Genomic DNA, 56,020 nt, shown 5'->3' on the forward strand with positions numbered 1-56,020 from the left:
GAGACGTTGGAGCTGGAACTGGCCTCGCTGCGGGGCCGGGACCTCTCGCCTTCAACCCAGTTGGCGCGGCGCAATGCTGAACGGCTGGCGGAGGAGGTTCGGCGACGCCGGGAGAGCACGCCGGAGCCGGAGGACGACACCGACATTGATCTCTTGATCGATCGCTTGCATGACTTGGCCCTCGAGAATGGGCCTTAGTTCCAGATTTTGCGGATGGCCACGCCGATCAACGTCGTCCACGGGCCTGAACCTGCTCAATTGGAGCACTTGGGCGTCGCCCAGTGGCCGATTTGGAGCTGCGAGATCAGCTCCTTTCCTTGGACCTATGACGAGCAGGAAACCTGCCTGCTGCTGGAGGGGGATGTCACGGTGACGCCCGAGGGCGGTGAACCCGTGCGCTTTGGCGCCGGCGATCTGGTCACCTTTGCCGCTGGGCTCTCTTGCCACTGGGATGTGCATCAGCCTGTGCGCAAGCACTACCGCTTCGGTTGAGCCGCGCCAGGCTGAGGTCCGTTGGATGGATTGGTGATGGCTGCCGTTCCGCTCACCCCGGCTGAAATCGATCAGCTCGAGCAGAAGTTGCCCGGCTGGAGCCTGGTGGACGGCAAGCTGCACCGGGAGTTGGTTTTTTCTGACTTCAATGCGGCCTTTGGCTTCATGACCCGGGTGGCCTTGATCGCCGAAGCGATGGGGCATCACCCGGAATGGCGCAACGTCTGGAACCGGGTGGCGATCGATCTGACAACCCACGACACCGGCGGGCTCTCCAACCTCGATCAGCAGTTGGCGCAGCGGATCAACGCCTTGCTTTGACCGTAGATTCGACGCACTGAGGGGCGCCTCGCATGTGCGGATTGGCAGGCGAACTCACGGGTGGGTCCACCGAGACCATGCCCCGCGCCCAGGCCGCGCGGATTGCTGAACTCCTGCTGCACCGCGGCCCCGATGACTCGGGCATCTGGCAGAGCCGGACCTGCACCCTGATTCATCGCCGCCTCTCGATTCAGGACCTGTCGCCGGCGGGCCATCAGCCGATGCAGTCCGCCTGCGGGCGCTACCGCCTGGTCTTCAACGGCGAGATCTACAACTACAAAGCGCTCCGCGAGCAGTTGGAGGCCCGCGGTGAGCGGTTTGTCTCCACGGGCGACACCGAGGTGCTCCTGCGGCTCTTGATCCGCGAGGGCGCGGCAGCTCTGCCGCAGTTGCGGGGCATGTTCGCCTTTTGTTTGTTTGACCAAGAGAGCCAGAGCGCCCTTTTGGGCCGCGATCCCTTCGGCATCAAACCGCTCTATCTCTACCGATCGGGGGCGGACCGTCTGCTGTTCTCCTCGGAGGTCCGGGCGCTCCTGCGCAGCCGCGCGGTTCCCCGCGAGCTCAATGGGGCGGCGCTGCAGCACTACCTGATGTTTGGCTGCGTCCCCCAGCTGGAGACCTTGGTGCAGGGGCTGAACGTGCTTCCTCCCGGACACGTCGCCCGCTGGCAGAACGGTGAACTCGCCATCGAGCGCTACTGGCAGCCCCGCTTTGCTGCCGAGCCGGAGGCTGGCCCCTATGACGCGCTGGTGGAGCGGGCCCGTGCGGCCGTTGGGGAGAGCGTCAAAGCCCACATGGTTTCCGATGTGCCGGTGGGGCTGTTCCTCTCGGGGGGGATGGATTCATCGGCGATCCTCGCGGCGACGGATCAGCGGTTGACGACCCTCTCGATTGGCTTTGAGGAGGAGGCCTTCGATGAGAGCGAACTGGCTGAACAGGTCGCGCGTCGTTTTGGCTCGGAGCATCGCCGCTTACTGCTGCGCCGCGATCAGGCCTGGTCACGGCTGCCGGCGTTTTTTGATGCCCTCGATCAACCCAGCAGCGATGGCTTCAACACCTATTGCGTGTCCGCGGAAGCGGCGGAGGCGGGCCTGAAGGTGGTGATGAGTGGCTTGGGGGGAGATGAGCTCTTTGGCGGTTACCCGCTCTTTCAGACAGTGCCCAAGTTGCTGGCCCTGCGCCGACGCCTGGGCCCGGCCGCCTGGGCCGGCTCCCAGCTGATCAAGCCCCTCAAGCACGCCAAGCTCCAGCGCTTCGCCGATTACCTGGCCAGCCCCCCTGGTGTCGCGGCCGCCCACCGCTGCATGCGCACGATTTTTTCGGCGCGGGAAGCGTCGCGGCTGATGAAGCTTTGGCAGTTGCCGCCACCGGCGGCCCCATCCCTGGCGGAGCTCCCTGAAGGCGTTGTCGGCGCGGAGCTCGCCGATCAGATCGCCTGGCTTGAAACCTCCAGCTACATGGGGGGGATGTTGCTGCGGGACAGCGATGCCCTCTCGATGGCCAGTTCCCTTGAGCTGCGGGTCCCACTGGTTGACGTCGCTTTGTTTGAGGCGTTGGCGCCGGTTGCGGCCTCAACGCGGTTGGCGCCGGGCAAGCAGCTGCTGCGGGATGCCTTCCCCGAGGTGACGGCTGTGTTGAAGGATGCGCCCAAGCGTGGTTTTGTGATTCCCTTCGACCAGTGGCTACGGACGCCATCTCAGGCGACAGGCTTGCCGCAGCTGGATCTCACGGCCGCCTCGCGCGCCGTTGATTTGAGGCCTTGGGCGCGGCGGTGGGGATTGCTGGTGCTTGCCGATTGGTTGGAGCGCAACATGGAGTTAACTCTCTAGGGCAGTTACCGCGGGTGTGGTGGAGAGCTTGATGTAGTGACGCATCGAACAATAGCGATTTAACTCAATGTCTTCTCCATTGTTTGGCTATTTTGGGATTAATTCTTTGGTGAATGTCTGTGTGACTAATGTCAATTATAGAAAGCTGGCGGTGCGTATTTGTTGTTCACTAGATTTGCATGATCTAATTGAGATTTTGTCCGTCTTCCGATGTCGAACTCCTTGCCGCGCGCATCGTAATTGCTTTTCTTCTAATAATCTCTCGTGATTCCTTCCTGAATCCTTCGTATTGATAGGGTCTGTAATTGATGGGATGCTGCTCAGTCTTGAAAAAATGAGTTTTTGATTGATGCTCCTCTTTTATCGGGTACAAGTACTTGGCATTTATAAGTGATATTTCGTTAGAAGAGTGTGTCTCGCTGCCTGATTCGATCCATTCCCCAGGAGTATTCTTTGCAAGGGGTGCTCCTGTCTCTTTTCTGACAGCTTCAACGAATTGGTTGGGGAAGACTTGCTGGAATGGATCTGATATATTTCCTGTATATAGGAATAATGTTGCAGATGCCAGCATTAGGTATATGGTTGATTTGCGATTGCTCCATTCTGCTAGTGATCGTAATGAGTATGCTGCTGAAATGCATGCAAGAGGTAGTAATTGCCTGCAGGTTCTTCCGTACACTACGAACTTATGAGCGCCTACAGAGGCTAGTACTAAGGATAAATAAATAAATACTAGTAATATCAGAGTTTCCCTCTCTCCTGTGGAGTCTTTTTTGAGTATCGCCCTGATGCAGCTCCAGGCAATAAGAACGGTAAATACGTAAAAAATAGCACCTTCTGATGAGTGTAGGTATTCGAATGGAAGCATCCAGCCTTCGCTGAAATTGCCCTGCGTGACGGTGTTAGAGAAAGATGATAATCCTCTGAAGAAATCCTTTCCCGACAGGATATGAGGAAGAAGTACAAATCCAAGAGGAATTGCGCATCCTGCCAGGAAAAATATTGAATCTGCCGCGCTTTTCTTGTATGAGCGAAGTATGAAAAAGGCCGCTATACAGCATGCTGTCAATGCCCAATAGCCTGTATAGGTCCAAAAACTTAATCCGCACAATGCACCAGCCATCCCATACTTTAATTGAGTGGGCCTCTTTGATGCCAGAATTGCTATCGAAGATATCCCAAGGAATAGGGATATATCATATGGAACGATGTGCCTCGAGTATATCGTTAGGGATGTGCTAATTGATGCCACGAAGGCGGCTATTAGTGCTATTTCGGTAGAGTCGCTTAGGGATTCTGATGCCTTAAATGTTGCATATATAATGCCCGCTGAGAACAAGGCTATATACAGAGATGGCAGGATATCTGTTGTGCCTATGAGCCTTTCTAGAGCAGCTGGCACTAGCATCCATTGGAAGAAAAGTGGATGATCTGCGTTGCTTAGCGACTGAAATACGTAGTCCCAGTTTCGATCTTGGAGAAATGCTGCCGCCTCCCTTGACAGGTTGTAGCGAGACTCGTCTGGGAAGAAGAATTGTCCACCTCTCAATGCTAAAGTTATTCTTGTGCAAAGTGAAAAAATTAGAATGGAACCAATGACCGCTCCGCTATTCCTATTTTTTTCCGAGTGGTTCCTTCTCGTATGTTGATTCATGCGGCTGCTGGTGCGTTCGGCTGATTCTATGTCCTTAGTGCCTTGTCTGGTTCATTCTTGTTTGGATTGAGTTCGCATTGTCTGATTATTACTATTTTGGTTGGCCGGATATTTTCTGGGATTGTTTGTTGTAAGTTCCCATCGCTTTGGAATGTAGGGTTGCTGTAAAGCGCATTTGCCCTTTTTCCACGTCCACGGCGACGTCGTGGCCGGAGCTGAACTGCCCGCCCAGAATTCCTTTGGCAATGGGGGTTTCCAATTCCCGCTTGATCGCCCGTTTGAGCGGGCGGGCGCCATAGACCGGGTCGTAGCCGACTCCGGCGAGCCAATCGAGGGCGTCGGCATTGACCTGGAGGCCAATCTTCTTGTCCTCAAGCCGTTGGGCAAGCCGTTGGACCTGAAGTTCGACGATCTGCCGCAGTTCCTCCTGTTTGAGGCTGTGGAAGATGATCGACTCATCCAGACGGTTGAGGAACTCCGGGCGGAAGTGTCCGCGCAGAGCTTCATTGACTCGCGCTTCCATCTCGCTGTGACGGCTCGGGTCGCCGGCGAGATCAAGGATGGATTGGCTGCCGATGTTGCTGGTCAGGATCAAGACGGTGTTGGTGAAGTCCACCGTTCGGCCCTGTCCGTCGGTGACGCGGCCGTCATCGAGGATCTGCAGCATCACGTTGAAGACATCGGGGTGCGCCTTCTCCACCTCGTCGAAGAGGATCACGGCATAGGGCCGGCGCCGGACGGCTTCGGTGAGCTGTCCGCCTTCCTCGTAGCCGACATAGCCCGGAGGCGCACCGATCAAGCGGCTGACGGTGTGCTTCTCCATGTACTCGGACATGTCGATGCGCACCATGGCGTCCTCGCTGTCAAAGAGCTGGGAGGCCAGTGCCTTGGAGAGCTCGGTTTTGCCGACTCCGGTGGGGCCGAGGAAGAGGAAGCTGGCAATCGGTCGGTTGGGATCGCTCAAGCCGGCGCGGGAGCGTTGGATGGCATCGGCAACTGCGGTCACGGCCTGCTCCTGGCCAATCACCCGGGTGTGCAGCTCTGCTTCGAGTTGCAGCAGCTTCTGCATCTCGCTTTGCACCAACTTGGCGACCGGAATCCCCGTCCACTTGGCGATCACCTCGGCGATGTCGTCTTCGGTGACCTCCTCGCGCAGCAGTGACTTCTCATCGCCCTCGCCGCTGAGCTCCTCTTCCTTGGCGGCCAGCTTTTGGTGCAGTCCCGTCAGGGTGCCGTATTCGAGCTCGGCGGCCTTGTTGAGGTCGTAGCTGCGTTTGGCCTGCTCGATCTGCAGTTGCACCTGCTCGATCTCTTCTTTGATCGCGCTCAGCTCATCGATGGAACCCTTCTCCTGCTGCCACTGGGCGTTGAGGGCACTCTGCTGCTCGCTGAGGTCGGCGAGTTCCTTTTCCAACCGCTCGAGCCGGTCCTTGCTGGCGGCATCCGATTCACGGCCAAGGGACAGCTTCTCCATCTCCAACTGGAGGATCCGGCGATCGAGCTCGTCGATCTGCTCGGGCTTGGAGGTGATCTCCATCTTCAGCCGCGCCGCGGATTCATCCACGAGGTCGATGGCCTTATCGGGCAGGAAGCGATCGGCGATGTAGCGGCTGCTGAGCACCGCGGACGCCACCAGGGCGTTGTCGGCGATGCGCACGCCATGGTGCACTTCGTAGCGCTCCTTCAAGCCGCGCAGGATCGAGATCGTGTCCTCGACGGTGGGTTGATCGACAAAGACCTGCTGGAAGCGGCGCTCCAGGGCTGGATCCTTCTCAATGTGCTGGCGGTGTTCGTCCAGGGTGGTAGCGCCAATGCAGCGCAGTTCTCCGCGGGCCAGCATCGGTTTGAGCAGGTTGCTGGCATCCATGGCACCGCCGCTCGCACCCGCACCCACCACGGTGTGGATCTCATCGATGAACAGCACGATCTGGCCCTCGGAGGCGGTCACCTCCTTGAGCACGGCCTTCAGCCGTTCTTCGAATTCACCGCGGTACTTGGCGCCGGCGATCAGAGCCCCCATATCCAGGGCAATGAGCTGACGGTTCTGCAGGGCCTGCGGGACGTCGCCGTTGACGATCCGTTGGGCCAGGCCTTCGACGATGGCGGTTTTACCCACGCCGGGTTCGCCGATCAGCACCGGGTTGTTTTTGGTGCGGCGGCTCAGGATCTGAATCGTGCGGCGGATTTCCTCGTCGCGGCCGATGACCGGATCGAGCTTGCCGTCCTTGGCCGCCTGGGTGAGATCGCGGCCGTACTTCTCCAGGGATTCGTAGGTGCCTTCGGGGTTCTGATCGGTCACTGTTTGGGATCCGCGAATCTCCTGAACGGCGTCTTTGAGCTTGGCGGCATCGGTGCCGTCTTGCGAGAGCAGCTGTTGGCCGCAGCGATCATCCGTCGCCAGGGCCAGCAGGAGATGCTCGATGGCGATGTAGCTGTCGCCGTAGGACCCTTTGAGCGTGTTGGCTTGATCGAGGACGGCGTTGAGCCCCTTGCCGAGGTAGACGTTCTCGGGGGGAGAACTCAAGGACGGTTGCCCTTCGATGGTGGCGTCGATCCTTTGGCTGAGGGTGCCGACATCCACTCCGGCCTTCTCCAGCACCCGCGAGGCCAGGCCCTGTTGCGACAGCAAGGCCGCGAAGAGATGCTCGCTTTCCATCTGCTGCTGCCGGCGCTGCTGCGCCAACTGCTGCGCAGCCACGATGGCGGCCCAGGCTTTTTCAGTGAAGAGTTCGGCGGTCGGATGCATGGTGGTCCTCCCTCAGTTGGGTGGTGACCAAACCGTATGGCGATTGTTGGGGGAAGGAGGAGCGGAGAACCGAAGGTCTTGCTTCGGTCCTCCACCCCCCTGTCGTGTGAGCCGTCTGTTCGGGACGGTTTCCCGCTCAGCGCGGTGAGCCGTTGTAGATCACTTGGGTGACGTGGCGGCCATCGACGGACACCTGCAGCTCCGTTTCGGTGGTCGGGGCTGTGCCCTGCTCAATCCAGCCGGGTCGGCCGCCAAGGAACTTGAAGCGGAATCCCTGGCTGTTGTTTTGCGTGAGGCAGCTGCCCCCACCGTCACCGGTGTTGAACATGCAGGCGGCGGGGCGATAGACGCTGAGGCCGCCGTTGTTATTGACGGCCCAGTTGCGCGCGACGTTGAGCGCCCGCACGTTGGCGGCACTGACCTGGGCGAGGGCAGGCATGCTGCTCAAGAGCGCGCTGGCAGCCATCAAGGCAGAGGTCTTCACCAGGGACTTGACCATGACCGAGGCGGTGGAGTGAGGAAGTCCTCTTCAGTGTGGCCAGGGTTTCCCTATTGGGCTGCGGGGAGGGGAAGGACGCCGCTGGTCTGGCCGCACAACCGCGCCGGGCAGCCATCAGCGCTGTAGATCGCATCCGCTGGGGACAGGCAGCCCATGCGATTTTTCTGCGTCACCTCGCTTGGCGCAATGCGCAGGGGTTGCAGCGCCGGGAGGGTTGGGTTGACCACAAGCCGGCAGCGTTTGGCGCCAATCACCCGCAGGGCGTTTGGACCAATCGCCGCGGGTGTCCCCCCGCCTTGGATCAGATCGAGAGGCGCCAGGGCTTCATTGGTTTGGGCCTGACCCGTCGATCCCCAGAGCAGCAGGCTGAGCAACAGCAGCGACCAGGTACTCCGAGTGGCCATCATGGCTGGATCCATTGGCCCCAGTCTGCTCAAGACCACCGGAGATGACCGTCGATTCAGCTGCTCAAGACCCATCCCGGTCTGCATTGGTCCAGCGGTTGGCCCAAGAGTCCTTTGCCTTTGATGGCACCGCCCGCGACCCCGAGCGCAATTGCTGGCTGGTGGTTCACCGCCACCAACACGGTTGTCTGCCAAGTGAGTACGACATCCGCGAAGTGGACGAGGCGCTTTATTTGGAGGTGCTTGAAGCGCGACGGTCGGGTTGATCGCCGTCTGGCTGGGAACCGTTGAGCGGCGGGATCGCGGCCAGCTTGGAGTGTTTCAGAAAGTCGGCGACGGACCGCGCTGGATCGTTTGCTGTCTGAGCTGAAACGGGGCGCTCATCCATGGTTTTGATTGCTGCGCATCGCTCAGGGTCGCGCTCAGGCCGGACTGACGCAACGGAAGAAAAACAGGCACAAAAAAACCGCCCCCGAAGGGACGGTTGCGGAGGTCAGCCTATGAGGACTGAATCAGGCCCAGCCGTTCTGGCTCTGGGACTCGACGTAGGCAGCGACGTCGGCGATGTCACCGGCGCTCAGCTTGCCGCCGAAGGCGGGCATGGCGTTCTTGCCGTTGGTGACTTGGTACTGGATGGCCTCTTCATGGCCAGCGCTGTAGTTGGCCAGGTAGGACTCGAGGGCTTCTTTCTTGAGGGTGCGCTCGGCGTTCACCACGTTGCCGCCGCCCATGTGGCAAGCAGCGCAGTTCGCGGAGAAGATCTGGGCGCCGTGGTCGGCATCAGCGGCGAAGCTGGGGGAAGCACCCAGCACCAGCGCCAGGCAAAGGGCAATCAGGGAGAGGAGACGGCGCATCTGAGCTCGTGCAACCTGGCCAAATTAAGAGGCCAAGGCCGTCCTCGTCGTGATTGCTGCAGAGGTTCGCAACATTTGAAACCTCCTGTTGTGATCAGCCCCGGTGTTTCAGTCCGGCGTCCTCAAAGACCGCCTCCAGGGTTGGAGCATGGCTCACCAGGCCAAACCGTTCCGGTGGGCTGATTGGGTCATGGACGAAGTGGCGCTGGCGGATCGAGAACCGATCCCAGGCGTTCACTTCAATGCGCAGCAGCTTGATCAGGCCTTCGATCAGCCAGCCCCGCAGGTCCAGGCCAATCGGCGGATACCAACCCCGGCGCCAGCGGCAGAGACGCTTCACGGTCTCGTTCACCGTGACAGACGGTTGTCCGAGGACCAAGCGCCGCACGGCCCCTTGGCCGGCCTCAGGGTTCGCTTGATGGGGATTGGTCGCTAGATGCGCGCAGACCCGCGCTATGTCAGCGGCATGGATGAAGTGGAAACTGGCCTCCGCACGCAGCCATTTGGCCAGCCAGAGCCAGCGCGCCCCCTCCTTGAGGCCAGCCGTGAGGTAGCTGGTGGGGAAGACGCCCGAGCCATCGACGCGGCCACCGAAGACCAGGGTGGGGAAGACCGCCACGATCCGCTGGGCCAGCGGGTGCTGTTCCAGCTGCTCCAGGCATTGGGCCTTGGTCTGGATGTACTCGGTGCCGTAGGGCATCGCCTCCGGCAGCAACTGCAGGTCCTTGTTGAGGATGCTGGCGGTGGAGAAGTACACCACCTGCTCGAGCACCTCGGGATTGGTGGCCGCCAGCATCTGCTTGACCGCCACCACATTCACCTGTTGGGCCCGCTCGGGATCCCCCCAGGCCGTGGCGGTGTGGATGATCCGCGTCGCCGACGCGATCTGAGCGCGGTGGGGCTCCGCATCCCGCAGATCCCCCACCAGCAGAGTGATACGCGGATCCGCCGCGGGAACGGCCGTCAGCTTGCTGGGATCCCGCAGCCAGAGCAGCAGCTCGGCATCAGTTTCCCGGTAGAGCAGATCAGCGATGTGTTGGCCAACGCAACCGCTGGCCCCCGTGATCAGGATCCGTGCGGGGGTGGAACTCAAACCGCGGCTCCGAGGCGATCCATGACGGATTTGCCGGCCTCGAAGAAGAACTGACCGTTCTCTTCAGGGGTGCCCGGGAGGATGCCGTGGCCGAGGTTGAGGATGTGCTTGCGGCCGCGGGCCTTGCGTACGCAGTCGTCGATGCGATCGCGGATCGCGTCTTGGCTGCCGAAGAGCAGGCCGGGGTCCACGTTGCCCTGAACGCCGATGTGCTCAGGCATGCGGGCCAGGCCTTCGGCCATGTCCACGGTCCAGTCGAGCGAAACGATGTCCACGCCGGTCTTGGCCATCCGCTCGATCACGCCAGCGCTGCCGGAGATGTAGAGGATGAAGGGGGTGTCGGGGTGGGTCTGCTTGACCAGATCCACGACCTTCTTTTGATAGGGCGCCGCGAAGGTGTCGTAGTCCGCGGGGCTCAGTTGACCGGCCCAGGAGTCGAACATCTGCACCACTTGGGCACCGGAGTCGATCTGGTAGCGCAGGTAGTTGGCGATGGACTCGGCGAAATGATCCAGCAGCTTGTGCAGGATCTGGGGTTCGCGGAAGGCCATGGCCTTGATCACCGCATAGTTCTTGCTGCTCTTGCCTTCAACGACATAGGCGGCCAGGGTCCAGGGAGCGCCGACGAAACCCAGGACGGCGGCCTCATTGCCCACGCTCTGGCGCAGGCGACCCAGCACCTCACCGACGAAGGGCATGGTCTCGGCGGGGTTCAGGGGAGTCAGTGCCTCCACTTGGGCCATCGAGCGGATCGGGTCCTGGATTTGGGGGCCCTTGCTCTCGATGATGTCGAAGTCAATGCCCATGCCGGGCAGGGGCGTAAGGATGTCTGAGAACAGGATCACGCCGTCGGGCTTGAAGGCGTTGAACGGTTGCATCGAGATCTCGTAGGAGAGATCGGGGTTCTCAGAGCGCTCGCGGAAGCTGGGGTATTTGTCGCGCAGGTCGCGGTAGATCTTCATGTACCGGCCGGCCTGGCGCATCATCCAGACCGGTGGACGCTCCACCTGCTCACCACGGGCGGCTCGCAGTAGCAGGGGGGCGTTGGAAGACATGAGGAGTTGCGATGGGGCCTTGGAAGCTACCCGAGCAGCCTCCCCAATGCGGCCTACCAGGGACCGTGTCCCTCCGCTTCTTCACGAACTTCAGTGTCCGCATCTGCTTGGCGTTCCTGGCTGCGCTTCTCATCCCGCTTGAAGACGAGCACAGAGAGGGGAGGAAGACAAAGATCCAGGGAGTTCTCGTAACTGTGGATCCCCCACTCGTCGGTGAATTTGCCCCCCAGGTTGCCCAGGTTGCTGCCGCCGTAGCGGGCGGCATCGGTGTTGAGGACCTCGGTGTAGAAGCCGCTCAGGGGAACGCCAACGCGGTAGTGGGAATGGCTCTGCGGGGTGAAGTTCGCGACCACAACGAGCCACTGGCCGGTGGTGCTCTCGCGGCGCATGAAGCTGATCACTGAATGGCGGTTGTCATTGCAGTCGATCCACTGGAAGCCGTACTCCTCAAAGTCGTCGCGCCAGAGAGCGGGATGTGACTTGTAGAAGACGTTGAGGTCATCCACCAGGAGCTGCAGTCCTTGATGGGGCTCGTACTGGAGCAGATCCCACTGCAGGTCGCCCCAGACATTCCATTCAGCCCGCTGGCCGAATTCCATCCCCATAAAGATGGTCTTCTTGCCTGGGTGGGTCCACATGTAGGCCAGCAGGGCCCGGGTGTTGGCGAATTTCTGCCAGTCATCCCCGGGCATCTTGTGGAGCAGGTTGCTCTTGCCGTGCACCACCTCGTCATGGCTCAGGGCGAGCATGAACTTCTCGGTGTAGGCGTACCAGATCGAGAAGGTGACGTTGTTCTGGTGGAACTGGCGGAACCAGGGATCCAGCTCGAAGTAATCGAGCATGTCGTGCATCCAGCCCATGTTCCATTTGAGGTTGAATCCCAACCCGCCCATGTCCGTGGGCTTGGTCACCATCGGCCAGGTGGTGGATTCCTCGGCGATGGAGAGGGCGCCAGGAAAGTGCTGGAAGAGCACATGGTTCGCCTGCTGCAGGAACTGCACGGCTTCCGTGTTCTCGCGTCCACCATGCTCGTTCGGGATCCACTCGCCGTCGGGGCGCAGGTAGTCCCGGTAGAGCATTGAGGCCACGGCGTCCACCCGAATGCCGTCGATGTGGAACTGTTCGAACCAATAGATCAGGTTCGCTACGAGGAAGTTCCGGACTTCGTTGCGGCTGTAGTTGAAGATCAGCGTCCCCCATTCCTTGTGCTCGCCGATCCGCGGATCCGCGTGTTCATAGAGGTGGGCGCCATCGAAGAAGGCCAGGCCGTGGGCATCCTTCGGGAAGTGTCCGGGGACCCAGTCGAGGATCACGCCAATGCCCTCGGCGTGGCAGCGATCGACGAAGGCGCGGAACTCATCGGGCCGGCCGAAGCGGCTGGTGGGGGCATACCAGCCCGTCACTTGATAGCCCCAGGACCCATCAAAGGGATGCTCTGAGATGGGCATCAGCTCGATGTGGGTGAAGCCCCTCGCTTTGACGTAGGGGATCACCCGATCGGCCAGCTCGGGATAGGTCAGCAGACGGGCCCCGGGTTTGAGGTCGGCTGCGGGGACGGGCTCCCGTGCGCTTCCGTCGGCTTCGATGTAGGGCTGATCGGCGCCGGCATGCATCCAGCTGCCGAGGTGCATCTCGTAGACCGAGATCGGCTGATCGAGGGGATTGCGGCTGTCGCGCTCCTGCATCCAGCGGCCATCGCCCCAGCCGTAGCCCTCCAGGGCTTCGACGACGGAGCCGTTGTCGGGCCTGACCTCATGGCGGAAGCCGTAGGGGTCAGCCTTTTGGTAACAGTGCCCCTGCTGGGAGCGGATCTCGTACTTGTAGATCTCGCCCGGTTTCAGGCCAGGGATGAACACCTCCCAACAGCCGCCCAAGCGGGATTGCATGGGGTGGTGGCGTCCATCCCAGCTGTTGAAATTGCCCAGCACGGAGACGCTGCGGGCGTTGGGCGCCCAGAGGCAGAACATGACGCCGGTGACACCGTCGCGCGTCACCACGTGGGCACCCATCTTTTGCCAGATGTGGTGGTGGTTGCCTTCGGCGAAGAGATGGCGATCGAGCTCGCCCATCCACTCGTCGCGGAAGGCCCAGGGGTCGTGGCTGACGTGTTCAATGCCCCCGCGTTGCACCCGGACCTGGTAGCCACTGCCGGGGTTGCTCGAGAGTTCGGTTTCGAAGACCCAGGGGTGGTGGGGCGTCTCCATGGCCTGGGGCGCACCGGCGCCGATCAGCTCAACCCGATCGGCTTCCGGCATCCAGACGCGAACGACCCACTTGCCGTTGTCGAGTGGGTGGGCACCCAGGACAGCCTGGGGATGGTCATGGCGACATTCCGCGAGGCGCTGACCGTCTTTAACCATCCACTCGAGCTGAGCCAGCACAGGACCTCAAGGCAAAGCGTGGCTGGGAGCTTAAGCGGGTTTTTGCTTAAGAAGCTGCAGCCGGTGCAGCAGGTTCTTCAGGGAAGTCGACCCCGGTGATTTGGTTCTCGTTGTTGAGGATCACGTAGAGGTTGTCGCTCAGCCTGTTGAAGTGCACGTTGACGAGCACTAGGCGCATGTCCGGCGTGGATTCGGCCTCCACGACCCGGTTGATGTTCACGAAGTTGCCCGTGATCCGCTGGAGTCCCAGCCACTTGCGCTGCAGGGCGTCGGGGGTGATCTCCTCTTGGAAGTCCGGGCTCAGGAAGCTTTGGGCGCTGATGAAGTTCCCGGTGCTCACCGCTTCGATGAACTGCTTGGCCACCAGGCTGGTGGTGTCATCGGCCCGATCGACGTAATAGCGCGAGAGCTTGCCCTCGCCATTGAGCACCATGAAGACCACACGCTTGCCCGCGCTGGTGTTCAGCTCGGCTTCCACGGTGCTCTTGCCCATGCCGCTGCGAACACTCAGCAGGGTGTAGCCGAGAACCTTCGGCTGGGTGCGCATCGTCGCCGCGATCATCGAGGGGCTGGTGATCGCTTGGCGCTCGGTTGAAAACTGCGCGTAGCGCGCATTGGCATCGCCATCTTTGACGGCCTTCAGGATGCGCAGGGCGGCGCTGCGGGCCTGCGCCACGCTCAGGGCGCTGCCTTGGGCGATGGGGCTGAGGCTGGCCTTGGGGAACGCCTTTGCTGGAACTGTGCTCGCCAACAGGCCAGACGTCGCCATGGCCAGGGTGAAGGACCCAAGACCGGCGGAGAGCAGGCGCAGGTGGCGCGGCATTGCAGAGGCTCGAGGTGGGCCTCAGTTTGCCCCAACCATCGGAAGAATGCTGAGGGCTGCATCGCCCAGCTTCAGCGTGACCGTGATGATGCGGTGATCGGCCCCCACACTCGAGCGGGGCTGCGATCCATCGCCCGGGTTGACGGCGATTTGCGGCCAAGCGGCCAGGGCGATCGAGAGCCTCAGGGTGCAGCCCGCCTCGAGCGTCACCAGCAGCGGTTGGAGTGCCACCGAACGGCGTTGGCTGAGCTGGGCCTCCGGGCCAAGGAAGCGGGCGAAGCCGGTGGAGAGCTGCTCGACCCGTTTATCCCGGTGGCAGACCGAGAGGGCCACACAGAGATCAAATCCGGGTTGATCGGCGGCGGCCTCCAGCTCCAACTGCGGTCGGCCATAGACCTCGATGGGCTGATCCGTGGTCAGCGTGTTGAAGCAGGCCACATCGGTTCGGGCATCGAGATCGCGGCGATCCACCGGGCCGGCCTCCAGCCCAAGGTGGCCGCCGCGGCCGGCCATGGCACGCCAGGGGTCATGCACGATCACCACCTCAGACCCGCCGCCGCCGCTCTGGTCGAGCAGTTGCCCTTCGACGGGAACCCTGGCGGCCAGTCCGCCGCTGGCCAGCTGCCAGCGCTGCCCCGAACAGGCCTGGGGTGCGCGGGCTTGCCACTGCCCGCTGCTCCCTTCCATCAAGACCGCCTCCTCCGGAGCGGTGGGTTCTTGACCACAGAGGTGACGCCGGAAGAAGTCCAACTGCACTTGATCAAGGCCCCCTCCCCAGTTCAGGTGGGTCCAGGCACCGATGCGCAGCAGTGGGGCCCCGCCCGCCGCAGCGGAACGTCGCCAGAGATCGAGAACACCGTTGAGGTGTGGGTCATGCCAGCCGCCAATGATCAGCATCGGCCGCGTCCAGAGCTCTGAGGGTGGCTGATGAATCCGCCAATGGTTGCTGTTGTTGGGATCAGCCTGGAGCCACTGCAGTCCCATGCCGGTGGGGTCGAAGCGCTCCAGCAAGACCAGGCCATCGCGCAGGAAGTTGCCGTTCTCGAGGCTCAGGCGAATCGCTTGCCAGCCCTGCCGATCCCCCTGACGCTTGCAGCGTTGGGCGGCGAGCTGCAGGGCCCAACCCAACCCCAGCGCCCACCAGTGGCATCCACCATCGCTGGCCCAATGCAACCGTTCGTCCAGTCCACACATCGCTGGGGCGAGGGCGTCGGGCAAGTGCTCCGCATTGGAATAGAGGAGTTGGCTCAGGCCCTGATACGAGAAGCCGTAGGTGCCCACCTTTCCAGTGCACCAGGGTTGCTCGCGGATCCAGCGCAGGGTGTCCGTGGCGTCGCTGGCCTCCTGGGCAAAGCCGCCGAAATCACCACCCGAATCACCCCGTCCGCGGACGTCTTGAACCAGGACTGCAAATCCAGCCTCGACGTACCAACGCGGATGGGCATAGGTGACCGTCGAGGCAATGGCGCGGCCGTAGGGCTGGCGCATCAGCAGGCAAGGCCAGGGGCCTTCTCCTGCGGGTGTCCAAAGCGTGGCGGTCAGGACCGTGCCGTCAGAGCAGCGCAGCTGCTCCTGACTCAACGGACTTTCGGGCAATAGAGGCCCACCACATAGGTGGAGAGAATTTCAGCGTCGGTGCTGTTCAGGCCCTGTTGCTTGGCGATCTGGGCCGTGGCTTCCGGGGAGTTGTAGGAGAGGCCGCGGGCGTTGAGCGCTTGGAGTTCAGCGCAGAGGGCTTTGGCCTTCTGGGGATTCTGTTTGACCGATTCCAGCAGGGCAGAGTCCGCCAGAGCCGGAGCGACCGGAATCAGGCTGAGGATGGTGGCGGCCAGGGACAGGCCGCAATGGCGGAGGCGTGTCACTGATGGAACTCCTGATTCCTTTATTTCAGGTCGCCTGCGCTACAGCGAACAAGCCCAGGGGTCAGTTCCTGGAGCGACCGGCGTCCTGGGCCCGTTGGATCCACGCGCGAACCAGTGCCGGGGTGATCCGGGCGGGAGCCATTCCGGTGAGGGAGCGCTCAAGGCGCCCGAGCTGCGTCAGCAGTTGTTGCGGGGAGGCTGCGGCTAAACCCTGCCGAGAGGCGATGCCCGCGTAGAGCAGCAGTGCCGCTTGGTAGGGCTCCAGGCCCAACTCCACAACGAGTTGGGCCTGGCCCCGCAGTTTCCGCAGCTGGCGCTCCAGCGCCCCGCCTCGCCTTGAGAGCTGATCGAGCTCCCGGTCGCTCAGGCCGGCAATCGCTCCCCAGCTGTCGATGCCGGCGGCGATCAGCACGGCCTGCTCCCGGGAGAAATGGGAGGGAAGGGGATAGGGAGAGGGACCCGGATCGCCGCTCACCGTTTGGCGTTCACGCTGACGCTCACCTCGCCACTGGCCCAATTGCGGACGGCGGTGGCCAGCACGACGGGACGATCGCTGCCATCGCCCTGGGGATCCACGCGGCGCAGGCGCACTTCCACGGTGGGGTCCTTCCGGCCGCTGCCCCGCAGGTTGCGGGCCACCTGCTCAACGCTGGGGCCAAAGGTCTCGGCCGCCAGGTCAGCCGGGGCGGCGGCGACGACGAGGTCGGAGCCGTTGTCGAACACCACCGGAACGCTGACGGCACCATCGACGAGCAGCCTGGGGGCATAGCTCACCGCGAAGGCCAGGCAGGAGAGCGAGAGCAGCACGGTGAAGCTGGTAACGCCCACGAGGCGAAAGCGAAAGCCCCAGCGCGCCACAAAGGCCACCACGGTGATCAGCAGCAGTCCACCAGCGGCAATCCCCAGCCATTCGCCAGCCGTGAGCAAGAGGGGATCGGCGCGCATAGGGAATGTTCTGGATCGGGAAACACTCTTATATTGCGGCCTTCTCAGCCCCCGAGACCCACGGGCCCAGCGCGCCGCCGACGGAACTCCAGAACGCGCGGCCCCGCGGCCTCTTCCCTGCCTGCCCTGCTGGCGGCTGCGGGTGTTGCGCTGACTTGGGTTGGCCTCGATCGGGTCGCCGCTTGGCAGTACGGCCTGCGCAAACCCTGGCTCGAATTGCTGGCGAGTCGCTCCATGGGGCACCCCCTGGAACTGGGTCCCTATCGCGGCTTGCGTCCCTTCGGCCTGGCCGCTGGGGCCAGTCGGTTTAGGCCGGGGATCGACAACCCATCGACCATCGAGGCGGAGTCGGTCGCGGTGGCCTTCGATCCCCTTCGGAGCCTGCTGAGTCGCCGTTGGGTCCTCCAGTTTCAGATCCACCGCGCCCGCGTTGACCTGCGGCGTAACAGCCAGGGCTCCCTCTGGCAGATGGGCCGTGTGCCCCCCGGTGGTGAGCCGCCACCGATCACCCTGCGCTACGGGCTGAGCGGTGGCCCGGCCGAGGTCCGGCTGCATGGGGTTAATGGATCCAAGGCCTCACTGGCCCTGGCTGGATCCCTCGCGGTCGATTTGCGCGGCCGTCGACTGGAGTCTTCGCTGCAACTGCGGCCGGCTGGTGGTGGTCGCCTTGGTGTGGACATCGCCAATGCCTGGCAACGCCAACGCCTTCGCGTTCAGCTGCAGCCCCAGGCGTTCAAGTTCGCCTCGCTCTTGCCCTGGCTCCCCGGCGGCCTTAAGGCCGATGTCAGCGGAGCGCTGAATGGACGCCTGAGCCTGGAACGCTCCCCAACCCGTGACCGCTGTCAGGGTCAGATCCAGCTGGCTCAACTGCGGTGGCGACCTTCTCCAAAGACGGATCCGTTGCAGTCCGATCGCTTGGATCTGCGCTGTAGTCCCCAGGGACTGCGTTTGGCCGCCTCACCCCTGGAGTGGGGGGGCTGGCGCGGGAGTGTGCAGGGGGCGTTGCCGTTGGTTGGTCCCCGCGCCAATCAGCTCGCGCTGCAACTCCAGGCCCGTGAGCCCAAGGCCGGCCATCGCCTGCGGGCGGACCTCGCTGGACCCCTGGATCAGCTCCAGCTGGACCTGGGTGGCCAATGGCAGGGGGCCGAGCCCACGCAAATCCAGGCCAAGGCGCTGTTGCGCAACCAACGGGGCTTCACCGCTGCTTTGGAACGGTTGGTGCTGAGTCAGGGCGGCGGGGAGCTGGTGGCTCGCGGTGCCCTCTGGCCAAGGCTGCAGCTCCGCAGCGAACGCATCGTCTTGGGTGCCCGTCAGCGTCAGGTCTGGGGGCCGCCCCTGGGCTCCACGGACACGCTGCAACTGCAGCTGCAGCAGCTTGGCGAGTGGAGTCAGCCCCAGCTTGCTCTGGAGCTCCAGCAGCCTGAGAACCCGCTGCTCGGCTCGATTCGCTCCCGCTTGACGTGGCGTCCCTCGGCCTTGCGTCTGGAGTCCTTTGACTCCCCCTATCTGACGGCTCAGGGGTCGTTGCCTCTGCAGGGCAAGCCCATGCGCCTGGCCATTGACCTGAGGCGTTATCCCCTGGCGCGGCTGTCTCCGCTGGTTGGATCCACGCTGCGCGGAGTGCTGAGTGCCGCTGGAACCGTTGAGGGGTCCTGGCAACAGCTCCGGCCGGATCTGCGCCTGCAGGCTGATGCCCCCGGGGTGGGACTGATTGGCCTGGAGGAGCGGTGGGTTGGCCAACTCCAAGCTTTGGCCCAAGGCGGGGCCCGTCTACGCCTTGAGACCACCACGGTGCCTGGCGTGCTCGAGGCTCAGTTGGATTCCCGTTGGCAACCGTCGCGGGCCAGCCTGAGGCGGGCTGGGGGTGAGTTGGTCCTGAGTGGAGCCAATCAGCGCTACCGCTGGCGCGCCAAGCGGTTCCCCCTCTCGGGCTTTGATCTGGCCCTGTGGCGGTCGGCGGCTCCCCAACCGCTCTCGGGCTATTTGAGCGGCGATGGCGCCTTGGCCCTGAATCCCTTTGCTCTCAATGGGCAACTACGGGTTGAGCAGCCCCAGCTCTTCGGGCTCTTTGGCCGCTCGCTGCAGGCCAAAGCGGACTTCAGCCAGCGTCGCTTCCGTCTGGATGGCCAGTGGCAGGCACTGGGCTTTGGATCGGTGGGGATCCAGCTCAAGGGTCAGCAGGCCGGTCCGCTTTGGCTGCGCTTAGAAGCGCGCCAACTCCAATCGCAAACCCTGCAGGAACTGCTGGCGGCTGTGCCTCAATGGGGTGGCTTGGCCCTGGCCCCATCCGGCAGGGCCTTCGATTTGGGCACGCTGGTGTTCAACACCCAGGGCTTCTCCCTCGGCGACCAGCTGCGGGCCTTGGCCCAAGCCCAGCGTCAACGCCAACGGGCGAGCTCCCGTGGCCGGCAGGTGCAACTTGAGGATCTACGCGGTGTCCTTGACGCGGATTTCACCCTGCGGGGGCCATCCGCCGATCAACTGTTTCTCGACTTGTCGGCCAAAGGCCATCTCTGGCTGCAGGGCACCGACCGCGATCTGGCGCTGACGGATCAGCCCACGGTGGTTCGGCTCCACGGCCCCCTGAATCAGGGGGGAGAGTTTGAGCTGTCCCACTTGCCCCTGGCGCTGTTGGCCCTGGTGGCCCCCATCCCTGAGGGCCTGCGCGGTTCCCTCTCCAGCCGCGGCTCCTATCGCCTCGGCGGCCGGGATCAAGCCCCGTCGTTCGCCCTGAATTTGGCCCTGCAGGACGGATCCCTCAATGGGGAGCGGCTGTCCCTGGAACGGGGTGAGCTGACGCTGCAGGACAACCGGTTAGCGATCGACTGGGTCCTCCGCGGAGGGGGGGCATCGGAGGTCGTCGATCTGCGCGGTCAGGTGCCGCTGCAGGTGGCAGCGGAGGATCTCGAACTGCGCATCGGTAGCCGTGGTGATGGCCTGCGCTTCCTGACGGCGCTGTCGGGTTCCGCGATTCAGTGGAAGAAGGGAAGCGCCGATTTGGAGCTGTTGGTGCGTGGCTCCTTGCTCAAGCCGGTCGCGAACGGCTTCTTGCGCTTCAGCAATGGGGTGATGCAGCTCGCTGATCAGACGGTTCGCGACCTCGATGCGGTGGTGCTCTTCGACTTCAGCTCCCTGGAGATGCAAACCCTGAGCGCCCGGGTGGGGGACAAGGGTGCCCTCAGTGGCAGCGGTGATCTGAACCTGTTCGCCCCCGGCGAGAAACGACTGAACTTCACCCTCAAACGCGCTCCGTTCAAGCTGGCGCGGATGGCCGCTGTTGCGGATGGAACCGTGGAGGTGGGTGGCTCCCTGTTCCGCCCGGTCCTAGGGGGTGAGCTGGCTCTGAGCCATGGGGCGATCAACGTCCAGCCGGGTGAACTCGCGACTGAAGAGGCGCCGAGCAAGCCCACATCGGTACCGGCCCTGCTGGAGTCCAAGTGGGACTTCCGCAAGCCCCTGTTGGTGATGGGGCGTCAGCTGGAGAGCTCCAGCAGCCAAGACCTTCGCGCCGCCCTGCCCAACTTGGGCGCGGTTCGTTTTGAGCGTTTCCGGGTGCGCTTCGGTCGGGACTTCCGGGTGGAAGTCCCCAACGTTTTGAACTTCGGAGCCGGTGGTCAATTGACCTTGAACGGTCCCCTGGATCCCGACATTCAGATCAGTGGTGTGGTGCGGCTCCTGCGCGGTCGGCTTGGCCTCTTCACCACCACCTTCAGCCTGGACCCCGATGCTCCCAACGTGGCGGTGTTCACCCCGAGCCTGGGGCTGATTCCTTATCTCGACATCGTGCTGCGCACGCGGGTGTCCGACACCTTCTCGGCCTTCGGTGATGGCAACCGCTCCAGCATCTACGACTGGAACACCTCCGGCTCCTTCAACAACTCCTCGTTGACCCCGAACAGCTTTGATCAGTTGCAATTGGTCCGGGTGCGGCTTGAGGTCACGGGCCCGGCGGACCAGCTGATGGACAACATTCGCCTGAGCAGCACCCCGCCGTTGCCGGAGGACCGTTTGTTGGCCTTGATCGGCGGCAACTCACTGGTCGGTCTGGCGGGGGGGAACGCTGGAGCCGCCGTCGCCACGGTGGTGGGCCAGTCCCTGCTCTCTCCTCTGGTGGGAAGCCTGACGGAACTGCTGGGTCAGCGATTGACCTTCGCGATTTATCCGGCCTATGTCTTGCCAACGAACTACGACGCGGAGTCCAACCGTTCCGGTCAGGTTCCCTCGCAACTGGTCCCGGTGACCGACATCGGCTTGGATGTATCAGAGCGCTTCAACGCCTCGGTCCTGGCTGCTCCAAACCGCAGCGACATTCCGCCCCAATTGACCCTGGGCTACCAGGCCAAGCCCTGGTTGGGACTGCAGACCTCGATCGATGCCGAGTCCCGCTGGCAGACCCAGATGCAGGTCTTCTTCCGCTTCTAGTCCTCCCCATGAGTCAGCTGATCGGAGTGGATGTGGGGGGCACGGCCCTCAAGCTCGGCCGCTTCTCAAGCGATGGAGAGCTGCTGGCAGAACTGACATGCCCGACGCCTCAGCCGGCCATGCCCGGTGGCGTCGTCACCGCCATCGTCGATGCGGTGGCAGACCTGGACCCGGAGGGATTGGCCCGTCGGGTGGGCATCGGTTTGCCTGGCCCGATGGATGCCGAGGCACGCGTCGCCCGCGTCTGCATCAACCTTCCGGGGTGGCAGCAGGTGCCCCTCGCGGAGTGGCTCGAACCCCAGCTTCAGCGCCGCGTCACCCTCGCGAATGATGGCAACTGTGCCCTGATGGGGGAGGCCTGGAGAGGGGGGGCTGTCGGCTACGACGACGTCCTGCTGCTCACCTTGGGTACAGGCGTGGGCGGTGGAGTCTTGCTGAACGGCCAACTCTTCAGCGGCCATGGCGGCGCCGTGGCGGAGCCGGGGTTGATCAGCGTGGATCCCGAGGGCCCCCCCTGCAATAGCGGCAACCGCGGTTCGTTGGAGCAGCACTGCAGTATTGCGGGCTTGCGCCGCTTGATGGACCGCGATCCCCAGACCCTTGATCAGCTGGCCCGCGCTGGTCATCCGGAGGCCCTGGCGGCCTGGCGGGACTACGGCCGCTGGCTTGGGGTGGGACTGAGTTCCTTGATCTATGTCCTGACTCCCCAGCTGGTTTTGATTGGTGGGGGACTGAGTGCGGCTAGCGATCACTTTCTGCCCGGTGCCCTGGCGGAGGTGGAGCAGCGGGTTCAGGCCGAAAGTCGCCGTGGCTTGATCATTCGCCGCGCCCAGCTCGGAAACGGAGCCGGCCGACTGGGGGCCGCGCGCTTGGCGTTGGAGCGCCTCCGCGATTGAGTCCGGCTGGGATGATGCTGATTCGAGCCAAGCAAGTGTGTGAACGTTCCTGATCCATCGCCTGAACTGCTGCAGCGCGCTGGTGCGGTTCGCACCGCTGCGATGGCCTTGGGACGGTGCAGTGATCAGGAGCGGCGGCAGGCGGTCTTGGCGATGGCGGACGCCCTTGAGGCTGAGGCCAGCCAGATCGTGGCTGCCAATGCCGCTGATCTGGAGGCCGCGGCGGCCGATGGTTTAGCCCCGGCTCTGGTTGCCCGGTTGAAGCTGGATGCCAAGAAGTTGGCTGGGGCGATCGAGGGGGTGCGCCAGGTGGCCCAGCTACCTGACCCGGTCGGTGTTCGCCAGATGCATCGGGAGTTGGACTCCGGATTGGTCTTGGAGCGGTTGAGTGTCCCCCTGGGTGTTCTCGGGGTGATTTTTGAGGCACGTCCCGATGCGGTGATGCAAATCGCTTCCTTGGCGATCCGCTCCGGCAATGGCGCCATTCTCAAGGGAGGCCGTGAGGCCAACCGCAGCTGCACCGCCATCCTCTCCGCCCTGCGGTCTGGCTTGGCCGCCTCGGCGGTGTCTCCCCAAGCCCTGGAGTTGCTCACGTCCCGGCAAGAAAGCCTGGCGTTGCTCAAGCTGGATGGCCTGGTGGATTTGATCATCCCCCGCGGTTCCAATGCGCTGGTGCGCTTCATCCAGGACAACACCCGCATCCCGGTCCTGGGCCATGCCGACGGGGTTTGCCACTTGTACGTCGATCAGGAGGTTGACGTTCCCCAGGCCATCCGGGTCGCCCTCGACGCGAAAACCCAATATCCCGCCGCCTGCAACGCGATTGAGACCCTGCTGCTGCATCGTTCGAGTGCCGCGCCCTTCCTGGAGCAGGCCCTGCCCGTCTTCGCCCAGGCCGGTGTCGAGCTGCGCGGTGATGCCGCGAGTCAGGCTTTGGGGGTCTCCAAGGCTGCCGCTGCGGAGGACTGGCGGACGGAGTACTCCGATCTGATCCTCTCGGTCCGGGTTGTCGACGACCTGCAGCAGGCCCTCGATCACATTGCCCAGAACGGTTCGCGCCACACCGAGTGCATTTGCACCACCAATGGCGGAACGGCGGAGACCTTCCTGCGCAGTGTTGATAGCGCCGGGGTCTATCACAACTGCTCGACGCGTTTTGCCGATGGTTTCCGCTACGGCTTTGGCGCTGAGGTCGGCATCAGCACCCAAACCCTGCCGCCCCGTGGGCCCGTCGGCCTGGAGGGTCTGGTGACCTACCGCTACCTGCTGCGCGGTGATGGTCACATTGCGGCGGATTACGCCTCCGGAACCCGCAGCTTCAGCCACCGCGATTGCCCTTTGTGAGTTCCTCCGATCGCATCCTGGTGCGGGACCTCCGCCTCTGGGCCCACGTCGGTGTGCTCCCCCATGAGCGTGAGCTGGGTCAGTGGTTCGAGCTCGACATCGAGCTCGGCTGGGATCTCAGTGCGGCCGCGGCTGCGGATGACGTGGGCGCCACCCTGGACTACAGCCGTGCGATCACGGCCCTCCAGGGCCAGGCCCGCGCCTTGCGTTGTCAGACCTTGGAGCACTGGAGTGGGCTGATTTTGGATCTACTCGAGGACCTCTACGGTCCGGTGCCGATGGCGATTGAACTGCGCAAATGCCAGGCGCCTGTTCCTGGATTTAGCGGCAAGGTGGGTGTGCAGCGTCGCCGTCATCAGGCTCCTTGAACCATGTCAGAGCGTCCTCTGCTTCTGATCCATGGACTCTGGGATACCCCCCGCCTGTTTCGGCGCCTGGAGCAGACGTTGCTCGAGCGCAATCCGAATCTGCCGCTCTTTGCACCCCACTTGCCCCATCGGCTGGGGGCCACCCCGATCCGTCAGCTCGCCGCGCAACTGGATGGGTTGATTCAGGAGCGCTTTGGCCCCCAGACCAGCGTTGATCTCTTTGGCTTTTCTATGGGCGGGGTCATTGCCCGGACTTGGCTCCAGGAATGGGGAGGCGCGAGCCGGACCCGCCGCTTTGTCTGTTTGGGCAGCCCCCAACAGGGAACATTGACGGCCCAGCTGATTCCGCGCTGGCCCTTGGCGGGCATTGCGGACATGAAGATCGGGAGCGCTCTGTTGCGTGATCTCGATGCTGGGCGTGATCGCCTGGATCCGCTGCAGTGCGTGAGTTTGTATAGCCGTACGGACATCACGGTCTTCCCGGGTTGGCGAGCGGTGTTGCCCCAGGGGCCGCGGCAGGCCCTGCCCGTGTTGACCCACCGCCAACTGATTGCCCATCCCCGGGCAACAGCTGCCGTGGCGGATGTCTTGCTCGCGCCTTAGCGACAACGAATCTCATCAAGGTCGTTGTCCATGGCCTTCAGCGTGTCTATGGGTAGGCCACGTTTGAAGGCCTCGCATGTGCTTTTCAGCCTCGGCCAGTTTTACGGCGTCAGCGGTGTTGATGCCGTTGGGGCTCTACAGCACCCACGTCGCGCAGAAGACGGGCAAACGTGACTACGTGCCCTTGGCCTTGGTGCCCTTTTTCTTCGGGGTCCAACAGTTCGTTGAAGGCTTGGAGTGGACCGCGATTGATCAAGGTGGCGTGGAGCCCTTGAGCACATTGGCGGGATTGGGCTTCCTCTTTTTCGCCTATTGCTTCTGGATGATCTGGATCCCATGGAGCGCCTGGTCGATTAGTCGAACGACCGATTCCAAGGGGCTGCAGAGACGCCTGCGTTGGGTGGCGATTGTGGCAACGGTCCTCGGTGTTGCCTTCTATTTGCCGGTGCTCTTCAATCCCCCGGCTCTCCAGCCTGCGGTCCATAGCAACGGTCGCTTGCTCTATGACGTGTCCAACCTGCACAGCATCATTCACAATTTTGTGAACACAGAGCCCGTCGGTGAGCTGGTCTATTGGGGCTTCATTGTTCTCCCCCTGATCGCTGTCGCAGATAAGGCGGTGAAGCTGTTTGGTGTTCTGATCTTTGTCTCGATCTTCCTGACCTGGCTGACCTACAGCGCCACCTTCAATTCGGTCTGGTGTTTCTATTGCGCTGTGCTCTCGATCTATGTGATCTGGATTGTGAATCGACCGGCCTTGCGCGCTGCATCGGGCCAGTAGATCCAGGGGAGGTCTCGGCATGGAGATCCAAACAGCACTGGACGCGCTCGGTGGCTGGCTGGTTCAAACCGACATCGGCTTGGGTCTGCTGCTGCTGGTGGGACTTTCCATGTCCCTCTCCCATGTCTTCACGCTCCTGGCCAATCGTCTCAATCGCCGCCAAATCATCGTCCATTTGATCCTTGATGGCCTGATGCTTTCGGTTGCGTTTCTCTTGAGCAGCAGCATCGATATGGTCCTGCTCGCCACCAGTGCCAGCGTGACGATCCACCCCAGTGATTTCATCAATGGGGTCGCTATTTGTTTACTCCCGGCGGTCTTTTATCTGTTGGTGGCTGCTCCCTATGTCGGTGAGACCATCGGCTTGGGCATCTGGGTGTTGATGCATCTCAACGTCATCACCCTGTTGCATGCTCGCTTCGCGTTGCCCTACGGCGAAGCTCTTCTCCTGGCGACCCCGGGCTATGTCGTGGCCGTCCTGTTGGTCTGGCTGCTGTTTCGCCAGGGCTGGCAGGCGGGCTACAGCACCTTGGCGTCCCAACTCTCCGATGCCCACGGGTCTGAGTGATGCAGAAACGCTCCCAGGCCAATTGCGCGGCCATCCAGGCGCAGCAACACAGTCTTCGCTCCCGCTTGGGCTTCATCGTCCTCGTTTTGGCGGTGGGTCTGGGGGTCAGTTGGTTTGGTGTGGGCCATGTTCTGTTGGCCCTGCGTTCGATCTTTGACTGGACGGACATCAACCTGCTGCTGCGTTGGTCCGGCCTGTTGCTGTTGGTGCTCATCCCGACGGCCGGGATCTACTCCTTAGTGACGCAGTTTGCGTTTTGGGAAGGCTGGCTGGATGGGCTCCCCGACCCCACGGCCCTCTTCCCCGATTCAGCTCCCATCAGCGAGCACAGCTGTTTTGTGGTCTATCTCGATGGCATCCATCAATTGGAGCGGGATCACCCGCCCAGGGTCTCGGCCTTTCTTGGACTGCTGGATCAGCAGCTAAATCCCGGTACGCGACTCGTGAAGGGCTTAGAGGCGTACACCGTTCTTCCCGTCGCCCTCGCGCAGGACATCGGTAGTGCCTGGTTCTGGCGCCGTTTATTTGCACTCCAGGAGGACCACCCCAACGGTTGGATTCAGCTGATCGCCGCTGTGCTGGTTCAGGCGAACAACGTGATCAAGGTCGGGATCTCATCGGACCACCGCTATGGGCCGATCATGAACTACGAGCTCTCACTGAAGATTGCCTTGCGCTTAGGCGAGGTCGGGTTCCGGCCGGATCAAGGGCAGAGGGTTGTGCTTGTGGGCTACAGCGGGGGGGCTGAGATGGCAATGGGGGTGGCGGATTACCTGCGCCGCATCTGCAGGGCCCCGGTGAGCATCGTGAGCTTCTGCGGTGTCTTTAGCGGCAACCAACTCCTGAACCAGCTCTCGAAGATCACCATGATCATTGGCAGCCGTGATCCGGTGGCGGCCTTTGGTCGCATTGCCTATCCGGGGCGATCGCCGTTGCTTCCCCTCTCCAACTGGAATCGAGCCCTCAAGCACTCCTGCATCGAACGCCGTGAAATCAAAGGGATGAACCACAACGGTCTTCAGGGTCCCTTCGCCGAGCTGCATCGCGAGGCCGTTGTCGAGCAGATCGTCCAGGCGATCGAGTCAGAGGACGCGGGCACGTTGGGTTAGCCGGAACGGACTGCTCTCGGGTTGGCAGGCCTGAAGCCGTCGCTTGGCCTCCTTGCTGGCTTCGCCAAAACAGAAGCCATCGTGCGGCAAGTCCATGACCGCTTGGCGGTACCGCCCGAGAGCCCTCGGTTCCGCCTGCACCGCATCGGCCCTGCGCAGCAGCCGCTCGCGCCAGATGCCGCCAAGCAGGCAGGGGAAGAGATCGCAGCGGCCCTCCAGGGCCTGTTGCAAGAGCGCTGAGCTGTCGATGCAGAACCCCAACGCGCCATAGCCCCCCAGCCAGAGGCCATCGGCGTCGCTTTCCTGGTTGTGGATCAGCGCCACCAGATCGCAGAGATCCATCACCTCAAGGAGACGTTCCCCCTCATACGCCTCCCCCAGGTAGCGGACCGTTCCATTGCGGCTGTCGTTCTGCCAAGGACGCTGCAGGTCGTTCAGCGCTTCCCAACCGCAGAGGCCCTCCGTGCCTTGGTAGTACTGCAGCCGCAGTAGTTCTGCTCCCTTGCGCCATTCCAGCTCGAGGCAGCTGTGGGGCAGGAGGCTTTGAACCTCCTCGCCAGTCTCCCCAAGCAGACCCGTACGGATCGGAAGGGCCAGGGGGATCTGACTCCAGTTCGGATCTGAAGGCTCCGCTCCGGGGAGGCTGGCACCGAGCCCGAAGCTGGCCACGCTGGCCCGCAACTGAGCCCGCAAGCTCCAGCCGCTGTCTTGCAACTGGGCGAACCAGGCGCGGCAGCTGCTGGCTCCATCGATCCGCCAGGGCGCGCCTCCCAGTCCGTTCGCCGAGAGCCGATTCAGGACACGGGCGGCCAGGGCGTTGCGTTGCCGTTCCCCTGGGGATTGCTCATGGCGGAGCCCGACGTTGTGCCAGATCAGCCCACCGCTCAGGGGGCCGGCTTCGGCGTCTAGCGCGGGCTCCGGTTCGGCTGGGGTGGGATCGAGCCGCAGGAGTTCCTCCAAGCGGGTGGGGAGCGAGCCGTCTGCTCTCCCCCGCCAATGCCCGATCGCTCCGTCCCCCTCCGGTAAGAAGTGGGGCAGGGCATCGGCCACGGCTGCGAGCAGGGCCGGAGTTAGCAGTTCACGTTCGATGAGCCCACCCAGGGATTGCAGCCGCTGGGGTAGGTCCGCCGGCGCCAGCTTCCATCCCTTGGGCAGGAGCCAGAGCAGCGGCAGTAATTGGGGTTTGTGCAGCTGTTGGGCCAAGCGTTTGAGCCAGTCCGCTCGGGTTAAGCCCGCGCGAAAAACGCTCTGCTCAAGGGCCTCCTCAAAGGCGAGCAGTGGAACGGAGCAAGACCAGTTCGGATCCAGCTGCAGCGGATCGGCATGGGACAAGCGGGGAGAGACTCCAGCCATGTCACGGCCCATCTCTCCCCATCCTGGAGGTGTTGGCCTTAAACGGCCACCAGGCCGGAGTGGCGAATCAGGGCCTCGCTGCTGGGTTGACGACCGCGGAAGGCTTCGAAGACCTGCTTGGGATCCAGGCTTCCCCCGAGGCTGAGCACCGTGTTGCGGAAGCGACGTCCGGTTTCACGGATCTGCTCTTCGTTCTCGAGCCCCACCTCTTCAAAGGCGCCGTAGGCATCGGCACTGAGCACCTCGGCCCACTTGTAGGAGTAGTACCCGGCGGCGTAGCCCCCCGCAAAGATGTGCCCGAAGGAGCAGAGGAAAGCGTCCTCGTCGATGGGGGCCAATACCGTTGTGTCCGCGGCGATCTCCCGGCGCAGCGCCTCCGGCGTGAGGCCGGCATCGGCTCTCCACTGGCTGTGCAGGCGCAGATCCACCAGGGCAAAGTGCACCTGCCGCAGGGTTGCGGATCCCCCCATGAAGGTGCGGGCCGCCAGCAACTTGGCGAATTCGCTCTCCGGGAGGGGTGCGCCGGTCTCCCAGTGGCGGGCCATCCCCATCAAAGTGGCCCGGTCGTAGCACCAGTTCTCCATGAACTGGCTGGGCAGCTCAACGGCATCCCACTCCACCCCATTGATGCCGGCGGCCTGGGGGTGCTCGACGCTGGTCAGCATGTGCTGGAGGCCGTGCCCGAACTCGTGGAAGAGGGTCTCGACCTCGTCGAAGGTCATCAGGCTCGGGGTCTCACCGACCGGTGCACTCTGGTTGCAGATCAGGTAGGCCACCGGGAGGACCGCGCTGCCGTCCTCGCGCTTGGAGCGCACGAGGCACTCATCCATCCAGGCTCCACCGCGCTTGCTGCCCGGCCGGCTGTAGGGATCCAGGTAGAACCCGGCGATCGGTGTGTCCTGCTCGAGGATGCGGAAGAAGCGCACATCCGGATGCCAGATCGGTGCCTCGCCATCGGCGGCCTCGATGCGTATCCCGAACAGCCGCTCGCTCAGGGCAAACAGACCGTCGAGCACCTGGGGTAAGGGGAACCATGGGCGTAGGGCTTCGCTGTCGAGCTCGAAACTTTCCTGGCGGAGGATCTCCGCCCAATAGCTGATGTCCCAGGGCTGCAGATCGTCCGCTTCCGCTGCCCCGTGGGCCTTGGCACAGCCCGCGAGGGTCGCCAGCTCCTGTTGGGCAATTGGGTATGCGGCGCTGCGCAGGTCCTCCAGCAGGGCTTCCACGGCCTGCTCGGAGTCGGCCATCTTGGACGCGATGCTGAGCGCGGCCCAGTTGGCGAAGCCCAGGCGCTCGGCCTGCTGCCGCCGCAGGGTCAGGATCTCTTCGATCAAGGGCCAGTTGTTGAGATCGCTGCCGTTCTGGCCGGACGCGCGGCTGACATGGGCCTTGTAGAGCTGCTCCCGCAGGTCCCGCCTGCGGCTGTATTTCATGAAGGACACGTAGCGGGGCATGTCCAGGCCCAGGAGCCAGGGGCCCGCTTCGCCGGTCGCTGCTTCATCCCCGGCCTGGCGCGCGGCTTGCGCCAGCTGATCCAACAGGCTTGCTGGCAATCCCTCCACCTCGGCGGACTGCGTCAGGCGCAGGGTCCAGTTGTTGGTGGCATCGAGGACGTGGTTGCCGAAGCGTGTCGACAGCTCCGCCAAGGTCTGACTGGCGGCGTTGAAGGCCTCTTTGACAGCGCCGCTCAGGCCAACGCCCCGCAACTGCATGTCCCGCAGCTCGGCATCGAGGATCCGCTGTTGGGTCCCGTCCAGCTCGGAGAGTCGCTCCTTCAGCTGCTCGAGGGCGCGATAGATGACCTGGCTTTGACCGGCGCGGTTGCCGAACTGCACGACAGCGGCCTGCTGGCTGGCATGGGCGTCACGGAGCTCTGGGCTATTGCAGACCCCGTTGAGATGACTGACGACGCCCCAACTCCAGCGCAGGCGTTCGCCGAGTCGCTGGAGCGGATCGATCACCGCGTTCCAATCGAGGGGCTCCCCTTGATCTAGCTTCTGGCTGAGCTCGGCCTCGAGGGATCCCAGCTGATCCTCCAGGGAGTCCATCAGGCCCGGGATGTGTTCGCGGACCGCTTCTGGCGTGATCGCTTCGAACTGCGGTAGCCCCTCTCCGCGCAGAATTTCCGGCTGAGCGGTGGCGATGGCGGCTCGGCTGTCAGTCATCGGTGGGGCCATGGATGGCCCCATTTCAGCCCAGCTGCAGGGTCCGCGGGGGTTCAGCCGAGGGCGGGTAGCCGAAGGGCAACGACGGCGTGTTGGGCGAGGTCGTTCGAGAGGGCCGTGGTGGTCGCCTCATAGAGATCAATGGCGACCCGCGGCCAGAAGCCAATCACCAAGGTGGGCACCAGCAGGGTCAGGCCAATCAGGAGCTCCCGGGGCTTCATGTCACCAAGGACCGCCAGGGCGGGGATTCTGGGGCCAAAGAAGACCCGGCGGCACAGGCTCAGCAGGTAGATCGGTGTCAGCACCACGCCGATTGCGGCCAGGACCACGGCAATCACGCGGAAGCCAACGGTGAAGCCTTCATTGCTGGTCACGCCCAGGAACACGGTGATTTCACTGACAAAACCGCTCATGCCCGGCAGTGCCAGGGAGGCCAGGGAGCTGGCCACAAAGAAGGCGAAGGTGATCGGCAGGACCTTGGCCAGTCCCCCCATGTTGGGGATCGACAGGGTCTTGGTGCGCTCGTAGAAGACCCCGGTAACAAAGAACATGGCCGCCGCGATCAAGCCATGGCTGATCATCTGCAACATGGCGCCACTCATGCCGAGGCTGTCGATCGCACCGATGCCCAGCAGCACAAAGCCCATGTGGCTGACCGAGCTGCAGGCGATCCGACGTTTGACGTTGTCCTGGGCGAAGGCGTTGAGGGCGCCATAGACGATGTTCACGATGCCCAACACGATCAGTGCGGGTGCCAGCTGCAGGTGCGCCTCCGGGAGCATCTGAACGTTGAAGCGCAGCAGGGCATAGCCGCCCATCTTTAGGAGCACCCCCGCCAACAGCATCGAGACCGGTGCGTTCGCTTCACCGTGGGCATCGGGAAGCCAGGTGTGCAGCGGGAACATCGGCAGCTTCACGCCGAAGCCCACCAGGAAGCCCAGATAGCAGAGCAGGCCAAACACGCCGCCGGGGGAGCGGGCGATCAGTTCGCTGAGGTTGAGGGTGAAGGGGCCATTGAGGGCCAGAGCCAGGCCGCTGAGCAGGATCAGCAGAGAGGCCGTGGCGGTGTACAGGATGAACTTGGTGGCCGCGTACTGACGCTGCTGGCCGCCCCAGATCGCAATCAAGAGATAGACCGGGACAAGCTCCAGTTCCCACGCCAAGAAGAACAGCAGGAAATCCTGCGAGAGAAACACCAGGGCCTGGGCCGAGGCCTGGACCAACAACAGCGCGAAGTAGAGCCGGGTCTTCTTCTGAATATTCCAACTGGCCGCCACGGAGAGCAGCGTGACCAATCCGGAGAGCACCACCAGCGGAGCCGATAGCCCATCGGTGGCGAGGGACCACTCCAGGCCAATGACAGGGACCCAGGCGAAGCGCTCCACCAGCTGGAGGCCCGCAATGGAACCGTCGTAGTGCTGGCTGTAGACGTAGAGCATCAAGCCCAGGTCCGCCAGAAGGGTGACCAGGGCGACGGTCCGGGGCAGCTTGGGGTCCGTGCCGTCTCCAGGGAGGAGCATCACCAGCGGAGCGATCGCGATCGGCAGAAGCGCGATCAGGCTCAGCCAGGGAAACGTGGTCGGCGCCGCCAGGGTGCCGTTGGCCAGGGCGGAGTCGCCAAATGCGGAGCCGGGAATCGCTGCAGACGCGGCCAGCAGGGGCAGATTGGCGTCCATCGCGTGCACGGCTTTTGGATGTCTTGGGGGCTATCCCGTATCTGGGTCTAGCCCTCGAGGGGCTCCACCCTGCACCTACGGAAGCGACCGTTCAGCGTTCAAATCTACCAGTGAGACTGACCTGTCCTAGGCATTTTTACCCAGGGGAGCGGGTTCAGGAGGGCAGGTGATCCCAGCGGCTGCCGCCTTGGTGGAGCTGCAGCACTTGCGAGCGCGAGGCCACGCCGGCCCCCTCCCAGGCACGCACCATGGTCTTGCTCACGGCGACGGCCGAGTCCTCGGGGCAGAGGGCCAGGATGCTTGGCCCGGCGCCGCTGATCACGCAGCCCCAGGCACCGGCGCCCATGGCCGCATCGCGGACCTCTTTGCCCCCTTGGATCAGTCCCCAGCGATAGGGCTCGTGGATCCGGTCGTGCATGCCATCGGCAATCAGGTCGCCATTTCCGGTGCGTAGGCCCTGCAGGAGCAAGGTCAGGCACCCCAAGTTGGTGACCGCATCGGGAATCGAGATGGCCTTGGGCATCACCCGCCGAGCTTCGCTGGTGGAGAGGCGTATCGCTGGGATCGCCACCACCACCATCACCTTCGGGTCCCACTCGCAGCGCACGACGCGCCAGCGGTGGGAGGCCGCCCTTGCTGTCATGCACAGTCCGCCGAGCAGTGAAGGCACCACGTTGTCGGGGTGGCCTTCAATGTCGATCGCCAGCTCCAGCAACTTCTCGCGGCTCAGCTTCTCGCCAATCAGGGCGTTCGCTCCCATCAAGCCGGCGACGATCGCGGTGGCGCTGCTTCCCAATCCTCGAGCGGGGGGAACCGCGAGGCGGACCCGGGCCTCGATCGCGATGGGTTCTTCTCCTGCTTCTTTCCAAACCCGCTGCGCGGCCCGATAGACGAGGTTGTCGGGGCCTCCACGCAGGTGGGATCCCTCACTGCCTTCGATCACCAATTCGAAGCGCTCACCACCCCCTTCGATGCAGCGCATCTCGAAGCGGTTATTCAGATCAAGGGCTGCTCCAAGGCAATCAAAGCCGGGACCCAAGTTGGCTGTTGTGGCGGGGACATCCACCACAACCCCCTGTCCGATGCGGGGGCGGGCCATGCGCTCTGTTCTGCTGGGCTCAGTGTCCCACTCAGGCGTTCAGGAGTCGGGCTCGGCAGGCGGCACTGAACAGGCCCGTCTCCGCATCGATCAAGGCATGGACTGGGATTTGTTCCACCACAGAGCTCAGGCGTCCTTTGTTGAGGAAGGGGCCAAGGAAGCGTTCTGACTGCAGCTCCTTCAGCAGCTTGCCTGCGGTTCCGCCCCCCACCCAGAGGCCGCCGTAGCAGAGGCTTTGCAGGGCAAGATCCCCCGCGGCGCTTCCATAGGCCGCGAGCCAGAGATCCAGGGCCGCACGGGCTAGGGGGTCACCGGCGCTGGCCGCCGTAGCCGTCGCGGCTGGCAGTTCCGTCTCCGTGGTGCCCATCAGGGCGTGGTTGTGCCCATCGGGATGGCTGGCCAGGCGCCAGCGCATGACGTCTCCGAGGCCCGTGCCGCTGACCACTCGCTCGATGGATAGACGCGGCAGCCCCAACTCCTGCATGAGCCAGGTTTTCAGTTGCCACTGCTCCTCAGTGCAGGGGGCGAACTCGGCATGGGAGGCCTCACTGGCCATCGCCTGAAGGCCCGAGGCTGTAGGAACGCCGATGGCGACGCCCAGTCCAGTGCCAGCGCCGAGGATGGCGATTGGGGCCTTCGGATCGGGCCGGCCGCCGGGGGCGGCCCGCAGGGTCGTCTGTTGCTCGGGCTGGAGATGCGGCAGCCCGTAGATCAGGACCGCAAAGTCATTGACGAGTTCGACAGCCTTCAGCTGACAGTCCCGCGCCAGCTGCTGCTCCTCCAGTAACCAGGGCAGGTTGGTGAGCTTCACGCGTCCCTGCCGCACCGGTCCGGCGATGGCAAAACAGGCCCGCTCGGGACGGGCAAAGCCGGAGGCTTCGCCGCCCAGAAAGTCGTTCACGAGGGCCGAAAAGTCGGGCCATTCAGCCGAGACGTAGCGCTGAGCGGCGCAGCGCACCAGCGCCGACCCCTCGACGCGGTAGAGGCCAAGCAGGGTCTTCGTGCCGCCGATATCGCCGGCGAGGAGCGTGGTCATCGGGGATCAGCAGGGGCTGATCTTGAGCCCCGCTCCCCGATCTTGATTCGCCACTTGGGCGGCGGCCACAAGTGAGTCCAAGGGGATGCTGCCGAGGTCGCCATCGCGGCGGCTGCGCAAGCTGATACTGCCACCCTCGGCTTCCTTGGCACCGATCACGCCGAGGACGGGGATCTTCATCTGCTCGCCGTTGCGAATCAGCTTGCCGAGGCGATCACCGGAGTGATCGACGCTGGCGCGGACACCGGCTGCCTTGAGGGCCGTGGCAACGGACTCGGCGTACTCGCGCACCTCATCGGTCACCGGCAACAGACGGATCTGTTCGGGAGCGAGCCAGAAGGGGAAATCCCCGGCGTAGTTCTCGGTCATGATCCCGAAGAACCGCTCCAGCGAACCGAAGATGGCGCGGTGAATCATGATCGGCCGCTGCCTTGAACCGTCTTCGGCGACGTAGTCCAGGTTGAAGCGCTCCGGCAGGTTGAAGTCCAGCTGGATCGTGGAGCACTGCCACATCCGGCCGATGGCGTCCTCGATCTTGAGGTCAATCTTGGGGCCGTAGAACGCGCCGCCGCCCTCGTCGATCTTGTAGGCCCAGCCCTTGCGATCGAGTGCTTCGATGAGGCCTTGGGTCGCGAGATCCCAGACCGCGTCCTCACCGATGGATTTCTCAGGGCGGGTCGAGAGGTTGATCTCGTAATTGCGGAAATCGAAGGTCGAGAGGATCTCTTCGGTCAGGTTCAAGATCGCCAGGATCTCGTCGCTGATCTGCTCGGGGAGACAGAAGACGTGAGCGTCGTCCTGGGTGAAGCCGCGGACGCGCATCAGGCCATGCATGACTCCAGGGCGCTCATAGCGATAGACCGTTCCTAGCTCGGCCCAGCGGATCGGGAGCTCGCGATAGCTGCGCAGGCTGTTGGCGTAGGTCAGCACATGGAAGGGGCAGTTCATCGGCTTGAGCTGGTATTCCCGCTCATCCACCTGCATCGGGCCAAACATCGACTCGCTGTAGAAGTCGAGGTGCCCCGAGGTCTTCCAGAGGCTGATGTCAGCCACATGGGGCGTGTAAAGCAGCTCGTAACCGGCGTTGAAGTGCAGCTCGCGCCAGAGGTTTTCAATGAGAAGGCGCATGCGGGCGCCACGGGGGTGCCAGAACACCAAACCCGCGCCGGCCTCGTCCTCAATGGAGAACAAATCGAGGTCGGTGCCGATTCGGCGGTGATCACGGCGCTTGGCCTCTTCTTGCCGGCGCTTGTATTCCGTGAGCTGCTCTGGGGTCTCCCAGGCGGTGCCATAGATGCGCTGCAGCTGGGCGTTGTTCTCGTCGCCGCGCCAGTAGGCACCGGCAACGCTTTCCAGGTCAAAGGCCTTGGCGTTGAGCTCTTTGGTGTTGCTGACGTGGGGGCCGGCGCAGAGGTCCCACCACTCCTCCCCCAGGGTGTAGAGGCTGATGGGTTCCTGAATGCCCGCCAGGATTTCGAGCTTGTAGGGCTCGTTCTGGGCCTGAATCTTTTCTTCGGCCTCGGCGCGGCTCACCTCAAGGCGTTCCAGTGGAAGCTTCTTGTTGATGAGCTTGATCATTTCCTTCTTGATGGCCTTGAGGTCGGCCTCGGTGAAGGGATCGGGATTATCGAAGTCGTAATAGAACCCGTTTTCCGTCCAGGGCCCGATGGTCACCTGGGCCTCGGGAAACAACCGCTGGACCGCCATGGCCATCACGTGGCTCATGGAGTGGCGGATGCGCAGAAGCTGCTCGCTCTCGCTGGTCTTGGGCAGATGCACCGTCACCACGTCCTGCCCCGCATCACTGGCTGCAGGCTCGGCAGTTCGGGTCGCGGTCACGGCGGCGGGATAGCAACCCTGATCCTACGCAGCGCAATTCAGACCATTACTAGGGTGTGGGGGTGAGTAACCCCCAGGAACCCAAGGCTGAGTCAGCTGAACTGCTCGACCATCTGCTCGAGTCCCTGTTTGGCGACTTTCTCTATTGGTTTCAGCGCGGTCTCGTCCTCTTGGATCACGCCCCGGATCACCTGGTGCCCGCCCAGGAGCAGCGTGAACTCCGGGCTGCGTTGCAGGAAGCGCTCCAGGCGATTGCGGCCACCCAATCCCTGCGGGCCGCCTGTTCGACCCCCATGGCGGTGGACATGGATGCCATGACCCCCTGGCACCGGTTGATGATGCGGGTTTGGAGTCTTTCCGCGATGCTGCGGGTCGCGGGGGTGCCCCTGCCGGAGCAGGAGCGTCCTGACCCTCCTCAGGCCTGAGCCCAGCGGCTGCGCTTCAGCTGCTTGAGGTTGTTCGCGTAGAAGTTGGCGAGTTCGGTGGCTTTTTTCACCGGCTGGCCGTAGGCGCTGAGGCCGTTATGGCTGGGGAAGGAGGCCCACTCCTTGGACAACACAGCCATGACCTCGCGGGTCAGGCCTTTGCGATCCACCTGATCGAGAACGCCGCGGCGATCAATCAGATAAAGGGCGGCTTGGTCCTGGTTATGGGGCTTGAAGCTCCGCAGGCTCAGTTTGGTGGCCGCTTCCCTCCAGGTGCCCGGCAAAAACTGATAGGCACCGGCGGCAGCGCTGGCGTAGCGCTTCACCACGACAACATCAGGGTGCTTGGCCAGGCTGCTGAAACGTCCACCGCCATAGAGGGTGCGATAGCCCTCGTGGCCCTGTTTCCAGGTGCCTTCGGCATAGCGGATCGTGTTCAGCAGTGCCCGCCGGTGGGGCGTGATTGCGTACAGCTCACCCGAGTCGCTTTGGCTGGCAGCAGTCACGACGTGCTCGATGGACTGATCCACTTCGCTCCCCATGGAGGGAGCGACCAGGGGACCGGCGGCCAGGAGCAGCAGACCCAGTGAGCAGGCCGGAGCGGCGGCACGGCTGGGCTTGAGGGAGCGCTGGAGCGAATGACGAATTGGCAAGCGGCACAACGTCGCAGTTCATTGAGATTGCTGGTTGATCGAGTCTCAAAGTGAGATTTCCCAGCCGAACTGGACAGGGGACGGCTTGATGTGCTGCTGCTGTTTTTTGAGCTTGTGAGAGAGATTTGGGCTGGCGCGCTCCAGGCTTGGCGCGCCAACGGATTAGCCACCTTTATCTTTTCTTTGGCTTTTGATTAACGCCTTCGGGCTTTAGCTGGCTTTGAGGAAGCCCAGGGCCTCCCGGGTGCGCTCCAAGGTCGCCTCCGCAACGGCATTGGCCCGTTCGCTGCCCGCCTTGAGGACGCGGTCGAGTTCGGCGGGATCAGCGCTTAGGTCGTTGTAGCGCTCTTGAATCGGCCGGAGTGCCTCCACGAGGGTCTCGGCGAGGAGGGGTTTGAATTTGCCCCAGCCCATGTCGGCACATTCAGCGGCAGCGGCCTCACGGCCTTTGCCGCTGAGCAGCGCGTAAAGGCCCAGCAGGTTGTCGGTCTCGGGACGGTCGGGGTTGCCGAATTCCAGCCCCATCACCGGGTCCGTTTTGGCGCGTTTCACCTTCTTGGTGATCAGCTCCGGCGGATCCAGCAGGTTGACCCGTGATCCTTCATTAGGGTCGCTCTTGCTCATCTTGCTGTGGCCGTCGGTGAGGCTCATGACCCGCGCTCCCTCCTTGAGGATCAAGGGTTCGGGGACCTTCAGGACGGGGATGGGCTCCCCATCGGCATCCCGCGGAGCGAAACGCGCATTGATGCGCTGTTGGGCGATGTCGCGGGCCAGCTCCAGGTGCTGCTTCTGGTCCTCACCAACCGGAACCAGGTCCGCGTCATAGAGAAGGATGTCCGCCGCCATCAAGACGGGGTAGTCGAGCAGGCCGACGGAGACCTGGTCCCCTTGCTTGACGGCCTTCTCCTTGAACTGGATCATCCGCTCCAGCCAGTTCAACGGCGTCACGCAGTTCAGCAGCCAGCAGAGCTCGCTGTGGGCGGAGACGTGGCTCTGAACGAAGACCGTGGCCTTGTCGGGGTCGATCCCGCAGGCGAGGTAGAGCGCAGCGGTGTTGCGGGTATCCCGGGCCAGGGCGGCCGCGTCGTGGGGAACAGTGATCGCGTGCAGGTCCACGACACAGAAGAACGTCTCATGGCTGTCCTGGAGGCCCACCCAGTTCCGGATCGCCCCCAGCCAGTTGCCCAGATGCAAGGCGCCAGTGGGCTGAACTCCGGACAGGACCCTGGCGCGTTGCATGCGAGCTGGCGAGATGTTCGCCGGATTCTGCCTGGAGGCAGGACCCGGCAGCGGCTGGCGATCAGGCCTCGGTGGTTTCGCTGGTGTCCACGCTCTCGGCAGCGGTTTCCGCGGCTGCTTCAGCAGGGGCGGGCTCGTCGCTCACCGGTTCCTCCTCAGCCACGGCAGCGGCGGGTTTGGCGGGACGGGCAAAGGGGTTAGGGCGATTGCCAGGGCGCTCGCCGCGACCGCCGCCACGACGGTCGCTCCGTTCACCGCGGCCGCGGGAGCCAGCGCTGGCCTTCTGTTGCGCAACGATGTCGTCGATGCGGCCCTCTTCGATGAGCTGGGCCACGGTGCGCAGGGACAGGCCCAGGGCAGCCACGGTGGAGCGGACGCCGAAGGCCTCCTGCACGGCGCGGGCGGCGCGCATTTCGTTATCGCTCAGGCGAATGCGGAATCCACCGCCTTCCCGAGGACCGCGGTTGTCGCGGGACTGCTCGCCCGAATTCCGCTGGAAATCACCGTCGGCCATGGCCGCACACCTGAAGAAGTCAGCGGCAAGTGTGCCCTACGGACAGGGAGGCGGGCCAGTGCCAGATCAAGCGATGGTGTTCTGGGCTGCCTGTTCGGGCTAAGACCAGTACGGGCAACGGGTTTGGCCCCGCGGTCTCAATGCAGCTGCGGTAGCGCGAGAGCAGGTCGAGGTAGGCCTGAAGCGTCCACCCGTTGCACCCTTGGTCTTGGGCGGCCCAGAAGCGTTGGAGCGCCTCGGAGCAGGCGGTTTTCCCGAAGTCTTCCCAGCACTGTTCCTCGGCTTCAGCGCTGGAGAGGCCCGCTCGGATGAGGTTCCGAAAGCGAATCAATTCCGGTGCTTCTCCGCTGTTGTCCGGAGGCAGGACCGCACTGAGCTTGCTGATCGGAAGGATCCGCAGCCGCAACCAGCAGCGCTCGAGCAGGGCGATGGGCCGATCCCCATCCCAGCGGTTCAGCAGTTGTTGGCGGGCACTGAGATCCGCCAAGAGGTCCTGTTGATGGGGGGTGAGCCAGTCCCTGAGCTCAGCCATGGGTCCCCTGGAAGGTGATGGTCGACTCGGCGTACTCCCTGGGTTCGAGGTGAATCGTGCAGCGGACCGGACCAAAGCGGCGCTCGAGGTGGTCTTCGACGAGCTCCGTGATCCGGTGGGCTTTGGGGAGGTCGTCGGCATCGACCACCATGTGCAGCTCGATGAAGACCCGTTGACCGAGGACGCCGCGGCTCGCGATGTCGTGGACGTTGAGAACACCGGGGACGCCCATGGCTGTCTCATGGATCGATTCCGGCGCGATCGCGATTTGGTCCACCAGCCAGGGCAGGTTGGTCTTCAGGACCTGCCAGCAGACCCGGATCAAGAGCAGACAGAGCGGAATGGCCATCGCCACATCCAGCCAGGTCTGCTTGAACAGCACGACGCCGCAAAGGCCCACCAAGACGACGACCGTCGTCCAGATGTCGCTCGTGGTGTGTTGGGCATCGGCCAGCAGGAGTTGATTGCCTAGGCGTTTGCCCTCGCTTCGCTCGTAGCCGGCGAGCAGCAGGTTGCAGCCCAGAACGATCAAGAGCATCACGAGCTCTTGGCCGTCCAGACGAATCGGTTGCAGCCCCGAGGCGATCCGCTCCAGGGCCGTTCGCACGATCTCGAAGGCCGTTAAACAGATGAAGCCAGCGACGGCCAGGGCGCCGATGGCTTCGTATTTGTCGTGGCCGTAGGGGTGGTCACGGTCGGGCTTGGGGTCGGAGAGGCCATTCGTAATCAGACCCAACAGGCTGGAGAGGCCATCGGTGGCGCTGTGCATGGCATCGGCCAGCAGGGCCAGCGATCCACTGAGCAAACCGATGATCAGCTTCAGCAGGGACATACCCACGTTGACCCCAAGGGCCACCAGCAACACCCGCTGGACCTCGGATCGGCGGTCTTCGCGTTTGCTGTTCTGACCGGCCAGACCCATGGACCCGGAGGCTCGCTTAGGTCCTTCCACGCTATTGGGTCTGGGCATGGGTTAATAGCTGAGCTAAAGAGTTGGCGCGGTCGCCGAATTCAGGCCCCCTTTGACGGTTCCTCAGGTCTCAGCTGAATCCCCTACGCCGAGGCCCGTGCCCCTGGGGGAGCAGTTCAGGGCGACTGTGTGGCGCCAAGGCCTGCGCCACTGGCCGTGGCTGGCCGCGGCCAGTGGTAGCTGGATGCTGTTCGAATCCGTCCACGGTCCTCTGTCTTCAGTGTTGAGCCTGGGTGCGGCCGGAGCGGGTCTGTGGTTGCTGGGTGGTCGGATGCGGCCATCCGGTGACCAGCTGCCCCAGTCCTCCGAGGGCTGGTTTGAGCGCTGCGAGGCCGTCCTCGAGCAGTTCCAGACCCTTAACAGCAGCAATAGTGGCGAGAGTCCAGTCCAGGTCCAACGGTTTCAGCGGGTTCAGCAGCTTCGGCGCTCCCAGCTGAAGGTCCTGCGTCAGCGGCAAAAGGAGTCGGCGATCCACTTAGCCCTGGTGGGGACGCAGGCCTGGAGCGAAAAGGAACAGAACACCCTCCTTGCTCAGTGTCCCTGCGTTCATCCCCTCCGGGTGCACCGCAGTCATGCCTTGCCTCTGTCGCCCCAGTCCTGGGTTTGGCCCGAGACGTTTCGCCAATGCGAGCTGCTGCTGTATCGCCTGGATCTTCCCTTGAGCGCGGCGGATCTGCGCTGGCTGGAGGCACTCCCCGAACAACAACGTGTGGGGATCTTGGTGCGGACTCAGCCCGAGAGCGATGCCCCCCAACAGCTCCACCAGCTGGAGCAGCAGCTTCCCGTGCATCTGCGCGGGCGCTGTTGGCTTGTGGCGGATCAGGAGGCCTGTGCTTGGCAGGATCTATCGGCCTGGTTGGCTGAGTCCACCCCCCTCAGCCGCGAGCGGAATCAACAGCGTTGCCTGCATGAGCTGCACGAAGCTTGGCAGCTGGAGCTTGAGGGCTTGAGGCGGCAGCACTGGTCCAGGCTCCTGCAACGCACCCAATGGACCGTGGCGGCGGGTGTCGTTGTGGCTCCGGTCCCCAGCTTGGATCTGCTGGTTCTGGCCGCAGCCAATGGCTTGATGCTCCAAGAGATGGCTCGGCTTTGGAATTGCCCGTGGTCTCTGGAGCAACTGCAGGCGGCAGCCGCTCAGCTTGGAAAAGCCGCGCTGAGCCTGGGGGTTGTTGAGTGGAGCTCACAGGCCCTGGCTTCGGTGATCAAGTGGCATGGACCGACCTGGTTACTCGGCGGTGCGCTGCAGGCCTTGAGCGCCGCCTATCTGACCCGCGTGGTTGGACGGGCCATGGCGGATTACATGGCTCTGGCCGCTGGGGTCCCCGAAGAGGAATTGGAGGCGTTGTTGCAGCGTCAGGCACCCCTCCTCGTGGCCCGGGCGGCGGAGGAAGAAAAGCTCAATTTGAACGCGTTTCTGACCTCAGCACAGCAGTGGTTGAAACAGCAGCCGCTGCCTGCCTGAGCAGCAAGGGAACCACATCGACTCGCTATACATAACTTCATGAAGGCTTCATGAAGTTATTAATGAACATTCTTGTTCTTTTCTGAATTTAATTTTTGCTCCAGGAAATGTTTTCTCGGGCCCCCTAGGTTTTGCAGGCCGCATCTGCGGCATTCGTACTCATTCGGCTCAATTGAGCCTCCCTCTATGACCACTGCTCTTCGCAAGAGCGGCTCCAGTTCCTGGACGCAGTTTTGCGAGTGGGTCACCAGCACCGACAACCGCATCTATGTGGGTTGGTTCGGTGTCCTGATGATCCCCTGCCTGCTGGCCGCCACCATTTGCTACATCGTTGCCTTCATCGCCGCCCCGACGGTCGATATCGATGGCATCCGTGAGCCTGTTGCTGGCTCCCTGATCTACGGAAACAACATCATCTCTGGTGCTGTTATCCCCTCCAGCAACGCCATCGGCCTGCACTTCTATCCCATCTGGGAAGCCGCCAGCCTCGACGAGTGGCTGTACAACGGCGGTCCTTATCAGCTGGTGGTTTTTCACTTCCTGATCGGCATTTCCTGCTACATGGGCCGTCAGTGGGAGCTCTCCTACCGCCTCGGCATGCGCCCCTGGATCTGCGTGGCTTACAGCGCTCCGCTGTCTGCTGCTTTTGCAGTCTTCCTGGTGTATCCCTTCGGTCAGGGTTCCTTCTCGGATGGCATGCCCCTGGGTATCTCCGGCACCTTCAACTTCATGCTGGTGTTCCAGGCTGAGCACAACATCCTGATGCACCCCTTCCACATGCTTGGTGTGGCTGGTGTGTTCGGTGGTTCCCTGTTCTCCGCCATGCACGGTTCCCTGGTGACCTCCTCCCTGGTGCGTGAAACCACCGAGAGCGAGTCCCAGAACTACGGCTACAAGTTCGGCCAAGAAGAAGAGACCTACAACATCGTGGCTGCCCACGGTTACTTCGGTCGCTTGATCTTCCAATACGCCTCCTTCAACAACAGCCGCAGCCTCCACTTCTTCCTGGGCGCTTGGCCTGTGGTTGGCATCTGGTTCACCTCCATGGGCGTGAGCACCATGGCGTTCAACCTGAACGGCTTCAACTTCAACCAATCGATCCTGGATTCCCAGGGTCGTGTGTTGAACACCTGGGCTGACGTGCTGAACCGCGCCAACCTCGGTATGGAAGTGATGCACGAGCGCAACGCTCACAACTTCCCCCTCGACCTCGCTGCGTCCGAGACCACTCCTGTGGCTCTGACCGCTCCCGCGATCGGTTGATCTCAAACACGGGCTGATTTCAGCCAAACCTGAGCCCCTGCTTCGGCGGGGGCTTTTTTGTTGGGCTTGAGGGGTTTTGATGGGACTGCAGCTGTCATGGACTGCCGTTGTCTTCCGCTTCCGCCCTGCCCCCCCTGCGCATGGCCGTGGTCGGCCACGTCGAGTGGGTGGAATTTCTGGCGGTGGATCAACTGCCTCGTCCTGGAGCGATTGGTCATGCCCTGCGGACCCTGGAGGAACCCGCGGGCGGTGGCGCTGTCGTTGCGGTGCAGATGGCCCGGTTGCTCAAGCAGCCCGTCCAGTTCTTCACGGCCCTCGGCCGCGATGCGGTTGGGGATGCCTGCGTGAAGCGCCTCGAGCAACTGGGCCTTGAGGTTCACGTCGCCTGGCGGGAGGCCCCAACCCGGCGTGGCCTGAGCTTGGTGGATGACGAAGGAGACCGGGCGATCACCGTGATCGGTGAGCGGCTGACCCCGACCCTTGCGGATCCCCTGCCTTGGGCGGAGCTCGCCGATTGCGACGGCCTCTTTGTCACGGCCGCCGATGCCCCTCTGTTTAAGGCCTGCCGTGCTGCCGCCGTCCTGGCCGCGACTCCGCGGGTTCGTCTGCCTGTGCTGCAGGAGGCCGAGGTAGCCCTCGACGCCTTGATTGGCAGTGGCCTTGACCCCGGTGAGCGGCTGGATCCCGCGCAGTTGACCCCACCACCGCAGACGCTGATCCGCACGGAGGGTGCGGCGGGGGGGCTCAGTCTTCCGGGCGGACGCTATGCGCCTGCACCGCTCCCGGGACCGATGGTGGAGAGCTATGGCTGTGGTGACAGCTTTGCGGCGGGGGTGGTCACGGGCTTGGCGGCCCGCTGGTCCCTGGCGCAGTCCATCGCCTTGGGGGCCCAGTGTGGTGCGGCCTGTGCGACGCGCTTTGGCCCCTATGGCTAGTCAACTTGGACGCTTTGGCCTGCGGGTGCTCAGGGTGACCGCCAGCACGGCCTCAATCATCGAGTTGCTTCGCTCCGATTGGACCGGTGGTGTTTCGGCGGGGGTGGCTTGGCTGCTGTTTGTGCAGTTTGAGCGCCGTCTTCAAGCGGGCTCCACGGATGAACCCGAGGAGCCACTGAGCTGACTGACGCCGACCCCCGCCGGCGCGCAGAGGTAGGTCCCGTCCCCCACCCGCTCCATGCGGCCATCGAGGGCATGGACCGCCCCCGCCACAAAATCCAGGATCCGCTGGGATTCGCTCGGCTCCATTCCTTCGAGCTGCAGCACAACGCACTGCCGCTCTCGGACGGCCTCCACCGCATCACTGGCCTGCTCAAACTGCTGACAGCGCAGCACCGTGACCTGCGGCAGCCAGATCCCAAATGGTGTCTGCATCTCCACGTTGTGGCTCATCCCTGCAGATCTGTCCAGTCCATGGGCGAATCCCTTCGCAGAGGATTTACCTAAGATGGGCATAGGGGTGAGGACGGTTTGCGGCGTTTCCGGCAGCTGGTGATGTTGATCGGGATCCCGATCGCACTTTCTTCGTGTGGCGTCGCGCCTCCTCCGTCCAGGGATCAAAGGAACGAGCAGTCCCGTCCCATTGTTCTCACCACGTTCACCGTGCTGGCTGACATGGCTCGGCGGGTGGCAGGGTCTCGTCTGTCCGTGCGTTCGATCACCAAGACAGGTGCTGAGATCCATGGTTACGAGCCCACTCCCAGTGATGTGGAGGGCGCAGTTGGCGCTTCCTTGATCCTTAAGAACGGGCTCGGCCTCGAACTTTGGGCCGACCGGTTTGTTAGAGCCGCTGGCAATGTCCCAACAGTCACCCTCTCCGACGGCATCCAGCCGGTCTTGATTACTGAAGATGCCTATGCGGGGCGTCCCAATCCTCACGCTTGGATGTCACCCAAGCGAGCTCAGCTGTATGTCGATCGCATGGTTGAGGCTTTTTCCGAGCTCGATCCGGCTGGTCAAGCGGTCTATCGCGCCAACGGAGCTCGCTACAAGGAACAACTGACCACGCTTGATCAGCAGCTCCGTAGCGCCATATCACAGGTTCCTAAACGGCGCCGAGTGTTGGTGACCTGTGAGGGTGCCTTTAGCTATCTCGCCCAGGATTACGGCCTCGAGGAGGCCTACCTCTGGCCTGTGAATGCTGAGAGCCAGATCACCCCCCGTCGCCTAGCACGTCTCATCGACCGTGTCCGCAGCAGTCGTGTGCCAGCCGTATTTTGTGAAAGTACTGTGAGCGACAAGGCTCAACAGGAAGTGGCACGGGCCACTGGAGCTCGTTTTGGCGGTACCTTCTTTGTCGATTCCCTGTCGGGTCCTACGGGCCCAGCTTCCTCATTGATCGATCTTCAACGCCATAACGTCGGTTTGATCGTCAAGGGTCTGGGTGGTGAGGTTGCGGAGCGATGAACCGCATCGAAGTTGATCAAGTGTGTGTCGACTACCACGGCACTGTGGCGTTATATGACGCTTGTTTGCATTTGCCCGCCGGCTGCATCTGTGGCCTCGTTGGTATGAATGGCGCTGGCAAATCAACCCTCTTCAAGGCGCTCACGGGTTTTGTTCGTCCTTCCTCAGGATTGATTCGCATTAATGGGGTCTCTGTTGGTCAGGCCCAACGCGAGCAAGCAGTCGCCTATGTCCCCCAAAATGAGGGTATTGATTGCGATTTCCCGGTGTCTGTTTGGGATGTTGTGATGATGGGCCGATACGGGGGCATGAACTGGCTCCGAATTCCCCGTCAGAGTGACCGAATGGCCGTCAAAGATGCTCTCGCTCGCGTAGAGATGCTTGACTTGGCGCAACGGCCCATTGGCAAGTTGTCGGGGGGACAACGCAAACGTACGTTCTTGGCACGAGCGATTGCCCAGAGAGCTTCGGTGTTACTTCTTGATGAACCCTTTAACGGTGTTGACGTTCGTACGGAAAAGCTAATCGCAAATCTTCTTGTCCAGTTTCGACAAGAAGGACGCACCATTTTGATCTCGACTCATGACCTAAGTCATGTCCGTGACTTTTGCGACCTGGTCGTGCTCATTAATAAAACTGTCTTGGCCTACGGTCAGACCGCTGATGTCTTTACTCCAGAGAATCTGGCTCTCACGTTTGGAGGGCTGCCACCCAATTTGTTGACAGGTTCTGTCTCGATCGAGGAAGGACAATGATCTCCTTGTTGATGGAGCCGTTGTCTCACGCCTTTATGGTCAGAGCGCTAATGATCAGTGCGCTCGTTGGTGGTGTCTGTGGCTTGTTGTCCTGCTACATGAGCCTTAAGGGCTGGGCTTTGATGGGCGATGCGGTTTCGCATGCAGTCCTTCCTGGTGTGATTGTTTCGTACGCCCTTGGGCTGCCATTCTCTATGGGTGCCTTTGTGTTTGGTGTTGGTTCAGTTGCGATGATTGGCTTTGTCAAGCAGAAATCACGAGTTAAAGAAGATACGGTTATAGGTTTGGTCTTCACAGGCTTTTTTGCTTTGGGGCTCGTTTTGGTCTCGAAGATTCGTAGCAATATTGACTTGATGCACATTCTTTTTGGAAATGTGCTTGGAATTTCACTTTCGGATATTTTCCAAACGATCGTCATCTCTGGTCTCATTGTTTCTGTCCTTATGGTCTTTCGCCGGGATCTGTTGTTGTTTTGTTTTGATCCAACTCACGCTCGCTCGATTGGGATCAATACAGGGGCATTGCACTATCTACTTCTTTCGGCTTTGTCTTTGGCTGCCGTCGCAGGCTTGCAAACTGTTGGAGTGATCTTGGTGGTTGCCATGTTGGTCACTCCTGGCGCGACTGCTTACTTGTTAACCGACCGATTTGACCGGATGACTTGGATTGCGATTGCAAGCAGTGTTCTCTCGAGTCTCTTGGGTGTTTACATTAGTTACTGGACTGATAGCTCAACGGCTGGATGCATTGTTCTTGTACAGACAGGGCTGTTCCTTCTGGCTTTCTTGTTTGCTCCTAATTACGGTCTAGTGAGGCGTCGCGTTCGCTCTTAGTGTGATGCTCTATTTCCCGAGTCTTCCGAAGAGTGCTGTGGTGATTTTTGGGGTTCATTACTCTCTTGCGTCAGCCGACTGACCGATTGGTGTAATGGTGGACGTCGCTGTAGCCCCAGCTGATCAACGCTGGCCCTGGTGGCCGCTGTTGCCGCTCTATCCCTATGGACGCAAGCGCACCTTGGTGCGCGAATTGATCCCTGAGCAGCTCTGGAGTTTCGAGCAGTTGCAGGGTGTTTTCTATGTGGCGGTCCCCATCCGGATGACCGTGGTCCGGGTCCGAGGGGGCTTGATGCTCTATGCCCCCGTGGCGCCCACCAGAGAAGTCTGCCAAGGGCTGAAGGCCCTCGAGGAGCGCTTCGGACCGGTCAAGACGATCGTGTTGCCGACGGCTTCTGGGTTGGAGCACAAGTTGCCCGTCCCGCCCATGGCCCGGGCCTTTCCCCAGGCGGACGTCTGGATCACCCCAGGTCAGTGGAGCTTTCCGATCAATTTGCCCCCGTCCTGGCTGGGCTTCCCCCGGGGACGGACCCGGGTTCTCCAGGAGCAGGGCTATCCCCATGCCGATGAGCTCAGCTGGTCATCCTTAGGCCCTCTCGATCTGGGCTTGGGGCGTTTCCAGGAATTTGCCTGTTTGCACCAGGCCAGTGGCTCACTGCTGCTCACCGATGCGTTGGTGGTCATCAATGTGACACCGCCGCCCATCTTTGACCTCGACCCCACGCCCCTGTTGTTTCACGCCCGTGACAGCGGTGACCAGCCGCTGACGGATACCCCGGAATTTCGCCAGAAGGGTTGGGAGCGCTTGGCTCTCTTTGCTTCGTTTCTGCGGCCGGAGGCCCTTCAGGTCCCGCCCATTCCTGCGTTGTTGGCGAAGGCCTTCAAGCCGGGCTGTCGATCGGCCCGCAGTTACTTCGGCTTGTTTCCCTTTCAGTGGCGCTCGAGTTCCCGCGACGCGTTTCTGGCATTGAGCCAGGGGGGCGGCCCGCTACTGGTGGCGCCAGTACTTGAGCGACTGGTGTTTCCGCGGGCCCGCCCGGTGGTGGTTCGTTGGCTGAAGGAGTTGTCCCAACTGCCGGAGGTGCGCTGGCTGGTGCCCGCCCACTACGACGCTCCGGTTCCCTGCTCCAATGCCCAGCTCGCCCAGCTCGCCGAGGCGTTCGACGCGCGCCAATGGGCTCCGTCGGAGGGGAACTGGGATTACCTGGCCTCCATCGACCGCCTGCTGCTGCGCACCGGCGTGGTGCCCAGTGAGGAGTCTGTTTAAGGCCTAGAGCCGCAGTTCGCCGGGGTCGGCGTCGGCGCCACCAGCGTCAAACAGGGTGGCTTCCAGCTCCATCCGCTGCTCCATTTGGCGCAGGAAGTAGCCGGTCATCATCGCGGAGGCCAGCAGCCCTGCCAGGTGGTCGCGGCTGGCGGTGATTTTGACGTCGAACTGTTCGCCGGGGATCATCCCCAGCAGGCCTTGAACGTTGTGCCGAATGATGTCCTGGATGTCGCCGCTGGCCGAGCGAGCCACGCGTTGCAACACGTCCGGAGACTGTTCCTGCAGGTACTGAATCAGGGAGTTGCCGCTGATCGGTTCGCTGTCGCTGGTCAGGAACTCCGGGTTGAACATTCCGGCGTGCTCCACGTCAGGTTTGCACCCTACCCCAGCTGATTGTCCGCCCCTGGGTCGGGGAACCGAATGGGGCCGGCACGGTTCAAGGGCCAGTAGCGGAGCACCGCGGTGCCGATCAAATCCTGCTCGGGCAGGGGGCCCCAGACATGGGAATCGAGGCTCGCATTGCGGTTGTCCCCCAGGACCAGCAGGTGGTGATCGGGAACGGTGACCGGTCCGAAGGCGTAGTCGATCGCTTCGCGGCGCCAGGGTTCAGAGACCGCCGTGCCATTGCGTAGCAGCATCCCGTCCCGCACCTCCACCACGTCCCCGGGTTGGCCGATGACCCGTTTGATCAAGGCCGCCGTTGGGTCGTAGCCGGCCGCCACCAGTTGCTCCGGGGCGCGAAAGACAACGATGCTTCCCGTTGGCACGCCAGAGCCAAGCTTTGGTCGGACCTTTTCCACGAGGATGCGGTCCTGCAGTTGCAGGGTGGGCAGCATCGAGCCTGAGGGAATCCAGCGCGGTTCCAGGACGGCCCAGCGCAGCACCAGGGCCAAGCCCAGCCAGACCAGGACGGACCTCCAGCCCTTCGCGGCAGACCCAGGTGTTTGCGGCGGTGTCTCCATGGATTCGGCTTGGGCCGTCATGATCGCCACATCCTGATCAACGGCCCGCTGCGGTGCCTCTTCCCTCTCCCCACCCCTGCAGTGCCGAGGCGAATCTTCAGGCCGCCGTGGCGCTCTTGCTGGAGCTCCAGCGCCAGGGGCTGCGCCGTTTGGTGCTGTGTCCGGGGAGTCGTTCCGCCCCCTTGGCCCTGGCGGCGGGTCTACTGGCCGAGCGGGGATTGGACCTGTACTGCGGCGTGGATGAGCGATCGGCCGCCTTCCTCGCCCTGGGCTTGAGCCGAGGCGACGGCATCCCTGCCGCCCTGGTGACCACCTCGGGAACGGCGGTGGCCAACCTGCTGCCGGCTGTTGTTGAAGCTGATTTTGGTGCGATTCCGCTGTTGGTGCTGAGTGCGGATCGCCCGAGCCGACTGAAGGAGTGCGGCGCCAATCAGACGGTCAATCAGGAGACGTTCCTGATGGCCTCGTGCCGGCGTGTTCTGCACGGTGATTCCAGAGGCCTGGCGGCCATGGAGGCTGGGGCGTTGGAGGACCTCGCGCGGGAGGCGTGGGCCACAGCGTTGGCCTCTCCTTGGGGACCTGTGCACTGCAACCTCCCCTTTGAGGAACCCCTGCATGCCTCGGCGGAGAGCATCAGCCGGCTGCAGGCGGAGTTGGGTTCGCTGGTCCTCGAGATCGCCTGCGGCGAGACCGGCGTTGCAGAGCCAGAGGCTCCCCCTCCCCTTTTGGACTTCGATCGTCCAGGCGTGGTGGTGGCCGGCCCCTGGCGCGGTAGCGCCCAGGCCCTACCCGCCTTTGCTGAAGCCTTAAACGCTCTGCAGGAGCGCACCGGTTGGCCGGTGTTTGCGGATGTGCTCTCAGGGTTGCGGGGCTGGTCGGGGCTGGAGTGCATCCACAGCTATGACCTGCTGTTGGCCGATGGCCATCGTTTGCCGCCCTCGCCCCAGCTGCTGCGCCTGGGCCCGGTGCCAGCCAGCCGCCGGCTTCAGGGCTGGATCCAGCAGTGCGACGGCCCCCAGCTCTTGCTGAGCGAGGGGGACCCCCGCAACCTCGATGCCCTGGGCAGCGCGACGGCGCGCTCGTCCATGGGCTTGACGTCCTGGTGCCAACAGTTGTCTGAGGGCCAGCGGCAAGGGGGCCCCTCGAGCGAGAACTTGCGCTGGCGCGGCCTCTGGCTCGCCGCCGAGCAGCATGTCCAGCGGCGCTTGGATGACGACCTCGCCGGTTCCTGCCCTTCCGAGCCTGCGTTGGCCCGTTGCCTCAGCCGTCTCCTCCCAACCGACTGGGGAGTGATGCTTGCCAGTAGCAGTCCCGTGCGGGATTGGGAGAGTTTTTCAGCAGCGGATGCCCCGTGCCACCGGACCTACGGCTTCCGCGGGGCCTCAGGCATTGACGGCACGCTCTCCATTGCGGCCGGCCTGGCCTGCAGCACCGGACCGATTCTTTTGATGAGTGGCGATCTGGCCCTTCTGCACGATGCCAATGGATGGCTCTGGCAGCAGCAGCTGCAGGCGCGTGATGCGCGCTTAACGGTCGTGATGGTGGACAACGGCGGAGGCGGGATCTTTGAGCAGTTGCCGATCCGTCCGGCCCTGGACTTCGAGCGTCTCTTCGCCATGCCCCAATCCCTGGACCACCAGCGTTGGGCTGCGGGCTACGGCATTCCTTCCCGCGCTGTCGTGGGCCTGGAGGCCTTGCCTGAGGCCTTGTCTTGGGCGCAAGAGCACACCCTGAGCCTGCTGGTGTTGCGGACCGATCGCCAGGCGGATGCCCAGTTGCGTCAGGCCTTGCGCCGCACAATGGTCCAACTCGCCACCAGCTGATGTCAGCCGCTGCGGCCGCCGTGCAGTGGATCCCCCAGGGCTCCTATGTGGACATCCTGTTTGATCTGAGTGACGAGGGCATTGCCCGAATCCAGATCAACCGCCCCCAGAAGCGCAACGCGTTTCGTCCGAAGACCGTCAGCGAACTCTTTGATGCGTTCTCACGGGTGCGGGACAACCCGAAGGTGGGCGTGGTTCTCTTCAGCGGCGTTGGCCCAGCCCCCGATGGGGGCTACGCCTTCTGCGCGGGCGGCGATCAGAGCGTGCGCGGGGACGGCGGCTATGTCGGTGACGACGGTCTGCCCCGTCTGAATGTTCTTGATTTGCAGCGGCTGATCCGCAGCCTCCCCAAGGTGGTGATCGCTTTGGTGGCGGGCTACGCGATTGGCGGCGGTCAGGTGTTGCATCTGCTCTGTGACCTCAGCCTGGCGGCCGAGAACGCCCGTTTTGGCCAGACAGGCCCCCGTGTGGGCAGCTTTGACGGCGGCTTTGGTGCGGGTTATCTCGCCCGGGTCGTCGGCCAGCGCAAGGCCCGGGAGATCTGGTTCCTCTGCCGCCAGTACGGCGCCAAAGAGGCCTTGGAGATGGGCTTGGTGAATGCGGTGGTCCCCCTCGATCAGTTGGAGGCGGAGGGCATGCGTTGGGCGCGTGAGGTGATGCAGCACAGCCCAACCGCGATCCGCTGCCTTAAGGCGGCGTTCAACGCCGAGACGGATGGCCTGGCTGGGATTCAGGAATTGGCCGGTCAAGCCACCCATCTCTTCTATCGAACGGAGGAGGGACAAGAGGGCAGAAATGCCTTCCTGGAGAAGCGATCCCCTGATTTTTCGGGCTCCGACTGGTTGCCGTAGCACAACTCAAGTCTCGTAGCTAGTCCTAGGTGAGACTGCTGCTTGGCTCGTGACGTTCTCCCGTTCGACCGGCGTCGCCCTTCTGACGCCCCTCGCCTTGGCTTTGCTTCCCCAGGTCGCCGAGGCGCGCCAACCGGACCCCATCCCCCCTCCGGCACCAGTCATCAGTGATGCGGTGGCCCTCGCTCGCATCCCCGTTGAGCTCAAGAGCCAGGAGGGTCTGCATCTGGTCCTGGATCGCCAGACCCGGCAGCTGATGGTCATGAAGGACGGCCGCATGCTGCACCGCTATCCAGCCGCGGTGGGCACGGACGGCTGGGAAACCCCCGCCGGCACGCATCGGGTTCTCGAGAAGGTCGCCAAGCCGGTTTGGCAGCATCCGGGCAATGGCAGCCAGGTGGGGCAAGGCCCGAAGAATCCACTCGGGTCCCGTTGGATTGGTTTCCACCGCAATTGCACCCCGAAGGAAAACGCCTGGGACGGTGAGCGCTATCTCAGCGTCAATGGCTGCACGGTCGCGGGATTCCATGGAACCCCCCATCGCTGGACCGTCGGTCGCGCCGTCTCGCACGGTTGCGTGCGCCTCTACGAGGAAAACGTCCAGGAAGTGTTTGAGCTCGTCGAAGTCGGCACCCTGGTGACGGTTCTTCCCTGAAGACTGCCCGTAAAGTTGCGCCCACTTGCGATCCCATCGCCATGCGGGTGCTCTTTGCTGCGGCTGAATGTGCACCGATGGTCAAGGTCGGTGGGATGGGCGACGTTGTCGGCTCCCTGCCCCCGGCCTTGGCCCCGCTGGGCCACGACGTTCGCCTGATCATGCCCGGCTATGGCCGGCTCTGGAGCTTGCTGCAGATCCCCGGTGAACCCGTCTGGCGGGGGCACACCATGGGCACGGACTTTGCGGTGTTTGAGACCCGCCACCCCAGCAATGGCTTGCCCCTCTACCTGGTGGGCCATCCCGTCTTTGACCCTGAGCGGATCTATGGCGGTGAGGACGAGGACTGGCGTTTCACCTTCTTCGCCAGCGCCGTCTCCGAATTCGCCTGGCACCACTGGAAGCCCGACATCCTGCATTGCCATGACTGGCACACCGGCATGATTCCGGTCTGGATGCATCAGGACGCGGAGATCAGCACGGTCTTCACCATCCACAACCTCAAATACCAGGGCCCCTGGCGCTGGAAGTTGGACCGGATGACGTGGTGCCCCTGGTACATGCAAGGGGATCACACGATGGCGGCGGCTCTGCTCTATGCGGACCGGGTCAACGCGGTCTCCCCCACCTATGCCCAGGAAATCCGCACGCCGGAGTACGGCGAAAAGCTCGACGGCTTGTTGAACTTTGTGAGCGGCAAGCTGCGCGGGATTCTCAACGGCATCGATCAGGACGCCTGGGATCCGGCCACAGACACAACCTTGCCCGCCAATTTCTCGGCGGATGATCTGTCCGGCCGTGCCGCCTGTAAGCGCGCTCTGCAGGAACGGATGGGCCTCACGGTCAATCCCGACACCTACCTCATGGGTGTCGTCAGCCGTCTGGTGGACCAAAAGGGCATCGACCTGTTGCTGCAGGTCGCGGATCGGGTCCTGGCCTATTCCGACAGTCAGATCGTGGTCCTCGGGACCGGTGATCGCAACCTGGAGGCCGGCCTCTGGCAGATGGCATCCCGTTACCCCGGGCGCTTCGCGGTGTTCCTGACCTATGACGATGCGCTCTCGCGGTTGATCTATGCCGGTAGCGATTCCTTCTTGATGCCCAGTCGCTTTGAGCCGTGTGGCATCAGTCAGCTCTTGGCCATGCGCTATGGCTCCATCCCCGTGGTGCGCCGGGTTGGCGGCCTGGTGGACACCGTTCCGCCCCATGACCCCAATGGCCACTCCGGGACAGGCTTCGGTTTCGATCGCTACGAGCCCCTCGATTTCTACACCTCGATCGTTCGTTCCTGGGAGGCCTATCGCCATCGCCAGAGTTGGACCGAGTTGCAACGGCGGGCCATGCAGGCCAACTTCAGTTGGGATCGTTCCGCCCTGGAGTACGACCGGATGTACAAGGAGGTCAAAGGGGTGAAGGAACCCACTCCCGATGCCCAGGCCGTGGAGCAGTTCTCCTTGGGGCAACAGGCTGATCCCAGTCGCCAAGGCGTCGACCAGGCTCCGGACGCTGAGGCCAGTTCGGGTCTGCGCAATCGCCTATCGCTCCTGCGCCGGCGGAGCAGCCGCTGAGGACCCCCCCGCCCACTGAAGACCGGCGCAGCGATCTCCCTGCGCCCTACCGGAATCCCTGGGCTGCCCTAGCCGAGGACCTGCGTGCCGTCCGTGCCGACGTTGGGTTACGTGGCCGGGAGCTTTGGCGGCGCAATCGCCAGGGGACCTTGCCGTCACCCGCTTGGTGGCCGGCTGATCTGGCCCCCTTGTTTTGGCCGGTTCTGACCCTGCTGCTGGTTGCCGTGCTGGCCAGCATGTTGACCCTGCTGGTCAGGGTTTGGCCTCACGCTCCAAATCCTGGGGAGTCAGCGGCTCCTGTCGTTGCGGTTGAGGATGCGTCCCCGCTGCTGCCGGCCCCGACGCCGATCAGCGAGCCACCGGCCGTTGCTCCTCCGCTGGAGGAGATCGTTCAGGAGCGAGCCGAGGAGGCCACCCCTGAGCTGGACGCCAGCGCCTTGGAGCGAGAGAACTTTGATCCAGAACCCGTTGACCCCGAAGGTCTTGAGGGGCCGTTTGCACCGGATCCGCTGCTGGAACTCGTGCAGCGACCGGAAGCCGATGGCCTCCTGCTGCAGGCGGAGGGCGTCGCTGATCAATCTCTCTTGATCCTGCAGGTGCGACCGGCGTTCCCCGCGTTAAGTCCCCAGGAGCAGCGGCGCCGCGCTGAGCTCTGGCAGCAATGGGCGCTGGAGTTGGGCTACGACCATCTCGAACTGCGCGATTCCCGCGCTGGCCTCATCGCCCGAGATGCCCTGGTGGGTGAGGGCATGATCGTCCTGCGTGATTCGTCGTCCACCTAATCCGATGCAGTTCGGCGCTCTGATGGCCCTATGGGGAGACCCCCAGGGCGCCTCAACCGGATGGGATCCCGACGTGGTTGTTGGCTCCATTTGCACCGATAGCCGCAGGTTGGCGTCTGGACAGCTGTTTGTCCCTTTGGTGGGTGAACACTTTGATGGCCATACCTTTTTGGCCCAGGCGGCCGCGATCGGTGCCCAAGCCGCGATTGTCCAGAAGGACAGGAAGGACTTGGTTCCGGAAGGGCTGCTTCATTGGCTCGTCGACGACACCCTGGAGGCCTATCAGCAGTTGGCGTTGCTGCACCGTCAGCAACTGTCCGCTCAGGTGGTGGCCGTCACGGGCTCGGCTGGGAAGACCACAACCCGTGAACTGATTCGCTCCGCACTGCTGCCGCTGGGGCCGGTGCAAGCCAGCCGGGGCAACGAAAACAACGACATCGGGGTTCCGCTCACCTTGCTCAAAGCCGGGGAACAACACCAAGCGGTGGTTGTCGAAATGGGCATGCGGGGACTGGGGGAGATTGAACGCTTGAGCCACACGGCTGCTCCGGACGTGGCCGTGGTGACCAATGTCGGGACGGCGCATATCGGGCGGCTCGGCAGCCGTGAGGCGATTGCCCAGGCCAAGTTGGAAATCACGGCGGGCCTTCGAGAGGACGGCCTGCTGGTGGTGTCTGCCGGTGATCCCCTGCTCGAGGCGGCCCTTGCGCGGGTTTGGTCCGGTCGGGTGGCGCGGGTGGCCTTGGCCGATGAGGATGGCGTTGCAGACGCCGATTGGATCGGCGACTGGGATGACAGGCACGGCGTGATCAGCGTGAAGGGATCACGCCTCCAGGTGCCGCTCGAT

At 63.1% G+C, this 56,020-nt stretch carries 55 protein-coding genes (2 of these 55 running past the window's edge); 28 read left to right on the forward strand and 27 right to left on the reverse strand.

The features are described 5' to 3' along the window. The 4 genes in view from H0O22_RS13405 to asnB are tightly spaced (at most 36 nt apart) and all read left to right on the forward strand, a layout consistent with a single transcriptional unit that may run on beyond the window. Positions 1–198, forward strand: the 3' portion of a protein-coding gene (locus H0O22_RS13405; protein WP_185187479.1) for a hypothetical protein. The gene continues 57 nt to the left of window position 1, outside the view; 198 of the gene's 255 nt are visible here — the last part of the coding sequence; its start codon lies off the left edge, out of view; its stop codon occupies positions 196–198. 15 nt (positions 199–213) lie between these two features. Beyond that, positions 214–492: a cupin domain-containing protein gene (locus H0O22_RS02525; protein WP_185187480.1), complete on the forward strand. Its 279-nt coding sequence runs from the start codon at positions 214–216 to the stop codon at positions 490–492. Positions 493–528: 36 nt separating this feature from the next. Continuing rightward, positions 529–813, forward strand: coding sequence for a 4a-hydroxytetrahydrobiopterin dehydratase (locus H0O22_RS02530; RefSeq protein ID WP_185187481.1), 285 nt, complete (start codon positions 529–531; stop codon positions 811–813). 32 nt (positions 814–845) lie between these two features. After that, positions 846–2,642: an asparagine synthase (glutamine-hydrolyzing) gene (asnB, locus tag H0O22_RS02535; RefSeq protein WP_185187482.1), complete on the forward strand. Its 1,797-nt coding sequence runs from the start codon at positions 846–848 to the stop codon at positions 2,640–2,642. 184 nt (positions 2,643–2,826) lie between these two features. Here the strand turns inward: asnB and H0O22_RS02540 are convergent, their stop codons facing one another. The 4 genes from H0O22_RS02540 to H0O22_RS02555 form a co-directional block, all read right to left on the reverse strand. Next, positions 2,827–4,296 (reverse strand): hypothetical protein, encoded by a 1,470-nt coding sequence (locus H0O22_RS02540; RefSeq protein WP_185187483.1) that lies wholly within the window; start codon positions 4,294–4,296, stop codon positions 2,827–2,829. Positions 4,297–4,387: 91 nt separating this feature from the next. Continuing rightward, positions 4,388–7,042, reverse strand: coding sequence for an ATP-dependent chaperone ClpB (gene clpB / locus H0O22_RS02545; protein ID WP_255439427.1), 2,655 nt, complete (start codon positions 7,040–7,042; stop codon positions 4,388–4,390). Between the two features lie 136 nt (positions 7,043–7,178). Next, on the reverse strand, positions 7,179–7,541 hold the full coding sequence (locus H0O22_RS02550) for a hypothetical protein (RefSeq protein ID WP_185187484.1): 363 nt from the start codon (positions 7,539–7,541) through the stop codon (positions 7,179–7,181). 50 nt (positions 7,542–7,591) lie between these two features. Continuing rightward, a complete protein-coding gene (locus H0O22_RS02555; RefSeq protein WP_255439428.1) occupies positions 7,592–7,945 on the reverse strand; it encodes a hypothetical protein in 354 nt (117 codons plus the stop codon). Positions 7,946–7,989: 44 nt separating this feature from the next. On the opposite strand from H0O22_RS02555, the gene H0O22_RS02560 reads away from it, so the two are divergent. Next, positions 7,990–8,211 (forward strand): hypothetical protein, encoded by a 222-nt coding sequence (locus H0O22_RS02560; protein ID WP_185187485.1) that lies wholly within the window; start codon positions 7,990–7,992, stop codon positions 8,209–8,211. Between the two features lie 246 nt (positions 8,212–8,457). Here H0O22_RS02560 and petJ read toward each other — a convergent pair whose 3' ends face one another. The 9 genes from petJ to H0O22_RS02605 form a co-directional block, all read right to left on the reverse strand. Beyond that, on the reverse strand, positions 8,458–8,799 hold the full coding sequence (petJ, locus tag H0O22_RS02565; protein ID WP_185187486.1) for a cytochrome c6 PetJ: 342 nt from the start codon (positions 8,797–8,799) through the stop codon (positions 8,458–8,460). Between the two features lie 94 nt (positions 8,800–8,893). Continuing rightward, complete coding sequence (locus H0O22_RS02570; RefSeq protein WP_185187487.1) at positions 8,894–9,892, reverse strand: NAD(P)-dependent oxidoreductase; 999 nt, start codon at positions 9,890–9,892, stop codon at positions 8,894–8,896. Beyond that, positions 9,889–10,947, reverse strand: coding sequence for a uroporphyrinogen decarboxylase (hemE, locus tag H0O22_RS02575; RefSeq protein ID WP_010316726.1), 1,059 nt, complete (start codon positions 10,945–10,947; stop codon positions 9,889–9,891). The genes H0O22_RS02570 and hemE overlap by 4 nt, the downstream gene beginning before the upstream one ends. Before the next feature lie 53 nt (positions 10,948–11,000). Next, positions 11,001–13,307 carry a 1,4-alpha-glucan branching protein GlgB gene (gene glgB / locus H0O22_RS02580; protein WP_185187488.1) on the reverse strand — a complete coding sequence of 769 codons (2,307 nt, stop codon included), beginning with the start codon at positions 13,305–13,307 and terminating at the stop codon, positions 11,001–11,003. A gap of 67 nt (positions 13,308–13,374) precedes the next feature. Beyond that, entirely contained in the window at positions 13,375–14,151 is a 777-nt protein-coding gene (locus tag H0O22_RS02585) for a DUF3887 domain-containing protein (protein ID WP_185187489.1), read from the reverse strand. A 21-nt stretch (positions 14,152–14,172) separates the two neighbouring features. Continuing rightward, the gene (locus H0O22_RS02590; RefSeq protein ID WP_255439429.1) at positions 14,173–15,732 is read right to left on the reverse strand and encodes a CocE/NonD family hydrolase; all 1,560 of its coding nucleotides are present in this window, start codon (positions 15,730–15,732) and stop codon (positions 14,173–14,175) included. Beyond that, complete coding sequence (locus H0O22_RS02595) at positions 15,729–16,013, reverse strand: hypothetical protein (RefSeq protein WP_255439430.1); 285 nt, start codon at positions 16,011–16,013, stop codon at positions 15,729–15,731. The genes H0O22_RS02590 and H0O22_RS02595 overlap by 4 nt, the downstream gene beginning before the upstream one ends. Before the next feature lie 61 nt (positions 16,014–16,074). Then, positions 16,075–16,488 carry a DUF4332 domain-containing protein gene (locus H0O22_RS02600; RefSeq protein ID WP_185187491.1) on the reverse strand — a complete coding sequence of 138 codons (414 nt, stop codon included), beginning with the start codon at positions 16,486–16,488 and terminating at the stop codon, positions 16,075–16,077. Then, positions 16,485–16,958: a DUF2518 family protein gene (locus H0O22_RS02605; RefSeq protein WP_185187492.1), complete on the reverse strand. Its 474-nt coding sequence runs from the start codon at positions 16,956–16,958 to the stop codon at positions 16,485–16,487. Before H0O22_RS02605 ends, H0O22_RS02600 begins: the two co-directional genes overlap by 4 nt. 33 nt (positions 16,959–16,991) lie before the next feature. On the opposite strand from H0O22_RS02605, the gene H0O22_RS02610 reads away from it, so the two are divergent. The 8 genes from H0O22_RS02610 (at position 16,992) to H0O22_RS02645 (ending at position 27,049) form a co-directional block, all read left to right on the forward strand. Beyond that, complete coding sequence (locus H0O22_RS02610) at positions 16,992–21,380, forward strand: translocation/assembly module TamB domain-containing protein (RefSeq protein WP_185187493.1); 4,389 nt, start codon at positions 16,992–16,994, stop codon at positions 21,378–21,380. Positions 21,381–21,388: 8 nt separating this feature from the next. Beyond that, positions 21,389–22,276 carry an ROK family protein gene (locus tag H0O22_RS02615; RefSeq protein WP_185187494.1) on the forward strand — a complete coding sequence of 296 codons (888 nt, stop codon included), beginning with the start codon at positions 21,389–21,391 and terminating at the stop codon, positions 22,274–22,276. 102 nt (positions 22,277–22,378) lie between these two features. Beyond that, a complete protein-coding gene (locus H0O22_RS02620) occupies positions 22,379–23,620 on the forward strand; it encodes a glutamate-5-semialdehyde dehydrogenase (RefSeq protein ID WP_370521501.1) in 1,242 nt (413 codons plus the stop codon). Further along, positions 23,617–23,988 (forward strand): dihydroneopterin aldolase, encoded by a 372-nt coding sequence (locus tag H0O22_RS02625; protein WP_185187495.1) that lies wholly within the window; start codon positions 23,617–23,619, stop codon positions 23,986–23,988. Before H0O22_RS02620 ends, H0O22_RS02625 begins: the two co-directional genes overlap by 4 nt. Positions 23,989–23,991: 3 nt before the next feature. Then, positions 23,992–24,591, forward strand: coding sequence for a triacylglycerol lipase (locus tag H0O22_RS02630; RefSeq protein ID WP_185187496.1), 600 nt, complete (start codon positions 23,992–23,994; stop codon positions 24,589–24,591). 76 nt (positions 24,592–24,667) lie between these two features. Beyond that, positions 24,668–25,372, forward strand: coding sequence for a DUF6629 family protein (locus tag H0O22_RS02635; RefSeq protein ID WP_185187497.1), 705 nt, complete (start codon positions 24,668–24,670; stop codon positions 25,370–25,372). Between the two features lie 19 nt (positions 25,373–25,391). Beyond that, on the forward strand, positions 25,392–25,940 hold the full coding sequence (locus H0O22_RS02640) for a hypothetical protein (RefSeq protein WP_185187498.1): 549 nt from the start codon (positions 25,392–25,394) through the stop codon (positions 25,938–25,940). Continuing rightward, positions 25,940–27,049 (forward strand): alpha/beta hydrolase, encoded by a 1,110-nt coding sequence (locus H0O22_RS02645; RefSeq protein WP_185187499.1) that lies wholly within the window; start codon positions 25,940–25,942, stop codon positions 27,047–27,049. Before H0O22_RS02640 ends, H0O22_RS02645 begins: the two co-directional genes overlap by 1 nt. On the opposite strand, the gene H0O22_RS02650 is transcribed toward H0O22_RS02645, so the two are convergent. The 6 genes from H0O22_RS02650 to thrS all read right to left on the reverse strand — a co-directional run bounded on the left by H0O22_RS02650 (position 27,023) and on the right by thrS (position 36,103). Further along, positions 27,023–28,402 carry an arginine repressor gene (locus tag H0O22_RS02650; protein WP_185187500.1) on the reverse strand — a complete coding sequence of 460 codons (1,380 nt, stop codon included), beginning with the start codon at positions 28,400–28,402 and terminating at the stop codon, positions 27,023–27,025. The genes H0O22_RS02645 and H0O22_RS02650 overlap by 27 nt on opposite strands. 38 nt (positions 28,403–28,440) lie before the next feature. Continuing rightward, positions 28,441–30,567, reverse strand: a complete 2,127-nt coding sequence (locus tag H0O22_RS02655) for a M3 family metallopeptidase (RefSeq protein WP_185187501.1) — start codon at positions 30,565–30,567, stop codon at positions 28,441–28,443. 53 nt (positions 30,568–30,620) lie between these two features. Then, a complete protein-coding gene (locus tag H0O22_RS02660; protein ID WP_185187502.1) occupies positions 30,621–32,243 on the reverse strand; it encodes an NAD(P)H-quinone oxidoreductase subunit 4 in 1,623 nt (540 codons plus the stop codon). A gap of 154 nt (positions 32,244–32,397) precedes the next feature. Beyond that, positions 32,398–33,342: a homoserine kinase gene (gene thrB / locus H0O22_RS02665; protein ID WP_185187503.1), complete on the reverse strand. Its 945-nt coding sequence runs from the start codon at positions 33,340–33,342 to the stop codon at positions 32,398–32,400. A 31-nt stretch (positions 33,343–33,373) separates the two neighbouring features. Further along, a complete protein-coding gene (gene glk / locus H0O22_RS02670; RefSeq protein WP_185187504.1) occupies positions 33,374–34,378 on the reverse strand; it encodes a glucokinase in 1,005 nt (334 codons plus the stop codon). Between the two features lie 6 nt (positions 34,379–34,384). Next, a complete protein-coding gene (thrS, locus tag H0O22_RS02675) occupies positions 34,385–36,103 on the reverse strand; it encodes a threonine--tRNA ligase (protein ID WP_221625492.1) in 1,719 nt (572 codons plus the stop codon). 176 nt (positions 36,104–36,279) lie between these two features. Here thrS and H0O22_RS02680 point away from each other — a divergent pair, with 176 nt between their 5' ends. Beyond that, the gene (locus tag H0O22_RS02680; protein WP_185187505.1) at positions 36,280–36,642 is read left to right on the forward strand and encodes a DUF2605 family protein; all 363 of its coding nucleotides are present in this window, start codon (positions 36,280–36,282) and stop codon (positions 36,640–36,642) included. Here H0O22_RS02680 and H0O22_RS02685 read toward each other — a convergent pair. From H0O22_RS02685 to H0O22_RS02705, 5 genes are all read right to left on the reverse strand, one after another. Beyond that, positions 36,633–37,295, reverse strand: a complete 663-nt coding sequence (locus H0O22_RS02685; protein WP_185187506.1) for a glycoside hydrolase family 104 protein — start codon at positions 37,293–37,295, stop codon at positions 36,633–36,635. The two genes, H0O22_RS02680 and H0O22_RS02685, sit on opposite strands and share 10 nt — an antisense overlap. Positions 37,296–37,505: 210 nt before the next feature. Then, entirely contained in the window at positions 37,506–38,534 is a 1,029-nt protein-coding gene (trpS, locus tag H0O22_RS02690; RefSeq protein ID WP_185187507.1) for a tryptophan--tRNA ligase, read from the reverse strand. A gap of 61 nt (positions 38,535–38,595) precedes the next feature. Then, positions 38,596–39,048: a hypothetical protein gene (locus H0O22_RS02695; RefSeq protein WP_185187508.1), complete on the reverse strand. Its 453-nt coding sequence runs from the start codon at positions 39,046–39,048 to the stop codon at positions 38,596–38,598. Positions 39,049–39,067: 19 nt separating this feature from the next. Further along, on the reverse strand, positions 39,068–39,580 hold the full coding sequence (locus H0O22_RS02700) for a hypothetical protein (RefSeq protein ID WP_185187509.1): 513 nt from the start codon (positions 39,578–39,580) through the stop codon (positions 39,068–39,070). Continuing rightward, positions 39,573–40,502, reverse strand: coding sequence for a cation diffusion facilitator family transporter (locus H0O22_RS02705; protein ID WP_185188249.1), 930 nt, complete (start codon positions 40,500–40,502; stop codon positions 39,573–39,575). Before H0O22_RS02705 ends, H0O22_RS02700 begins: the two co-directional genes overlap by 8 nt. A 232-nt stretch (positions 40,503–40,734) precedes the next feature. Here H0O22_RS02705 and H0O22_RS02710 point away from each other — a divergent pair, with 232 nt between their 5' ends. The 4 genes from H0O22_RS02710 to H0O22_RS02725 all read left to right on the forward strand — a co-directional run bounded on the left by H0O22_RS02710 (position 40,735) and on the right by H0O22_RS02725 (position 44,394). After that, on the forward strand, positions 40,735–42,012 hold the full coding sequence (locus H0O22_RS02710; RefSeq protein WP_255439432.1) for a YcjF family protein: 1,278 nt from the start codon (positions 40,735–40,737) through the stop codon (positions 42,010–42,012). 186 nt (positions 42,013–42,198) lie between these two features. Further along, the gene (psbA, locus tag H0O22_RS02715) at positions 42,199–43,275 is read left to right on the forward strand and encodes a photosystem II q(b) protein (RefSeq protein ID WP_185187510.1); all 1,077 of its coding nucleotides are present in this window, start codon (positions 42,199–42,201) and stop codon (positions 43,273–43,275) included. Positions 43,276–43,376: 101 nt separating this feature from the next. Beyond that, positions 43,377–44,210: a PfkB family carbohydrate kinase gene (locus tag H0O22_RS02720; RefSeq protein ID WP_370521502.1), complete on the forward strand. Its 834-nt coding sequence runs from the start codon at positions 43,377–43,379 to the stop codon at positions 44,208–44,210. Continuing rightward, a complete protein-coding gene (locus tag H0O22_RS02725) occupies positions 44,203–44,394 on the forward strand; it encodes a hypothetical protein (protein ID WP_185187511.1) in 192 nt (63 codons plus the stop codon). The genes H0O22_RS02720 and H0O22_RS02725 overlap by 8 nt, the downstream gene beginning before the upstream one ends. Here H0O22_RS02725 and H0O22_RS02730 read toward each other — a convergent pair. Next, a complete protein-coding gene (locus H0O22_RS02730) occupies positions 44,352–44,663 on the reverse strand; it encodes a cell division protein SepF (RefSeq protein WP_255439433.1) in 312 nt (103 codons plus the stop codon). The genes H0O22_RS02725 and H0O22_RS02730 overlap by 43 nt on opposite strands. Before the next feature lie 102 nt (positions 44,664–44,765). Here H0O22_RS02730 and H0O22_RS02735 point away from each other — a divergent pair, with 102 nt between their 5' ends. The 4 genes from H0O22_RS02735 (at position 44,766) to H0O22_RS02750 (ending at position 48,532) form a co-directional block, all read left to right on the forward strand. Then, entirely contained in the window at positions 44,766–45,677 is a 912-nt protein-coding gene (locus H0O22_RS02735; protein ID WP_185188253.1) for a metal ABC transporter substrate-binding protein, read from the forward strand. Next, positions 45,674–46,432 (forward strand): metal ABC transporter ATP-binding protein, encoded by a 759-nt coding sequence (locus tag H0O22_RS02740; RefSeq protein WP_185187512.1) that lies wholly within the window; start codon positions 45,674–45,676, stop codon positions 46,430–46,432. Before H0O22_RS02735 ends, H0O22_RS02740 begins: the two co-directional genes overlap by 4 nt. After that, positions 46,429–47,265, forward strand: coding sequence for a metal ABC transporter permease (locus tag H0O22_RS02745; protein WP_185187513.1), 837 nt, complete (start codon positions 46,429–46,431; stop codon positions 47,263–47,265). Before H0O22_RS02740 ends, H0O22_RS02745 begins: the two co-directional genes overlap by 4 nt. 94 nt (positions 47,266–47,359) lie before the next feature. Beyond that, the gene (locus H0O22_RS02750) at positions 47,360–48,532 is read left to right on the forward strand and encodes a DUF4336 domain-containing protein (protein WP_185187514.1); all 1,173 of its coding nucleotides are present in this window, start codon (positions 47,360–47,362) and stop codon (positions 48,530–48,532) included. Positions 48,533–48,535: 3 nt separating this feature from the next. Here H0O22_RS02750 and H0O22_RS02755 read toward each other — a convergent pair whose 3' ends face one another. Further along, on the reverse strand, positions 48,536–48,883 hold the full coding sequence (locus H0O22_RS02755) for a DUF760 domain-containing protein (protein WP_185188254.1): 348 nt from the start codon (positions 48,881–48,883) through the stop codon (positions 48,536–48,538). A 29-nt stretch (positions 48,884–48,912) separates the two neighbouring features. Continuing rightward, entirely contained in the window at positions 48,913–49,515 is a 603-nt protein-coding gene (gene lepB / locus H0O22_RS02760) for a signal peptidase I (RefSeq protein WP_370521464.1), read from the reverse strand. A gap of 32 nt (positions 49,516–49,547) precedes the next feature. Between lepB and menD the strand changes: the two genes are divergently transcribed. The 6 genes from menD to murF all read left to right on the forward strand — a co-directional run. Then, the gene (menD, locus tag H0O22_RS02765; protein ID WP_185187515.1) at positions 49,548–51,317 is read left to right on the forward strand and encodes a 2-succinyl-5-enolpyruvyl-6-hydroxy-3-cyclohexene-1-carboxylic-acid synthase; all 1,770 of its coding nucleotides are present in this window, start codon (positions 49,548–49,550) and stop codon (positions 51,315–51,317) included. Continuing rightward, positions 51,317–52,168, forward strand: a complete 852-nt coding sequence (gene menB, locus H0O22_RS02770; RefSeq protein ID WP_185187516.1) for a 1,4-dihydroxy-2-naphthoyl-CoA synthase — start codon at positions 51,317–51,319, stop codon at positions 52,166–52,168. Before menD ends, menB begins: the two co-directional genes overlap by 1 nt. 49 nt (positions 52,169–52,217) lie before the next feature. After that, the gene (locus H0O22_RS02775; RefSeq protein ID WP_185187517.1) at positions 52,218–52,823 is read left to right on the forward strand and encodes a L,D-transpeptidase; all 606 of its coding nucleotides are present in this window, start codon (positions 52,218–52,220) and stop codon (positions 52,821–52,823) included. Between the two features lie 41 nt (positions 52,824–52,864). Further along, positions 52,865–54,391, forward strand: a complete 1,527-nt coding sequence (gene glgA / locus H0O22_RS02780; RefSeq protein WP_185187518.1) for a glycogen synthase GlgA — start codon at positions 52,865–52,867, stop codon at positions 54,389–54,391. 149 nt (positions 54,392–54,540) lie between these two features. Continuing rightward, entirely contained in the window at positions 54,541–55,173 is a 633-nt protein-coding gene (locus H0O22_RS02785) for a hypothetical protein (protein WP_185187519.1), read from the forward strand. Positions 55,174–55,177: 4 nt separating this feature from the next. Continuing rightward, positions 55,178–56,020, forward strand: partial view of a UDP-N-acetylmuramoyl-tripeptide--D-alanyl-D-alanine ligase gene (gene murF / locus H0O22_RS02790; protein WP_185187520.1) — the 5' portion only. It continues 516 nt past the right edge of the window; the window shows 843 of its 1,359 coding nt (coding positions 1–843); it begins with the start codon at positions 55,178–55,180; its stop codon lies off the right edge, out of view.

The organism is Synechococcus sp. LTW-R, assembly GCF_014217875.1.
Classification (GTDB): Bacteria; Cyanobacteriota; Cyanobacteriia; order PCC-6307; family Cyanobiaceae; genus Vulcanococcus.

Bases quoted from the DNA above. Each gene is read 5' to 3' on its own strand.
- H0O22_RS02525 (WP_185187480.1), top strand. From the start codon at position 214: ATGGCCACGCCGATCAACGTCGTCCACGGGCCTGAACCTGCTCAATTG.
- H0O22_RS02530 (WP_185187481.1), top strand. From the start codon at position 529: ATGGCTGCCGTTCCGCTCACCCCGGCTGAAATCGATCAGCTCGAGCAG.
- asnB (WP_185187482.1), top strand. From the start codon at position 846: ATGTGCGGATTGGCAGGCGAACTCACGGGTGGGTCCACCGAGACCATG.
- H0O22_RS02540 (WP_185187483.1), bottom strand. From the start codon at position 4,296: ATGAATCAACATACGAGAAGGAACCACTCGGAAAAAAATAGGAATAGC.
- clpB (WP_255439427.1), bottom strand. From the start codon at position 7,042: ATGCATCCGACCGCCGAACTCTTCACTGAAAAAGCCTGGGCCGCCATC.
- H0O22_RS02550 (WP_185187484.1), bottom strand. From the start codon at position 7,541: ATGGTCAAGTCCCTGGTGAAGACCTCTGCCTTGATGGCTGCCAGCGCG.
- H0O22_RS02555 (WP_255439428.1), bottom strand. From the start codon at position 7,945: ATGGCCACTCGGAGTACCTGGTCGCTGCTGTTGCTCAGCCTGCTGCTC.
- H0O22_RS02560 (WP_185187485.1), top strand. From the start codon at position 7,990: ATGACCGTCGATTCAGCTGCTCAAGACCCATCCCGGTCTGCATTGGTC.
- petJ (WP_185187486.1), bottom strand. From the start codon at position 8,799: ATGCGCCGTCTCCTCTCCCTGATTGCCCTTTGCCTGGCGCTGGTGCTG.
- hemE (WP_010316726.1), bottom strand. From the start codon at position 10,947: ATGTCTTCCAACGCCCCCCTGCTACTGCGAGCCGCCCGTGGTGAGCAG.
- glgB (WP_185187488.1), bottom strand. From the start codon at position 13,307: ATGGTTAAAGACGGTCAGCGCCTCGCGGAATGTCGCCATGACCATCCC.
- H0O22_RS02585 (WP_185187489.1), bottom strand. From the start codon at position 14,151: ATGCCGCGCCACCTGCGCCTGCTCTCCGCCGGTCTTGGGTCCTTCACC.
- H0O22_RS02605 (WP_185187492.1), bottom strand. From the start codon at position 16,958: ATGCGCGCCGATCCCCTCTTGCTCACGGCTGGCGAATGGCTGGGGATT.
- H0O22_RS02615 (WP_185187494.1), top strand. From the start codon at position 21,389: ATGAGTCAGCTGATCGGAGTGGATGTGGGGGGCACGGCCCTCAAGCTC.
- H0O22_RS02620 (WP_370521501.1), top strand. From the start codon at position 22,379: ATGGCCTTGGGACGGTGCAGTGATCAGGAGCGGCGGCAGGCGGTCTTG.
- H0O22_RS02630 (WP_185187496.1), top strand. From the start codon at position 23,992: ATGTCAGAGCGTCCTCTGCTTCTGATCCATGGACTCTGGGATACCCCC.
- H0O22_RS02635 (WP_185187497.1), top strand. From the start codon at position 24,668: ATGTGCTTTTCAGCCTCGGCCAGTTTTACGGCGTCAGCGGTGTTGATG.
- H0O22_RS02640 (WP_185187498.1), top strand. From the start codon at position 25,392: ATGGAGATCCAAACAGCACTGGACGCGCTCGGTGGCTGGCTGGTTCAA.
- H0O22_RS02645 (WP_185187499.1), top strand. From the start codon at position 25,940: ATGCAGAAACGCTCCCAGGCCAATTGCGCGGCCATCCAGGCGCAGCAA.
- H0O22_RS02650 (WP_185187500.1), bottom strand. From the start codon at position 28,402: ATGGCTGGAGTCTCTCCCCGCTTGTCCCATGCCGATCCGCTGCAGCTG.
- H0O22_RS02655 (WP_185187501.1), bottom strand. From the start codon at position 30,567: ATGACTGACAGCCGAGCCGCCATCGCCACCGCTCAGCCGGAAATTCTG.
- H0O22_RS02660 (WP_185187502.1), bottom strand. From the start codon at position 32,243: ATGGACGCCAATCTGCCCCTGCTGGCCGCGTCTGCAGCGATTCCCGGC.
- thrB (WP_185187503.1), bottom strand. From the start codon at position 33,342: ATGGCCCGCCCCCGCATCGGACAGGGGGTTGTGGTGGATGTCCCCGCC.
- glk (WP_185187504.1), bottom strand. From the start codon at position 34,378: ATGACCACGCTCCTCGCCGGCGATATCGGCGGCACGAAGACCCTGCTT.
- thrS (WP_221625492.1), bottom strand. From the start codon at position 36,103: ATGAGCCACGTGATGGCCATGGCGGTCCAGCGGTTGTTTCCCGAGGCC.
- trpS (WP_185187507.1), bottom strand. From the start codon at position 38,534: ATGCAACGCGCCAGGGTCCTGTCCGGAGTTCAGCCCACTGGCGCCTTG.
- H0O22_RS02695 (WP_185187508.1), bottom strand. From the start codon at position 39,048: ATGGCCGACGGTGATTTCCAGCGGAATTCGGGCGAGCAGTCCCGCGAC.
- H0O22_RS02700 (WP_185187509.1), bottom strand. From the start codon at position 39,580: ATGGCTGAGCTCAGGGACTGGCTCACCCCCCATCAACAGGACCTCTTG.
- H0O22_RS02705 (WP_185188249.1), bottom strand. From the start codon at position 40,502: ATGGGTCTGGCCGGTCAGAACAGCAAACGCGAAGACCGCCGATCCGAG.
- H0O22_RS02710 (WP_255439432.1), top strand. From the start codon at position 40,735: ATGCTGTTCGAATCCGTCCACGGTCCTCTGTCTTCAGTGTTGAGCCTG.
- psbA (WP_185187510.1), top strand. From the start codon at position 42,199: ATGACCACTGCTCTTCGCAAGAGCGGCTCCAGTTCCTGGACGCAGTTT.
- H0O22_RS02725 (WP_185187511.1), top strand. From the start codon at position 44,203: ATGGCTAGTCAACTTGGACGCTTTGGCCTGCGGGTGCTCAGGGTGACC.
- H0O22_RS02730 (WP_255439433.1), bottom strand. From the start codon at position 44,663: ATGAGCCACAACGTGGAGATGCAGACACCATTTGGGATCTGGCTGCCG.
- H0O22_RS02735 (WP_185188253.1), top strand. From the start codon at position 44,766: ATGTTGATCGGGATCCCGATCGCACTTTCTTCGTGTGGCGTCGCGCCT.
- H0O22_RS02740 (WP_185187512.1), top strand. From the start codon at position 45,674: ATGAACCGCATCGAAGTTGATCAAGTGTGTGTCGACTACCACGGCACT.
- H0O22_RS02745 (WP_185187513.1), top strand. From the start codon at position 46,429: ATGATCTCCTTGTTGATGGAGCCGTTGTCTCACGCCTTTATGGTCAGA.
- H0O22_RS02750 (WP_185187514.1), top strand. From the start codon at position 47,360: ATGGTGGACGTCGCTGTAGCCCCAGCTGATCAACGCTGGCCCTGGTGG.
- H0O22_RS02755 (WP_185188254.1), bottom strand. From the start codon at position 48,883: ATGTTCAACCCGGAGTTCCTGACCAGCGACAGCGAACCGATCAGCGGC.
- lepB (WP_370521464.1), bottom strand. From the start codon at position 49,515: ATGACGGCCCAAGCCGAATCCATGGAGACACCGCCGCAAACACCTGGG.
- menB (WP_185187516.1), top strand. From the start codon at position 51,317: ATGTCAGCCGCTGCGGCCGCCGTGCAGTGGATCCCCCAGGGCTCCTAT.
- glgA (WP_185187518.1), top strand. From the start codon at position 52,865: ATGCGGGTGCTCTTTGCTGCGGCTGAATGTGCACCGATGGTCAAGGTC.